Annotated in this window: 50 protein-coding genes (1 of these 50 running past the window's edge); 13 read left to right on the top strand and 37 right to left on the bottom strand. The window is 64.1% G+C overall.

The window, feature by feature from the left end; genetic code table 11:
* The 3 genes from LY622_RS04195 to LY622_RS04185 all read left to right on the top strand — a co-directional run.
* On the top strand, positions 1-230 hold the end of the coding sequence (locus tag LY622_RS04195; RefSeq protein WP_234289739.1) for a polysaccharide lyase. 649 nt of this gene lie to the left of the window's left edge; 230 of the gene's 879 nt are visible here — the last part of the coding sequence; its start codon lies beyond the left edge, outside the window; it ends in the stop codon at positions 228-230.
* Positions 231-400: 170 nt separating this feature from the next.
* Entirely contained in the window at positions 401-1,534 is a 1,134-nt protein-coding gene (locus tag LY622_RS04190) for an alginate lyase family protein (protein ID WP_234289738.1), read from the top strand.
* Positions 1,535-1,626: 92 nt separating this feature from the next.
* Positions 1,627-4,215, top strand: coding sequence for a tetratricopeptide repeat protein (locus tag LY622_RS04185; protein WP_234289737.1), 2,589 nt, complete (start codon positions 1,627-1,629; stop codon positions 4,213-4,215).
* A 157-nt stretch (positions 4,216-4,372) separates the two neighbouring features.
* Here LY622_RS04185 and LY622_RS04180 read toward each other — a convergent pair whose 3' ends face one another.
* The 11 genes from LY622_RS04180 to LY622_RS04130 form a co-directional block, all read right to left on the bottom strand.
* Positions 4,373-5,671 carry an adenylosuccinate synthase gene (locus LY622_RS04180; RefSeq protein WP_234289736.1) on the bottom strand — a complete coding sequence of 433 codons (1,299 nt, stop codon included), beginning with the start codon at positions 5,669-5,671 and terminating at the stop codon, positions 4,373-4,375.
* Between the two features lie 102 nt (positions 5,672-5,773).
* Positions 5,774-6,949 carry an ATP phosphoribosyltransferase regulatory subunit gene (locus LY622_RS04175; RefSeq protein WP_234279334.1) on the bottom strand — a complete coding sequence of 392 codons (1,176 nt, stop codon included), beginning with the start codon at positions 6,947-6,949 and terminating at the stop codon, positions 5,774-5,776.
* A gap of 177 nt (positions 6,950-7,126) precedes the next feature.
* Entirely contained in the window at positions 7,127-8,032 is a 906-nt protein-coding gene (gene hflC / locus LY622_RS04170) for a protease modulator HflC (RefSeq protein WP_234289735.1), read from the bottom strand.
* Positions 8,033-9,265 carry an FtsH protease activity modulator HflK gene (hflK, locus tag LY622_RS04165; protein WP_234289734.1) on the bottom strand — a complete coding sequence of 411 codons (1,233 nt, stop codon included), beginning with the start codon at positions 9,263-9,265 and terminating at the stop codon, positions 8,033-8,035.
* 140 nt (positions 9,266-9,405) lie between these two features.
* A complete protein-coding gene (hflX, locus tag LY622_RS04160; protein ID WP_234289733.1) occupies positions 9,406-10,728 on the bottom strand; it encodes a ribosome rescue GTPase HflX in 1,323 nt (440 codons plus the stop codon).
* 9 nt (positions 10,729-10,737) lie between these two features.
* On the bottom strand, positions 10,738-10,989 hold the full coding sequence (gene hfq / locus LY622_RS04155; protein WP_066445437.1) for an RNA chaperone Hfq: 252 nt from the start codon (positions 10,987-10,989) through the stop codon (positions 10,738-10,740).
* A gap of 89 nt (positions 10,990-11,078) precedes the next feature.
* The gene (gene miaA / locus LY622_RS04150) at positions 11,079-12,029 is read right to left on the bottom strand and encodes a tRNA (adenosine(37)-N6)-dimethylallyltransferase MiaA (protein WP_234289802.1); all 951 of its coding nucleotides are present in this window, start codon (positions 12,027-12,029) and stop codon (positions 11,079-11,081) included.
* A 10-nt stretch (positions 12,030-12,039) separates the two neighbouring features.
* Positions 12,040-14,037: a DNA mismatch repair endonuclease MutL gene (mutL, locus tag LY622_RS04145; RefSeq protein ID WP_234289732.1), complete on the bottom strand. Its 1,998-nt coding sequence runs from the start codon at positions 14,035-14,037 to the stop codon at positions 12,040-12,042.
* Complete coding sequence (locus tag LY622_RS04140; protein WP_234289731.1) at positions 14,034-15,536, bottom strand: N-acetylmuramoyl-L-alanine amidase; 1,503 nt, start codon at positions 15,534-15,536, stop codon at positions 14,034-14,036. Before LY622_RS04140 ends, mutL begins: the two co-directional genes overlap by 4 nt.
* Positions 15,536-16,036, bottom strand: a complete 501-nt coding sequence (gene tsaE / locus LY622_RS04135; protein WP_234289730.1) for a tRNA (adenosine(37)-N6)-threonylcarbamoyltransferase complex ATPase subunit type 1 TsaE — start codon at positions 16,034-16,036, stop codon at positions 15,536-15,538. Before tsaE ends, LY622_RS04140 begins: the two co-directional genes overlap by 1 nt.
* Positions 16,017-17,582 carry an NAD(P)H-hydrate dehydratase gene (locus LY622_RS04130; protein WP_234289729.1) on the bottom strand — a complete coding sequence of 522 codons (1,566 nt, stop codon included), beginning with the start codon at positions 17,580-17,582 and terminating at the stop codon, positions 16,017-16,019. Before LY622_RS04130 ends, tsaE begins: the two co-directional genes overlap by 20 nt.
* Positions 17,583-17,683: 101 nt before the next feature.
* On the opposite strand from LY622_RS04130, the gene queG reads away from it, so the two are divergent.
* Positions 17,684-18,787: a tRNA epoxyqueuosine(34) reductase QueG gene (gene queG, locus LY622_RS04125; protein WP_234289728.1), complete on the top strand. Its 1,104-nt coding sequence runs from the start codon at positions 17,684-17,686 to the stop codon at positions 18,785-18,787.
* 221 nt (positions 18,788-19,008) lie between these two features.
* Here the strand turns inward: queG and orn are convergent, their stop codons facing one another.
* Entirely contained in the window at positions 19,009-19,593 is a 585-nt protein-coding gene (orn, locus tag LY622_RS04120) for an oligoribonuclease (protein WP_234289727.1), read from the bottom strand.
* Between the two features lie 85 nt (positions 19,594-19,678).
* On the opposite strand from orn, the gene rsgA reads away from it, so the two are divergent.
* The 3 genes from rsgA (at position 19,679) to asd (ending at position 22,680) form a co-directional block, all read left to right on the top strand.
* Entirely contained in the window at positions 19,679-20,713 is a 1,035-nt protein-coding gene (gene rsgA / locus LY622_RS04115; protein ID WP_234289726.1) for a small ribosomal subunit biogenesis GTPase RsgA, read from the top strand.
* 51 nt (positions 20,714-20,764) lie between these two features.
* Positions 20,765-21,595 carry a sulfurtransferase gene (locus LY622_RS04110; protein ID WP_234289725.1) on the top strand — a complete coding sequence of 277 codons (831 nt, stop codon included), beginning with the start codon at positions 20,765-20,767 and terminating at the stop codon, positions 21,593-21,595.
* A gap of 236 nt (positions 21,596-21,831) precedes the next feature.
* Positions 21,832-22,680 carry an archaetidylserine decarboxylase gene (asd, locus tag LY622_RS04105; protein ID WP_234289801.1) on the top strand — a complete coding sequence of 283 codons (849 nt, stop codon included), beginning with the start codon at positions 21,832-21,834 and terminating at the stop codon, positions 22,678-22,680.
* A gap of 139 nt (positions 22,681-22,819) precedes the next feature.
* On the opposite strand, the gene epmA is transcribed toward asd, so the two are convergent.
* Entirely contained in the window at positions 22,820-23,806 is a 987-nt protein-coding gene (gene epmA, locus LY622_RS04100) for an EF-P lysine aminoacylase EpmA (protein ID WP_234289724.1), read from the bottom strand.
* A 199-nt stretch (positions 23,807-24,005) separates the two neighbouring features.
* The gene (gene efp, locus LY622_RS04095) at positions 24,006-24,572 is read right to left on the bottom strand and encodes an elongation factor P (protein WP_066445412.1); all 567 of its coding nucleotides are present in this window, start codon (positions 24,570-24,572) and stop codon (positions 24,006-24,008) included.
* 100 nt (positions 24,573-24,672) lie between these two features.
* Here efp and epmB point away from each other — a divergent pair, with 100 nt between their 5' ends.
* On the top strand, positions 24,673-25,719 hold the full coding sequence (epmB, locus tag LY622_RS04090) for an EF-P beta-lysylation protein EpmB (RefSeq protein ID WP_234289723.1): 1,047 nt from the start codon (positions 24,673-24,675) through the stop codon (positions 25,717-25,719).
* 169 nt (positions 25,720-25,888) lie between these two features.
* Here the strand turns inward: epmB and leuA are convergent, their stop codons facing one another.
* The 10 genes from leuA to pgi all read right to left on the bottom strand — a co-directional run bounded on the left by leuA (position 25,889) and on the right by pgi (position 38,945).
* Entirely contained in the window at positions 25,889-27,604 is a 1,716-nt protein-coding gene (gene leuA, locus LY622_RS04085) for a 2-isopropylmalate synthase (protein ID WP_234289722.1), read from the bottom strand.
* 384 nt (positions 27,605-27,988) lie between these two features.
* Positions 27,989-28,300, bottom strand: coding sequence for a protealysin inhibitor emfourin (locus LY622_RS04080; protein ID WP_234289721.1), 312 nt, complete (start codon positions 28,298-28,300; stop codon positions 27,989-27,991).
* Between the two features lie 44 nt (positions 28,301-28,344).
* Positions 28,345-29,388 (bottom strand): M4 family metallopeptidase, encoded by a 1,044-nt coding sequence (locus LY622_RS04075; protein ID WP_234289720.1) that lies wholly within the window; start codon positions 29,386-29,388, stop codon positions 28,345-28,347.
* Positions 29,389-29,463: 75 nt separating this feature from the next.
* Positions 29,464-30,306: an ion transporter gene (locus LY622_RS04070; RefSeq protein WP_234279318.1), complete on the bottom strand. Its 843-nt coding sequence runs from the start codon at positions 30,304-30,306 to the stop codon at positions 29,464-29,466.
* Between the two features lie 408 nt (positions 30,307-30,714).
* Positions 30,715-30,972 (bottom strand): TIGR02647 family protein, encoded by a 258-nt coding sequence (locus LY622_RS04065; RefSeq protein ID WP_234289719.1) that lies wholly within the window; start codon positions 30,970-30,972, stop codon positions 30,715-30,717.
* A gap of 63 nt (positions 30,973-31,035) precedes the next feature.
* Positions 31,036-32,262: a phosphoserine phosphatase SerB gene (gene serB, locus LY622_RS04060; protein WP_234289718.1), complete on the bottom strand. Its 1,227-nt coding sequence runs from the start codon at positions 32,260-32,262 to the stop codon at positions 31,036-31,038.
* 143 nt (positions 32,263-32,405) lie between these two features.
* On the bottom strand, positions 32,406-34,661 hold the full coding sequence (gene parC, locus LY622_RS04055; protein ID WP_234289717.1) for a DNA topoisomerase IV subunit A: 2,256 nt from the start codon (positions 34,659-34,661) through the stop codon (positions 32,406-32,408).
* A gap of 7 nt (positions 34,662-34,668) precedes the next feature.
* Positions 34,669-36,549: a DNA topoisomerase IV subunit B gene (parE, locus tag LY622_RS04050; RefSeq protein ID WP_234289716.1), complete on the bottom strand. Its 1,881-nt coding sequence runs from the start codon at positions 36,547-36,549 to the stop codon at positions 34,669-34,671.
* The gene (locus LY622_RS04045) at positions 36,546-37,190 is read right to left on the bottom strand and encodes a YqiA/YcfP family alpha/beta fold hydrolase (RefSeq protein ID WP_234289715.1); all 645 of its coding nucleotides are present in this window, start codon (positions 37,188-37,190) and stop codon (positions 36,546-36,548) included. The genes parE and LY622_RS04045 overlap by 4 nt, the downstream gene beginning before the upstream one ends.
* Before the next feature lie 63 nt (positions 37,191-37,253).
* Complete coding sequence (pgi, locus tag LY622_RS04040; protein WP_234289714.1) at positions 37,254-38,945, bottom strand: glucose-6-phosphate isomerase; 1,692 nt, start codon at positions 38,943-38,945, stop codon at positions 37,254-37,256.
* A 92-nt stretch (positions 38,946-39,037) separates the two neighbouring features.
* Between pgi and cmoA the strand changes: the two genes are divergently transcribed.
* Positions 39,038-39,781, top strand: a complete 744-nt coding sequence (gene cmoA, locus LY622_RS04035) for a carboxy-S-adenosyl-L-methionine synthase CmoA (protein WP_234289713.1) — start codon at positions 39,038-39,040, stop codon at positions 39,779-39,781.
* Position 39,782: 1 nt separating this feature from the next.
* Complete coding sequence (gene cmoB / locus LY622_RS04030; protein WP_234289712.1) at positions 39,783-40,775, top strand: tRNA 5-methoxyuridine(34)/uridine 5-oxyacetic acid(34) synthase CmoB; 993 nt, start codon at positions 39,783-39,785, stop codon at positions 40,773-40,775.
* Between the two features lie 15 nt (positions 40,776-40,790).
* On the opposite strand, the gene cueR is transcribed toward cmoB, so the two are convergent.
* Complete coding sequence (cueR, locus tag LY622_RS04025; RefSeq protein ID WP_234289711.1) at positions 40,791-41,219, bottom strand: Cu(I)-responsive transcriptional regulator; 429 nt, start codon at positions 41,217-41,219, stop codon at positions 40,791-40,793.
* Between the two features lie 324 nt (positions 41,220-41,543).
* Between cueR and LY622_RS04020 the strand changes: the two genes are divergently transcribed.
* The gene (locus tag LY622_RS04020) at positions 41,544-41,741 is read left to right on the top strand and encodes a heavy-metal-associated domain-containing protein (RefSeq protein WP_234289710.1); all 198 of its coding nucleotides are present in this window, start codon (positions 41,544-41,546) and stop codon (positions 41,739-41,741) included.
* A 258-nt stretch (positions 41,742-41,999) separates the two neighbouring features.
* Entirely contained in the window at positions 42,000-42,533 is a 534-nt protein-coding gene (locus LY622_RS04015; RefSeq protein WP_439649574.1) for an Lrp/AsnC family transcriptional regulator, read from the top strand.
* Positions 42,534-42,562: 29 nt separating this feature from the next.
* Here the strand turns inward: LY622_RS04015 and LY622_RS04010 are convergent, their stop codons facing one another.
* The 6 genes from LY622_RS04010 to LY622_RS03985 all read right to left on the bottom strand — a co-directional run bounded on the left by LY622_RS04010 (position 42,563) and on the right by LY622_RS03985 (position 49,102).
* On the bottom strand, positions 42,563-43,441 hold the full coding sequence (locus tag LY622_RS04010) for a GNAT family N-acetyltransferase (RefSeq protein WP_234289708.1): 879 nt from the start codon (positions 43,439-43,441) through the stop codon (positions 42,563-42,565).
* A 179-nt stretch (positions 43,442-43,620) separates the two neighbouring features.
* Complete coding sequence (locus LY622_RS04005; protein WP_234289707.1) at positions 43,621-44,340, bottom strand: cupin domain-containing protein; 720 nt, start codon at positions 44,338-44,340, stop codon at positions 43,621-43,623.
* A 75-nt stretch (positions 44,341-44,415) separates the two neighbouring features.
* Positions 44,416-45,876 carry an aldehyde dehydrogenase family protein gene (locus LY622_RS04000; RefSeq protein WP_234289706.1) on the bottom strand — a complete coding sequence of 487 codons (1,461 nt, stop codon included), beginning with the start codon at positions 45,874-45,876 and terminating at the stop codon, positions 44,416-44,418.
* A complete protein-coding gene (locus LY622_RS03995; RefSeq protein ID WP_234289705.1) occupies positions 45,873-47,150 on the bottom strand; it encodes an NAD(P)/FAD-dependent oxidoreductase in 1,278 nt (425 codons plus the stop codon). Before LY622_RS03995 ends, LY622_RS04000 begins: the two co-directional genes overlap by 4 nt.
* Before the next feature lie 97 nt (positions 47,151-47,247).
* Positions 47,248-48,114: a GNAT family N-acetyltransferase gene (locus tag LY622_RS03990; RefSeq protein WP_234289704.1), complete on the bottom strand. Its 867-nt coding sequence runs from the start codon at positions 48,112-48,114 to the stop codon at positions 47,248-47,250.
* A gap of 124 nt (positions 48,115-48,238) precedes the next feature.
* Positions 48,239-49,102, bottom strand: coding sequence for a GNAT family N-acetyltransferase (locus tag LY622_RS03985; protein ID WP_234289703.1), 864 nt, complete (start codon positions 49,100-49,102; stop codon positions 48,239-48,241).
* 308 nt (positions 49,103-49,410) lie between these two features.
* Here LY622_RS03985 and LY622_RS03980 point away from each other — a divergent pair, with 308 nt between their 5' ends.
* A complete protein-coding gene (locus tag LY622_RS03980; RefSeq protein ID WP_234289702.1) occupies positions 49,411-50,571 on the top strand; it encodes a M20 aminoacylase family protein in 1,161 nt (386 codons plus the stop codon).
* Between the two features lies 1 nt (position 50,572).
* On the opposite strand, the gene LY622_RS03975 is transcribed toward LY622_RS03980, so the two are convergent.
* From LY622_RS03975 to LY622_RS03950, 6 genes are all read right to left on the bottom strand, one after another.
* Positions 50,573-50,980 carry a RidA family protein gene (locus tag LY622_RS03975; protein ID WP_234289701.1) on the bottom strand — a complete coding sequence of 136 codons (408 nt, stop codon included), beginning with the start codon at positions 50,978-50,980 and terminating at the stop codon, positions 50,573-50,575.
* Positions 50,980-52,143, bottom strand: a complete 1,164-nt coding sequence (locus LY622_RS03970; protein WP_234289700.1) for a DSD1 family PLP-dependent enzyme — start codon at positions 52,141-52,143, stop codon at positions 50,980-50,982. The genes LY622_RS03975 and LY622_RS03970 overlap by 1 nt, the downstream gene beginning before the upstream one ends.
* A gap of 105 nt (positions 52,144-52,248) precedes the next feature.
* Positions 52,249-53,571, bottom strand: coding sequence for an NAD(P)/FAD-dependent oxidoreductase (locus tag LY622_RS03965; RefSeq protein WP_234289699.1), 1,323 nt, complete (start codon positions 53,569-53,571; stop codon positions 52,249-52,251).
* Between the two features lie 394 nt (positions 53,572-53,965).
* The gene (locus tag LY622_RS03960; protein WP_234289698.1) at positions 53,966-55,297 is read right to left on the bottom strand and encodes an MFS transporter; all 1,332 of its coding nucleotides are present in this window, start codon (positions 55,295-55,297) and stop codon (positions 53,966-53,968) included.
* Positions 55,298-55,308: 11 nt separating this feature from the next.
* Entirely contained in the window at positions 55,309-56,358 is a 1,050-nt protein-coding gene (locus LY622_RS03955; protein ID WP_234289693.1) for an oligopeptide/dipeptide ABC transporter ATP-binding protein, read from the bottom strand.
* Positions 56,345-57,433, bottom strand: coding sequence for an ABC transporter ATP-binding protein (locus LY622_RS03950; protein WP_234289692.1), 1,089 nt, complete (start codon positions 57,431-57,433; stop codon positions 56,345-56,347). The genes LY622_RS03955 and LY622_RS03950 overlap by 14 nt, the downstream gene beginning before the upstream one ends.
* Positions 57,434-57,671: the final 238 nt, after the last annotated feature.

Below are 57,671 nucleotides of genomic sequence, written 5' to 3'. Positions count from 1 at the left end.
AGGAAGTCATCCTCAACGACCCGGGCAGGGAGAACGGCGTTGCGCGAATCTGGATCGACGGCCGCCCGGTACTCGAGCAGCGCGATATCACCTACCGCACCACGTCGTCCCTGACCATCGACGGACTGATGTTCTCGACCTTCTTTGGAGGCACCGGCGAAGGCTGGCGAACGCCCCGTGATCAACATGTCGACTTCGCCGCCTTTCGCTTCTATGCCCCTGCGCCATGAGGGCAACACGAGTCATGACTATCGAGGGAGGCTCTCCAACCATGCACGACGCAAGGCAGTTCTGGCCGCAGTTTCATTCATTACTGCGTCTGATTCTGGTACTCCTCATAACCGGAGCATGGATCAGTGCCAGTCCCGCGAGCGCAGACACGCTCTCGCGAGAGGAGCGCATGGAACTCGACCTCTCGGAATACCGGGTCAACGATTCCGATGCCGGCTATTTCGATGTGTCGGCTCGCATGGAACTGCTCAGCGAGACCAATAACGCAATCTTGCTTCAGCAGATCGATGAGCTGAAATCTCAAGCGCCGAGTTGCCGGCAACTATTGAACTACAAGCCCATCACGACGCGAGGTAGTATCCCGGGCTATTATCCCAACCCCGAGGAGTGGGAGCTCACCACCGAGCCGCTGTTCCTGTTCGAGGACAGCGTCTCGATGCTGGCAGGTGCCTTTGTTGCCAGTGGAGATAGCTACTACGCGGAATGCTTGGTGAGTTTCCTCGCTCATTGGGCTGACGCCAAGGCATTGACCACGTTTCGCTACGACCCGAATGATCCTCAAGCCTGGTTCGCCTCCGAGTCGATGCTTTTTGCGGCTGCCATGGCCTATGCAACCGTGCGGCCATCTATCGAAGGGATGGACGAAGAGCGTGAGGAGGTCGAGTCCTGGCTCCAGGGACTCGCGATGCAGCACTCGGCAATTCCCGGCCAGCCCGGCGAGAGTTGTTGTAACAACCACTTCTATCGTAGGGCGCTCTACGCGAGCATGATCGGCGTGCTTACCGATAACGACGATCTCTTTCGTTTTGGTGTCAGTGCAATCTATTCGGCCTTGCACGACATGACCGAAGAGGGTGCGCTGCCTCACGAAATTTCCCGTGGCCGCCGTGCCACTCACTACCAGAACTATGCCCTGCTCTATCTGGTGACCAATATGGAGGTCATCGCTCGCCAAGGCTATGACATCTTCAACCTGGAGGTTGAAGGCAGCACCATTCACAAGGCCATCGATTATTTCTTCACCGTTCTGGATGACCCTGTAAAGCTGGGGGATGAGGTACCTCTTGAGCAGTATAGGGGGTTTACCCGGGACCCCCAGTACTTCACCTGGCTTGAAATCTATCTGACGCGTTTCGAACTTTCTCAAGCAGAGAGCTTCGCGCAAAGAGTGCGCCCCCTCTACAACCGCAGCGCGGGCGGGTACATGACACTCTATTTCATGCCCCCCGAAGGGCAGGACCAACCGTTCATGGACGATAGGCGGCGCCGGACCGAGGCCTTCCAAGGCCTGAACATACAGTAACTACCGGCGTCGCACGCAATCCAAGGTGGATGATTATGGCAATACACACGACTACTAAGCGCAGTACCTCAAAATTGGGATTCACCGCCTCGGTGACCTTCGTTGCCTTGCTGACCGGCTGCGCCATGACCCAGGAACCGCCCGGTATGGACCATGTCCGTGCCGTCCCGGCCGAGTATGCGGGCTGGTTCGATAGTGGCACCGAGGCTGGCGTCGACGGGAATGACTGGGCGGCGATCAATCACAGTCAGTCGCTAATCGAGCAGGGTCGTTATGACGAAGCGATCAATCACCTTGATGCACTCATGGCGCGCGACATCCTGCCCGCATACTATGAAATGGGCAAGCTTTATGAGCGCGGCGAAGGTGTCGAAGAAGATCCCGCCAAGGCCGCCAGTTATTATGGAAAGGCGCTGGAGCTTCCCTCTTCCGTCCGCGGCAACACCTCGTTGAATCTCGCTCGGCTTTATCAGGAAGGCCGCGGGGTCGAACGCAACGATGTGCTGGCCTACCACCTGCTCAGGCAGGCAGTCGACGCCAACCTCAACCGCGGTGCCGAAGTCCGCCTAGCCAGGCTGCTCTCCGAAGGGGGTGACGGGGTGCCGGCCGACCCCGAGCTCGCCCGCGAGCTCTATGCCGAGGCCGCAGAAGAGGGAGAGGAGAGAGCATTACACGCCCTGTCCGAGGCCTATGCCCCGGGTGGCTGGCTGAAAGAAGATCCCGCCCGTGCCATGGACTATGCCCAGCGCTATGCCGAGGTACTCGAGGCACGTGCCCGGGAGGGAGACACCGGCGCCATGCTCCAGCTCGCCTCCCTGCATGCCTCGGACGGCCAGCTGGGCGACCAACCCGACCAGCGCCTGCACTGGCTGCGCCAGGCCGCCGATGCAGGAGATCAGGATGCCCTGGCTCAGGCGGGCCGGGCCATGCTGGAGACCGGCGACTTCAACCAGGGCGTCGAACTGCTCGAAGAGTCCGCCCGTCGGGGCGATAGAGACGCCATGGTCCATCTCGGCAGTGCCCTGCTCGAACCCGAAACGGGCCGGCCGGAGCCGGTGCGCGCCGAACGCTGGCTGCGTGAGGCAATCGAGTCGGGTTCGGTTGACGCCCAGGTCATCCTCGGCCGGGCGCTGGTTGAAGGCCAGGGAGTTCTCAACGATCTTCCCCGTGGCATGGGACTGCTCGAACGGGCTGCCGAACAGAATCATCCCCTGGCCCTGGCCCAGCTAGGCTCCCTCTATCTGGACGACGAACGGCTCGCCAGCCAGCCCTACATCGCCATCGACTATCTCGAGCGTGGCCACGAGGCGGGCCACCCCTGGGCCACCCAGCAGCTGGGCGCCGCCTATCTGGAAGGACGCGGCGTACCGGCCGATGGCCACCGCGGCGAAGAACTGCTTCGCAACGCTGCCGACCAGGGCCAGGCCGGAGCCATGCGCCTCCTGGGGGTCGCCTACCTGGAAGGGGAGACACTGCCCTTCCATCCCAGCCGCGGCGAAGAACTCCTGCAGGCGGCGGCCCAGTCCGGGGACACCACCGCCCTGACCCAGCTTGGCGAGGCCTACCTGGAGGGGCCGCTGGACGGGCAGGATCCGAGGCGCGCCGTTGAGATGCTGATGGAAGCGGCCAATCAGGGCGACGGCTATGCGATGGTCGTCCTGGGCAGGGCCTATCGCCATGGCAACGGGGTGGAGCCGGACCTCGACCAGGCGACCCTCTGGCTGACCCGCGCCCAGGAGACAGGACATGAGTCCGCCGATGATGCCCTCACCTACGTGCAACGGGATCGTGGCGCTCAGGGTGATATCAATGCCCTGATCAGCGCGGCCGAGGACGGCCACCCCGGCGCCATGGCCGATCTGGGACGCGCCTACCTGAATGGCCAGGGAATCGGCCAGGACCGTGAGCAGGCCCGCTATTGGCTGGAGCGTGCTCACGGAGAAGGCCATGCCGGTGCCGCCGCCAGCCTGGGCCGGATGTATATGGACGACGGCAACATGTCGGCAGGCATCGACTACCTGGAGGCCGCGGTCGCCAGAGGACACGGCGGCGCCCAGGGCGACCTGGGTGAGGCCTACCTGTTGGGGGAGCACGTCGAGCAGGATGTCGAGCGAGGCCTGGAGTACCTGACCAATTCCGCCAACTCGGGCAACCCCCATTCCGCTCATCTGTTGGGCCAGGCCTACCTGCAAGGGGAAGGCGTCGAGCAGAACAGCGAAGAAGCAGAGCGCTGGCTGGAACAGGCGAGCGATGGCGGCAGCCTCGCGGCTAGTGCCAGCCTGGGGCGTGCCAAGCTACGCGGCGAGGGTGCCATCGCCCAGGATATCGAACGCGGCTACGAGCTGCTGGATGAGGCCGCCGGACAGGGCGATACCGGGGCCCAGGCCACGCTTGGCCGCGAATACCTTCGCGGTGAGATCCTGGAGGAGGACCGGCAGAAAGGGGCCGACTACCTGGTTGAAGCCGCCAGCGCAGGCCATTCCAGCGCACGCCTGGCTCTCGCCGAAGCCTACCTCTCATCACGCGGCCTGCAGCATGCCAATCAAGAGCAGGCACTGCTATGGCTGGATGACGTCCTCGAAAGCGAGGGCCAGCTTGCCGCCGAGACCCTGCGCCAGTTGCTGACCGATGACAGCGCCGCTGACGCGGCGGTTGAGGTAGATGTCAGTGCAGCTGATTGAGATCTCTGTGAAGAACGCCAGTCGAGGAGATTCGTAAGAAGCTTGAACTGGGCACAAAAAAGCAACAAGCCGGCCTGGGCCGACTTGTTGCTTCTATTTCGATACTCTATTTCGGCATTCTAATTCGGCATCATCCTTCGATGCCGACCAGGCCTGGCTACTCGCCGTCGAACGGGTTGCGCAGCACGATGGTCTCGTTGCGATCCGGACCGGTGGAGATGATGTCGATGGAGGTGCCCACCCTCTCCTCCAGGAAACTGATATAGGAACGGGCATTGGCCGGCAGATCCTCCACCCGCCGGACCCCGAGGGTCGATTCGCTCCAGCCCGGCAGGTCCTCGTAGACCGGTTCGAGGGCTTCGTAGCCTTCGGAATCCACCGGCGTGTCGAGCACCTCGCCATCCTTGCCGCGATAGCCGACGCAGACCCGGATATTTTCCAGGCCATCCAGCACATCCAGCTTGGTCAGGCAGATGCCGGAGACCGAGTTGATCTGCACGGCGTGCCGCAGGGCGACGGCATCGAACCAGCCACAGCGACGCGGGCGCCCGGTGGTGGCGCCGAACTCGTGACCGCGCTCGGCCAGGTGGCGGCCATGCTCGTCGAAGAGCTCCGTGGGAAAGGGTCCTGAGCCGACACGGGTGGTGTAGGCCTTGGTGATGCCCAGCACGTAATCGAGGTAGAGCGGCCCCACGCCGGAACCGGTGGCGGTGCCACCGGCGGTGGTATTGGAGCTGGTGACGAAGGGGTAGGTACCGTGGTCGATATCGAGCAGTGAACCCTGCGCGCCTTCGAAGAGGATATTCTCCCCGGCTCGGCGAAGCTCATGCACCAGGCCCACGGTGTCGCAGACCATGGGGCGCAGCTCCTCGACCATGATCATGGCTTCGTCGAGCACCTGCTGGAAGTCCACCGCCTGCTCGCCGTGATAGTTCACCAGCACGAAGTTGTGGTAGTCCAGGACCTCGCCCAGCTTGGAGGCAAAGCGCTCGCGATGGAGCATGTCACCCAGGCGCAGGCCGCGGCGCGCGACCTTGTCCTCATAGGCGGGGCCGATACCGCGACCGGTGGTGCCGATCTTGGCGACGCCACGCGCCTTCTCCCGTGCCAGGTCGAGACGGACATGGTAAGGCAGGATCAGCGGGCAGGCGGGAGACAGGCGCAGCCGTTCGCGTACCGGAACCCCCTTCGCCTCGAGCTCGCGGATCTCCTTGATCAAGGCTTCCGGCGACAGCACCACGCCGTTGCCGATGACACAGGTCTTGTCCTTGCGCAGGATACCGGAAGGGATCAGGTGGAGAACGGTCTTCTCACCGTCGATGACCAGGGTATGGCCAGCATTGTGCCCCCCCTGGAAACGCACCACTGCAGAAGCGGATTCGGTCAGCAGGTCGACGACCTTGCCCTTGCCCTCGTCTCCCCACTGCGTGCCCAGTACGACTACGTTCTTGCCCATTGTGATCTCGTCTCTCGTGTCGGCGCCCCCACTGGGGCGCGTCCATGATCCGGCCCGCGGGCCGCGTTCGGTGACCGGCCCGCATTGCCGGTGTGGTCAAGCCTAAAGTGCCACTATCTGCCAGTGACCATCGCTGTCATCCAGCCGACGGTTGCAGCGATGTGCCTCGGGAGCGGTGACCTGGCCCGGCAAGGCCTGTACCACGCGCTCGCCTTGCTCACGCAGTGCTGCGATGGCTTCGCCGACGCCCTCTCCCCGGGCCGGAGCCCAGATGCCATCACAGGCCGGCTCGCTCTGTACCAGGCTGGCCAGCAGCTTGAGATCCATGGAGAAGCCGGTCGCCGGTCGCGCACGACCGAAGGCCCTTCCGGTGTCATCATAGCGTCCGCCCTTGGCCAGCGCCTGGCCATAGCCGGGCACGAAGGCGGCAAACATCATGCCCGTGTGATAACGGTAGCCCCGTAGCTCGGCAAGATCGAAATAGAGGTCGACCTGAGGGTGGGCATCCCGCACACCCTGGTACAGCGCGCTCAACTGAGCCAGCGCCTCCGTTACCGCAACCGGAGCGCCGGCAAAGCGATCGCGGGCCTCATCCAGCACCTCCGGACCACCGTGCAGCTCACCCAGCGCCATGAGCATTGCCGCCAATGCCGGATCCGACACGCTGGCACCGACCTGCTCCGACAGAGCGCCGGGAGACTTCAGCTCGAGTGCTTCAAACAGCGCCCGCTCCTGATCGCGATCGAGCTCGGCCGCCTCGACCAGGCTGCGGTAGATCCCGATATGTCCCAGGGCCAGGTGCAGCTCCTCGGCGCCCGCCAACCTGAGACTGGTCAACGCCAGCAGCAGAATCTCAAGGTCGGCTTCCAGGCCAGCATGACCGAAAAGCTCGACGCCGACCTGTACCGGGCTGCGTCCACCCTGATGCTGGTCGGCCTTGGCGCGCAGCACATTGGTGCAGTAACAGAGCCTGGCAGGCCCCTGGTGTCGCATCGAGTGGGCATCCATTCGTGCCACCTGGGGTGTCACGTCGGCACTGACCCCCATCATCCGACCGGTCAACTGGTCGGTCAGCTTGAAGGTCTGCAGATCGAGGTCGGTGCCCGTACCGGTCAGCAGGGAGTCGAGAAACTCCACCGGTGGCGGCATTACCTGATCGTAGCCCCAGCAGTGGTAGAGATCGAGCAGCGCCCGGCGCAGCTCTTCCATGCGGCTCGCCTGAGGCGGCAGCACTTCGTCCATGCCGTCGGGCAAGAGCCAGCGGTCAGCAATGGTCATGTTGTCAATCCTGCAAGACGATTGGGAGCGGGGCGAAAAGCGTTGCATTGCCAAAGAATGCCCACAAAAAAACCGGGCCACGCCCGGTTCAAGGATTCTATCACGTTTGACGGCGGGTTGAACCCCGCGCGGTGGTAGCGGCAAGGCGACCCGCGCTCGGACCGCCTTGCCCTGGGCTTATTCCGGCAACAGGCTGTTGGCCGCCGGCCCGCGATTCTCCGAACTCTTCAGATAGCGGAAGAAGTCGCTGGAGGGATCCAGCACCAGCATGTTGCCGTCGCCCTGGAAGCTCTCCCGGTAGGCGCTGAGGCTACGCCAGAAGGTGAAGAACTCCTGATCCTGGCTATACGCCTCGGAGAAGATACCCGCCGCTTCGGCATCGCCTTCACCGCGCAGCGTTTCGGCACGCTCAGTAGCCTGCGCCAGAAGCACCTGGCGACGGCGATCGGCGTTGGCGCGAATACGCTCGGCCTCTTCCTGACCCTGGGCGCGCCACTCGCGGGCCTCCCGCTCACGCTCGGAGCGCATGCGATCATAGACCGCCGCCGATACGTCTTCCGGCAGGTCGATCCGCTTGACCCGAATATCGAGTATCGAGACCCCGAGCTCGTCACGCATCAGCGCATCGAGATCCTCGGTGGGCCGGATCATCAGGTCGTCGCGGCGCTCGGCGATGATCTGCTGAAGGTCCAGGCGACCGAACTCGTTACGCAGGCTCTCGTCGACCCGCGGCTGGATCAGGCGGATCGCCATCAGCTCGTCGCCGGCTGTCGCCTCATAGTAACGGGTCGGGTTGACCACCTGCCACTTGACGAAAGAGTCGACAATCACCGCCTTCTGCTCGAGGGTCAGATAGCGGCTGGTATCGGTATCCAGCGTCAGTACGCGGGTATCGAACTTGCGTATGGTCTGGGTGATCGGCACCTTGAAGTGCAGGCCCGGCTGGATGTTCTCCTCGATGACCTCACCGAAGCGCAGCTTGACGGCACGCTCGGTCTCGTCGACCACGTAGAGAGTGTTACTGGCAAGCCAGGCCGCGGCAGCCAGGGTTCCCACGATAATCAGTGAACGATTATTGATCATTTAGCGGCCCTCCCTGCGGATACCACTGTTGCTGCCACCGCCCTGCGAGGAGGAGGTGGTACGGAGCCGCTCGAGGACGCGCGGATCCAGCTCGCCGCTCTCGCCACGGGCGCCGTCGCCATCGCCTTCGCCGCTGCGGGTGCCGCCGGGACGCTGGTCGAGAGGCAGATACATCAACGGTGTCTCGTCGCTGACGTCCACCAGCACCTTCGCCGTGCTGCCGAACACCTCGCTCATCGTATCCAGGTAGAGGCGCTCACGCATGATGTCCGGCGCATTGCGGTACTGGACCAGCAGTGCATTGAAGCGGTTGGCCTGACCCTGGGCCTCGGCAACCACCGACTCACGATACCCCTGGCCCTGCTCGACCAGGCGCTGTGCCTGACCCTGAGCGGCAGGAATGATGGCGTTGGCGTAGGCCATGCCCTCGTTGATGGTCCGCTGACGATCCTCGCGGGCCCGGATCACGTCATCGAAGGCGTCGATGACCGGTCCCGGCGCCGAGGTCGACTCGATGTTGATGGTCTGCAGACGAATACCCGTGCCATAGCTGTCCAGGTAGGACTGCAGGCGGCTGGCAACGGAGCTACCAAGAATTTCACGCCCGGAGGTGAGGATCTCGATCATGTCGGTGCCGCCGACCACGTGACGCAGTGCGGAATCCAGCGCATTTTCGATCGACAGCTGGGGGTTGCGCACGTTGAGCACGAAGTCGCGCGGGTTGTTGACCTGGTACTGCGCCGAGATCTCGACCTCGACGATATTCTCGTCGCGGGTCAGCATCGCCTGGGACTGGGTCAGTGAGCGAACCCGGGTCACGTTGACCATGCGCACATCATCGATCAGGGGCGGATTCCAGTGCAGGCCGGGGGTGACCACGTCCTGGAACTTGCCGAAGCGCAGCACCACGCCACGCTCTGCCTGGTCGACCAGGTAGAAGCCCGAGGCCCCCCAGATCGCCAGGGCGATGACGAGCAGCAGGCCGGGCAGCGCCAGGGTGTTGCGCGGCTTGCCGCCCCCCCCCTTGCCGCCCCGGCCACCGCCACCCTTGCCGCCGCGGCCGCCCAGCATGCTGTTGAGCTTGTCCTGAAATTTCTTCAGGGCCTCATCCAGGTCGGGTGGCCCCTGGTTGCCGCCACGGTTACCGCCGCCGCCGTTACCACCGCCGCGTCGGCCCCCTCCGCTCCAGGGGTCATTCTGGTTGCCACCGCCACCAGGCTCATTCCAAGCCATACGTCGTCTCCACTCTGCGTTGCCTCCCCGCCACCCTCGTCCGGGTGGTGGGGGAGTCGGTTGCCATCCTGTCGTCGGCGCCTAGGCGCCTGGCTATTCTGTTATGGGGAAGCCGGTCCATCTGGCCAGACAGCCTGAGGCTATCTGCCCTCCCATACCGGACGTTCGCACAGTTCGGAAGGAAGGTAATCCTCGGCCCGCTCGCCCAGCCGTGACATCAGCTGCAGGAAGTCGCGCCGGGGGAGTCTCACTTTGAGTTCCACCCTGCCTTCCGGTTCCTCGAAATGCTCTTCCCTGACGGCGCCGAGTTCGTGCAAGCCCGCCCTCAGCCGGCCCTGTTCCGGCGAAAGGGTCAGGGAAAAATCGATCACGTCGTCGGCGAGGCACTCCGAAAGCGCCTCACCCAGCAACTCGAGCCCCCGGCCCTCCTGTGCCGACAACCAGACCACCTCGGGGCGGCCGTTGCCGTCACGCTCGATTCGCGGCGCACTGCCGAGCAGGTCGATCTTGTTCATCACCTTGAGCATCGGCACGTCCAGGGCGCCGATCTCATTCAGCACGCCCTCGACCTCGCTGATATTGCGCTCGCGATCGGGGTCTGCCGCATCGATGACATGTACCAGCAACGCCGCCTCGGCGGCCTCCTGAAGGGTGGCCTGAAACGCCTCCACCAGCTTGTGCGGCAGGTGTCGGATGAAGCCGACGGTATCGGCCAGTACCACCGGGCCCACATCGCCGATTTCCAGGCGCCTCAGCGTCGGATCGAGGGTAGCGAACAGCTGATCGGCCGTATAGACCTTGGATTCGGTCAACGCATTGAACAGCGTCGACTTGCCGGCGTTGGTGTAGCCGACCAGCGAAACGCTGGGTATCTCCGCCCGGGCACGGGCACGACGATTCTGGGCGCGCTGACTACGCACCTTGTCGAGTCGTTTGTGGATCGCCTTGATGCGCGCTCTCAACAGGCGCCGGTCGGTCTCCAGCTGGGTCTCACCGGGACCACGCAGGCCGATGCCGCCCTTCTGTCGTTCCAGGTGAGTCCAGCCGCGCACCAGCCGGGTGGACATGTACTCCAGTTGTGCCAGCTCGACCTGCAGCTTGCCTTCATGGGTACGCGCCCGCTGGGCGAAGATATCGAGGATGAGCCCCGTGCGATCCAGCACACGGCACTTGAGCACCTGCTCGAGATTACGCTCCTGCGAAGGACTCAGGGCATGGTTGAAGATCACCAGTTCTGCGCCGTGCACACTCAGCGTTTCACGCAGCTCTTCGACCTTGCCGCTACCGATGAAGGTACGCGAATCCGGCCGATGCCGACTGCCACTCAGTAGAGTGGCCGGCTCGGCACCAGCAGAACGCACCAGCTCCAGGAATTCACCCGGATCCTCGCGCTCGCGCTCATCCTGAAAGTCCACATGAACCAATACTGCCGTTTCGCCGGCATCGGGACGTTCAAAAAACAATCAATATCCTCACACGTTGCTTTCCGGCTGAGCCGCGGGATCCTGCGGCGGCAAACGCACATTGCGCGATGGCACCACGGTGGAAATGGCATGCTTGTATACCATCTGGCTGACGGTATTGCGCAGCAGTATGACGAACTGATCGAATGACTCGATCTGTCCCTGCAGCTTGATGCCGTTGACCAGGAAAATCGACACCGGAATGCGCTCCTTGCGCAGGATATTCAGGTACGGGTCTTGAAGGGATTGCCCTTTGGACATGCTACCTCTCCCTAAAACGTTCTCATGAGGGGTGGAAGTTGTGTTCTTGCTCGGCTGGTCACCCGGCCAATCGGAGCCAACATCTTACGCTAAGAGCCGAATTCGCGCACGAGTTTCAGGATCTCACTCAACGCATCGTTACCCTGGGTATCAATCCAGTGTAGCCCCGGCCAGCCGCGCAACCAGGTCAATTGACGCTTGGCCAGTTGCCGCGTTGCAACGATGGTGCGCTGGCGCAGCTGCTCGATATCACCCTCGCCATCGAGCTTACCATCGAGATAGTCCCATACCTGACGATAGCCCACACTCTTCATGGAGGGCAGCTCGGCGTGGAGGTCACCACGGGCACGCAGCGCCACCACTTCCTCGATCAAGCCGGCCTCCAGCATCGCATCGAAGCGTTCGGCAATGCGCTCATGCAGGATACGCCGCTCGAGTGGCGTGACTCCTATCGACAACACCTTCCACGGGAAGGTTTCAGGACGTTGCCGCCGCCAGAGCTCGGTGAGGGTCATGTTGCTGGCGCGATAGACCTCCATGGCTCGCATCAGGCGCTGCGGATCGTTGGGGTGAATGCGTCGTGCGGACTCCGGATCGATACGGCTCAGCGCCTCGTGCAGCGCGGTGAGTCCGTCCCGCTCGACCTCCCGCAGCAGCTCCGCACGTATTGCCGGGTCGGCCGGCGGCAGGTTGGCCACGCCCTCGAGCAGGCGCTTGGCGTACATCATGGTGCCGCCCACCAGCAGCGGCACCCGGCCCGCTGCGGTGATTTGTCGCATCTCGCGCAGTGCGTCATCGCGGAAATCCGCCGCCGAATAGGGCTCGGACGGGTCGCGAATGTCGATCAGGCGGTGCGGCGCCCGGGCAAGCTCCTGGGACGAGGGCTTGGCGCTGCCGATATCCATGCCGCGGTAGACCATGGCCGAATCCATGCTGACCAGGTCACACCCGAGGCGCTCATGCAGCGTCATGGCCAGGTCGGTCTTGCCGGCGGCGGTGGGACCCATCAGAAGGATGGCGGGGGGGCGGGTATCTGGCAGTGACAAGGAGCTACTGTCCTCTCATAAAGAGCCGGTCGAGGTCCTTCATGCTCATCTCGGTCCAGGTGGGACGGCCGTGATTGCACTGGCCACTGCGCTCGGTGCGCTCCATGTCACGCAGCAATGCGTTCATTTCCGCGATCGTCAGCCGCCGGTTGGCTCGCACGCTGCCATGGCAGGCCATGGTGGCCAACAGCTCGTTGACATGCGCCTCCAGCCGATCGGACCGGCCGTAGCGCTCCAGGTCGCTCAGCATGTCGCGAATCAACGGCTCGACATCGGCATCCATCAGCAGCGCCGGTACCTGGCGTACCAGCAGGGTCTCGGGGCCGGCCACATCGAGTTCCACGCCCAGGCGGGAGAAGGCGTCGCGCTCGGCCTCCGCGGTGGAGACTTCCGCGGCGCTGGCCGCCAGCGACACCGGCACCAGCAGCGGCTGGGCCTGCAATCCACCATCATCCCCGGCATCACCGTGCACCTGATGCTTCATGCGCTCGTAGACGATGCGCTCATGGGCGGCATGCATGTCCACGATCATCAGGCCGCGCTCCGTCTCGGAGAGGATATAGACACCATGCAGCTGGGCAATGGCGTAGCCCAGCGGCGGCGCCCGGGTGGCATCCTCCTCGGGCAGCGTTGGCCGCGCCGGCAGGGGCTCGTTTCCGGCAACCGCGGGCTGGCGCTCGGCCAGGGCCGCGCCACCACCGGCGTCTGGCGCCGCCGGCTGGGGGGTGAGCAGGCTCTCCTCATGTTCCGGATGCAGCGCCCGATAGCCATTCATGAAGGCCCGCACGCGATCCGGCGTCACCCGCTCGCCGTCGCCACCAGTCTGAGCGTGCAGCGCCATGGGCTGCTGTTGCCAGCGCCCGCCGCTTTCACGGACCTCGTGCCCGGCCGGGCTCGCCTCGTCGCTCGCCGACATGCCCTCGGCCACGTCGGCGGCACGATCGCCCTGCTCGCCGGGGCGCGCCTCGGCCAGGGCCCGATGCAGGCTCGAGAAGAGGAAATCATGCACCATGCGGCCGTCGCGGAAACGTACCTCATGCTTGGTGGGATGAACATTGACGTCCACCACCGCGGGGTCGACCTCGAGATAGAGCACGAACACGGGATGGCGGCCATGAAACAGTACGTCCCGATAGGCCTGGCGTATGGCGTGGGCCACCAGGCGGTCGCGCACCACCCGGCCGTTGACGAAGAAATACTGCTGATCGGCCTGGGCCCGGGAATGGGTAGGCAAGCCGACCCATCCCCATAGCCTGAGGCTGCCGGCCTCAAGATCCAGGTGCAGGGCGTTGTCGAGAAAACCCTTGCCGAGCAAGGCACTGATACGCCGCTCGCGAGCCGCCGCATCCGGGCTGGCAGGCAGCTGATGCACGGTCTTCTGGTTATGCCTGAGGACCCAGGCAATATCGAAACGCGACAGCGCCAGGCGACGAAACGCCTCCTCCACGTGGCCGTACTCGGTCTTCTCGGTACGCAGGAACTTGCGCCGCGCCGGCGTATTGAAGAACAGGTCGCGCACCGTCAGGGAGGTCCCGCGGGGATGCGGTGCCGGCGTGACCCGCGGCTCCATCTGGCGGCCCTCGGCGACCACGCGCCAGCCGTTGCGGGGGTCGTCGTCGACGTTGGCCATCAATTCCAGGCGCGATACCGAGCTGATCGAGGCCAGCGCCTCGCCGCGAAAGCCCAGGCTGGCCACACCCTCGAGATCTTCCAGTGACGCGATCTTGCTGGTGGCGTGACGCGACAGGGCCAGCGGCAGGTCCTCCTCGCCGATACCGCAGCCATCGTCACGCACTCGAATCAGCCGGGTACCGCCCGCCTCGAGCTCCACCTCGATCCGTCGACTGCCGGCGTCGATGGCATTCTCGACCAGCTCCTTGACCACCGACGCCGGACGCTCGACCACTTCCCCCGCGGCGATCTGGTTGGCCAGCCGCGGGTCGAGCACCCGTATGCGGCGCCCCTCGAGCGTTTCGTCAGCCATTTCGTCAGTCGTTGTCATGAGCGAGGAATCCTCAGCACCTGTCCGACGCGAATCACGTCTCCGTTGAGCTCGTTGGCCTGCTTGAGCTGCCCCACCGGGACGCCATGGCGTGCCGCAATCTGGGACAGGGTATCTCCCGGCTGGATGCGATACTCGTTGCCCGAGGGGCTGCGTTGATTGTCCCGCTGCCAGGCCAGCAGGCTGGCAGGCGGCGGGTTACGTCGAAAGTGTTCGGCCAGGCCCGCAAAGATCGACTCGGCCAGCTTCTGCTGGTGCCCCGAATCGCGCAGGCGTCGCTCCTCGTCGGGGTTGGAGATGAACCCCGTCTCGATCAGCAGCGACGGGATATCCGGTGACTTCAGCACCATGAAGCCCGCCTGCTCCACCCGCGAACGGTGCAACCGGTTGACCCGCCCCAGCTGATCCAGCACCTGGCCACCGATGGCCAGCGAATCGTTGAGCGTCGCGGTCATGGTGAGGTCGAGCAGCACGCCCCGCAACACCTCGTCCTTGTCGTTGAGCGAGAGGTTGCCATCCACGCCGCCGATCAGGTCGGCCTGGTTCTCGCTGGCCGCCAGCCACTGGGCGGTCTCGGAGGTGGCACCACGCTGGGAGAGGGCGTAGACCGAGCTGCCGCTCGGCCGGGGGCTGTTGAACGCATCGGCATGAATGGATACGAAGAAGTCGGCCTTCTGCTCCCGAGCGATACGGGTGCGCTGACGCAGGCCGATATAATAGTCCCCGTCGCGGATCATCACGGCTCGAAAGCCATCGGTGTCGTCCACCAGTCGCTGCAGCCGGCGACTGATCTCCATGACCACATCCTTCTCGCGGGTGCCGCCAGGCCCGATGGCACCCGGGTCCTCCCCTCCATGGCCGGGGTCGATGGCGATGATGATATCGCGGCGGGGGTGGGGGGCCGCAGGCTGGCTCGCGATGGCGCTTTCGGCATTCACCTCGGGCGAAGAACTCTCGGCCCTTTCGGCACGGCCGCGACTGGCGGCGATTTCCTGCTCCCGGATCATCGCCTCGATGGGATCGATCGGATTTTCCACGGCGCTTTCGCCCGGGTATTCCATGTCCACCACCAGGCGATGGCCATACTGGTCATTGGGCGGCAGCGTGAAATGGCGCGGCTCGACCGCACGGGAGAGCTCCAGCACCACCCGAAGGCCGTTGCCGTCCCGCACCCCACTGCGCACGGCAGTAATGGCACTGCCGTCCAGGTTCAACGAGGAAAGCTCGGTGTTGAGGCCGCTGTCATCGAGGTCGATAACCAGCCGCCGAGGGTCGTCGAGCAGGAAGATATCGGCCTCGGCATGGCCAGAGAGGTCGAAGACCAGGCGGGCATGGTCGGGAGCGGCCCAGAGACGCACATTGTCGACCTGTGCCGACTGCGCCAGCGGGGTGAGCAGCAACAGCGAACACAGCACTGCGAAGAGCGCGCAGCGCCGCAAGAGCACTGTGGCAAATGGCTCTCTCGAGCGAAATAGGGAAGGCAGGGATCGGGTCGTCATCACTGTTGTTCGCGTTCCTGCTCGATAATTACGTCGTCCTCGCCCATCTCCTGCGACAACGTCACCAGGACGGAGCGCCCCAGGTCGGAGAAGGCCTCCAGGCTGGCGGTACGTCCCGGATCACTCAGACTCAGGGTGATACACAAGTCCGGCTCCGGCAACCACCCCGCACCCCGGCTTGGCCACTCGACAATGCACAGGGCGTCGTCGGCGAACAAGTCGCGGCCGCCGATGAATTCCAGCTCCTCCGGGTCCCCCAGCCGATAGAGATCGAAATGGTAGAGACGCCTGCCACCGATTTCGTAAGGCTCCACCAGGGTGTAGGTCGGGCTCTTCACGGCCCCCTCGTGACCATGGGCGCGCAGGACACCGCGGGTGAGCGTGGTCTTGCCCGCCCCCAGCTCGCCCTCCAGATAGACGCGACCATGGCCGCCCAGAGCGCGCCCCAGGCGCCTGCCAAAGGCGACCTGGCGGTCTTCGTCATCGAGTCGCACGCGCATCATCGTCACCTGCCTGGGGATAGATACCAAAATTGGCCTCGGGGTTGATCAGACTCCGGGCATAGGATGCCAGATCGGCAGCCAGCAGACCACGCTCACCGCCGTCCCGGGCAGCCATGTCGGCCGCCATGGCATGCACGACCACGCCCAGCCTTGCGGCACTCTCCAGTGGTACCCCCTGGGCCAGCAACGCGCCCAGGATGCCCGAGAGGACATCGCCCATCCCCCCGGAGGCCATGCCAGGATTGCCATAGGGACAGACCGCCAGTCCCGTTGGCCCCGCCACCAGGGTGCCGGCACCCTTGAGTATGATCACCCCACCACGCTGGCGATGCAGTTCGGCCGCCGCCGCCGGCCGGTCCGCCTCCACCTCGTCGCCACTGATGCCGAGGAGGCGAGCGGCCTCGCCGGGATGCGGGGTCAGTATCCAGTCGTCTCGCCGCTCTTCGGGCCAGCGACCGGCCAGCAGGTTGAGGCCGTCGGCATCCACCACCAGAGGCAGTCCGGCCGACAGAGAGGCCTGGAGCATGCCCTGCCCCCAGGCGCCCTGCCCCAGCCCCGGCCCTACCACCACGATGTCGGCACGGGAAGGCAGGTCGCCGAGGTCGGCCGCTCCGCGCACGCCGTGAACCATGACCTCGGGGCGGTACATCAGGCAAGCCGACACATGCTCCGGCGCCGTGGCCAGGCTGATCTTGCCGGCGCCCAGCCGGGCGGCGGCCTCGCTGGCCAGCAGCGCCGCACCGCCGAAGCCGGGCGCCCCTCCCACCACCAGCACGTGCCCCATGCCCCCCTTGTGGGCATCTCGCGCCCGGGGCGGCAGCAGTGCCGGAATCAGATCACCGTTCAGCAGCCAGGCGGCGGGCGCCAGGTCCTGATGGGCGCCGGCATCGACGCCCAACGCCCGAAAATGCACTTCGCCGGCCAGATCGGGGGCGCGGCCGGTATGCAGGCCGATCTTGTCGCCAATAAAGGTGACCGTCCGAGTGGCCCGCACCGATACCCCAAGCACGGCCCCGGTATCCGCCGCCAGGCCCGAAGGGATATCGATGGCCAGCACCGGCAGGCCGCAGGCGTTGATGGCCGCTATGGCATCGAGGAAGTCACCGCGCACCTCACCGCCAAGGCCGGTACCCAGCAAGGCGTCGACCACCACCTCGCCGGTGAAGTCCAGGCCCGGCTGCCATGGCACTATGCCGACTCCTGCAGCCGTGGCCATTTCGGCGGCCCGTGCCGCGTCGCCCGCCAGGCTCTCGGGTGCCTTGAGCACGATGCGCTGGACGTCGAGCCCCGCCACCCCGGCAAGGGCAGCGAGCACGTGGCCGTCGCCGCCGTTGTTGCCGCCGCCGCACAGCACCGTGAGGCGCCGCACTCCCGGCCAGCGGGACTTGAGGCTCTGCCAGGCTGCGGTCGCCGCCCGCTGCATCAGGGCGAAGCCCTCGATACCCGCCTCAATGGTGCGGCGGTCGAGTTCCTGGACCTGGGCGGCCCGATACAGCGGCCTCAGCGTGGCCGAGGGTGTCTTGTCGCTATGGCTCGCGGACATCCGGTGTCTCCCCTGCAAAGGATGCTTTATCATGGGAGTGTAAGCTCAATGGCGCTTTCGCCAATCCCCCCAGCACGCATTTACCCGGTTTTTTCTCGATCATGACGCTTCCGGCAACCCTGGACGACAGCGACCTCGCCGCCCTGGCCGACACCATCAAGACCTGGGGCCGGGAGCTGGGCTTCCAGCAGGTGGGTATCACGGATGTCGACCTGGCTGACGACGAGCGCTACCTGCAGCGCTGGCTGGACGCCGGCCATCATGGCGAAATGGGCTTCATGGCCAAGCATGGCACCAAGCGCACTCGCCCGGAGGAGCTCATCCCCGGCACCATTCGGGTCGTCAGCGTCCGGCTCGACTACCTGCCCGCCGACGTGGAGAGCGCCAAGGTGCTGGGCCAGCCGGATACCGCCTACGTCTCGCGCTATGCCGTGGGCCGCGACTATCACAAGCTGATGCGCAAGCGCCTGACCACCCTGGCCAAATGGATCGAGGAGAAGGCAGGGCCGTATGGCTACCGCGCCTTCGTCGATTCCGCCCCGGTGATGGAACGGGCCCTGGCGCGCAAGGCGGGCCTCGGCTGGGTGGGCAAGAATGCCATGCTGCTCAACCCCAGGGCGGGCTCGCTGTTCTTTCTCGGCGAGCTTTACGTCGACCTGCCGCTGCCGGTGGATCCCCCCTTCGAGAGCGAACACTGCGGCAGCTGCAGTGCCTGCCGTACCGCCTGCCCCACCGGAGCCATCGTCGAGGACAAGGTGGTGGATGCCAGGGCCTGCATCTCCTATCTCACCATCGAGCTGTTCGGCGCCATCCCCGAGCACTACCGCGAGGCCATGGGCAACCGGGTGTTCGGCTGCGATGACTGCCAGCTGGTCTGCCCCTTCACCCGTTTCACCCGCGCGACCCACGAGGCGGACTTCGCCCCACGCCACGACCTGGACCGGGCCAGCCTGGTATCGCTATTCGCCTGGGGCGAGGGGGAGTTCCTGGAGAAGACCGCCGGCAGCCCGATCCGGCGCATCGGCTACGAGCGCTGGCTGCGCAACCTGGCGGTGGGCCTGGGCAACGCGCCCTGGAGCGAAACGGTGGAGGCCGCCCTGCGCGCCCGCCTCGCCTACCCTTCCGACCTGGTGCGCGAGCATGTGCGCTGGGCGCTCGGGCGGCAGCAGGAGAAGCGTGGCAGGCTGATTGCCAGCCAGGGCTAGAGTAAGTCAGAGCAAGACCTACGGTTTCGGCACAACCTAGCGACTCACCAGACCATCAGCCTTAGCTGAGAGAATCAGGACACCAACGCGAGCGGCGCTGGGGGCAGGACGAAGCGGAGGTCTTTTGCCATGGATGGCAAAAGTAGCGCCCAGGGATGGGTTCACAGCGCCTCCGCGAAGTCCTGTCGCCAGGAAAGCCGCGACGGAGAGCTACGAACTTCTCACCCCTGCTCATCCCTTTCACTTCCCGCCAGCCGTAGAAACGTATTGCGATAGTGTGCCAGCTCGGCCAGCGACTCACGAATATCGTCCAGCGCCTGATGCGTATTGCGCTTCTGAAAGCCGGCCAGGGCACCGGGGTTCCAGCGCTTGGCCAGTTCCTTCAGCGTCGAGACATCCAGGTTGCGGTAGTGGAAGAAGTCCAGCAGCTCCGGCATCTCCCGCTCCAGGAAGCGCCGGTCCTGGTGCACGCTGTTACCGCACATCGGCGACGAACCCGGGGCAACATGGGCCTTGAGAAAATCCAGGGTCTGTCGCTGGGCCTCGGCGGTATCGATCGTGCTTTCCTTCACCCTTGCCACCAGCCCCGACTCACCGTGGGTCTTCTGGTTCCAGTCGTCCATCGCCGCCAGCAAGGCCTCGGGCTGATGGACGGCAAGCACAGGGCCTTCGGCGATCAGGTTCAAGTCACCATCGGTGATCAGGGTGGCCACCTCGATAATGCGCTCGCGCTCCGGATCAAGCCCGGTCATTTCGAGATCGATCCACACCAGCAGATCCTGGCGCGGTTCAGTGGATTCATTCATGGGCAGCTCCAGAAAAGCGGGCACAGCAGGACACGCCGGGCCACGCTGGTTACAATGCCATCATTGTAACTATCTTCGGGTGCCCATGAGCAAACGCAAGTTGAGCCGCCAGCAACGCTGGCGTATCGAGAAGGTCCAGGCCGAACGCGCTCGCCGCTCCGAGCAGCGCGACGCTCAGGATTCCCGAAAGCTGGCCGCCGGCGAATACGGCCCCGAGCAGCCCGGCCGCGTCATCGCCCACTTCGGGCGCACCCTGGACGTTCGCGGCGATGGCGGCGGTGACCCGGTGCGCTGTCACCTGCGTGCCAACCTCGAAGGCCTGGTCACCGGCGACAGGGTCGTCTGGCGCGCCGCCCAGGACAGCAGCGGCAATGTCGTGGACGGTGTCGTGGTAGCCCGCTCCGAGCGACAGAACGTGCTGGAGCGGCCCGATGCCCGAGGCCAGCTCAAGCCCGTCGCCGCCAATATCGATCAGATCCTTATCGTCTTCGCCGTGGAGCCCGCGCCCCACCCCAACCTGATCGACCGCTACCTGGTGGCCGCCGAGGCAACCGGCATCGCGCCGGTACTGGTGCTCAACAAGATCGACCTGCTGCCGGAGGGTGGCGGCGAGCTGACGGCACTGCTCCACCGCTACGAGACCCTGGGCTATTCCGTGGTGACATCCACAACGGCCCGGGAAGACGGCCTGGAGGCGCTGCATGCCTGCCTGGCGGAACGCACCTCGGTCTTCGTCGGGCAGAGCGGCGTGGGCAAGTCGTCGCTCATCGACCGCCTGCTCCCGGATGAGGAACTCCGCATCGGGGCGCTGTCGAAGGATTCACGCAAGGGCACCCACACCACCACCACGGCACGCCTCTATGACCTGCCCACTGCCGAGAAGGCCGAGTTGATCGACTCACCCGGCATTCGTGAATTCGGGCTGGTCCACCTGGACGAACAGCAGGTCGCCGAAGGCTTCATCGAGTTCCGCGACCTGCTGGGGCACTGTCGCTTCCGCGATTGCCGCCACCGACAGGAGCCGGGGTGCGCCCTGCTCGAAGCCGTGGAGCGCGGCGAAGTACACCCGGAACGCTTTGCCAGTTATCGCCGCATCGTCGAGAGTCTCAACGAGACCTGAGCTTTCGGCATGGCTAAGGTAGAGTGATGACACGACCAGGAGGAGAGCACCATGAGTTCCGAAGAGAATCTGCTGCCGCTGATCGTCGAACCCGAACAGCTTGCCGAGCACCTGGACGATCCTCAGCTGCTGATCATCGACGTACCACTGAAGGCCGAGAGCCACGACCAGGGGCACGTTCCCGGCGCCGTGTTTCTCGACTTCCGCAAGCTCATGCGTGGCGAAGGCGAGGTGCCCTGCGAGGTGCCCAGCGTCGATACGCTCTCCCGTCTCTTCTCGGAGCTGGGCCTGACCCGCGACACCCATGTGGTGGCCTATGACGATGAAGGCGGCGGCTGGGCCGGCCGCCTGCTGTGGACCCTGGAGCTGATCGGCCATACCCGCTACTCCTACCTCAACGGCGGCATACACGCCTGGCGCCAGGCTGGCCAATCCGTCTCCACCGAGCGCCGCACGCCCACTCCCAGCGAGTACGAGGCCGAGATCCTGAATCCCGAGGTGGCCATCGATCGCATCGAGCTGCAGGAGCGTCTCGGCGAGAAGGGCTTCGCCATCTGGGATGCCCGCTCGCCGGCTGAGTACCGCGGCGAGAAGGGAGAAAACCGCCAGCTTGGCCACATTCCCGGCGCGGTCAACATGGAGTGGACCGAGGCCATGGACAAGGAACGTGCACTGCGCATTCGCGACTACGCCGAGCTGATTACCGAACTGGAAGCACTGGGCCTGACCCCGGACATGGAAGTGGTCACCCACTGCCAGAGCCACCACCGCAGCGGCTTCACCTGGCTGGTGGGCAAGGCACTGGGCTTCGAGAAGATCCGCGGCTACGCCGGCTCCTGGAAGGAGTGGGGCAACCGCGACGATACGCCGATAGAAAAGTAAGCTACCAACCAATCCTTATTCGCAAGCCACTCGGGCAGGCAGTGAAGCGACCCTAGCGGAGCCGCTGGTGCAAGCGAGCCGAGTAGCGCAAATCGACAGGGATGTCGATTTAGGGCCGGCAAGAGGGACCTTGTTCCTGCTCGGCGCGTAACTCGGCTCGCGTGTACCAGGGTTTCGGAACCGATTGTCGCGAATCGCCTTGCCCGGGAGGCTTCAACCAAGCCCGACACGGAACCATTACCTTGTCTCTCGCCAAGTTCTTTGCCCTGATCCAGTACCCGATTCCCCACCACCTGCTCTCGCGACTGGTGGGTTGTCTTGCCGAATGCCGTGTCGCCTGGCTCAAGAATGCGCTGATCCGCGCCTTCATCAAGGTCTTCAAGGTGGACATGGGTGAGGCCGCCGAGCCCGACCCCACGGCCTACGCCACCTTCAACGACTTCTTCACCCGGGAACTGAAGCCGGAAGCCCGCCCCCTGGGCGAAGGGCTGCTCTCCCCCGCCGACGGCAACCTCTCCCAGTTCGGCCCCATCGAGGCGGACCGCCTGCTGCAGGCCAAGGGGCACCGCTTCTCGATGGTCGACCTGCTCGGCGGTGACGCCGAGGCCGCGCGACGTTACACCGGCGGCAGCTACGCCAATATCTACCTCTCGCCCAAGGACTATCATCGCGTACACATGCCGCTGGCCGGCACCCTGACCGAGATGGTCTATGTGCCGGGGCGGCTCTTCTCGGTCAACGCGGCCACGACGGAGCACGTGCCCAACCTGTTCGCCCGCAACGAGCGCCTGGTGTGCCACTTCGACACCGAACATGGGCCCATGGTGGTGGTGCTGGTGGGCGCCATGATCGTCGCCGCCATCGAGACGGTATGGGCCGGGCAGGTCACACCGCTCTCGGGCCAGGTGCAGCGCATCCGCTTCGACGAGCCGATTCACCTCGAGCGCGGCGCGGAGATGGGACGCTTCAAGCTCGGCTCCACGGTGGTGATGGCCTTCGCCGGCCAGGTCGATTTCGACGATGCGCTGGCGCCCAAGTCCAAGGTCGCCATGGGCCAGTCGCTGGGAGTGTTTAAAAACTCATAGCGAGGAGCTCCGAGGACAGGCCAAAGTGGAGGTCCGATGCCATGGATGGCATCGGTAGCGCCCAGGGAGGGGTTCACAGCGCCTCCTCGTCGGCCTGTCGTCGGATCAGCCCGAGCGGTCAAGCTTCTGTGATAGTTCTTCAGCAGCTCGGCGTAGCGAAGGCCATCACCTCCGCTACGCTCGCCCTGTCCAGGGCGAGCTGGATCAGCCGATCCATGCCCAGCGCCACGCCGCTGCCTGACGGCATGCCGTGCTCAAGCGCCGCCAGCAGCCGCCGGTCGATATCGACTTCCGTCAGTCCCAGGCGCTTCCGGGCGGCGTTGTCCTCGGCGAAGCGCGCGCGCTGCTCCTCGACATCCGTCAGCTCGTCGTAGCCGTTGGCGAGTTCCAGCCCTGCCAGGTAGACCTCGAAGCGCGATGCCACCCAGGCGCCGTCCTCGGGGTCACGATGGTGCCGGGCCAGGGCGGCCTGGGTCGCCGGGTAGTCCACTACCACGTCGAGCCCCTCCCGCCCCAGGCCTGGCTCGATCACCAGGCTCATCAGCAGGTCGAGGCAGTCGTCACGGGGCGCGTCCTCCATGTCGAGACCGCCGCGCTCGCCGGCGATTCGACGCAGAGCATCGAGCTCCACGGTGAAGGGATCGAATCCCAGCGCCTCCCGGAACAGCTCGCGGTAGCGCCGCCGGCGCAGTGGGCCCGTCTCATTCCCCAGTTCTGGGCCAAGCACGGCGCGGATCAGCGCTGTCGTCTCCCCGATCATCCCGTCGAGGGAGAAGCCCGGGCGGTACCACTCCAGCATGGTGAATTCGATGTTGTGGCGGCTGCCCACCTCGCCGTCACGAAAGCTGCGCGCCAGCTGGAAGATCGGCCCTGAGCCTGCGGCCAGCAGCCGCTTCATATGGAACTCGGGAGACGTCTGCAGCCATAGCCTTTCCTGCCCCGCCGGCGTGGTTGCCGTAAGCGACAGCGACGCCAGGTGCACATCGGTGCTGCCGCCGTGGCCCAGTACCGGTGTCTCCACCTCCAGCACATCCCGCTCGGCAAAGAACGCCCGCACCTCCCCCAGCAGCCGCGCCCGCTCGCGCAGCGTCTCGAGACTCGCCGTGGGTCGCCAGTCGGTTGTCATCACACCTTCTCCATAACGACGAAAGCCACGCGGGGAAAGCGTGGCCTACGTGGAAGCCGTAGCAGAGTGCGGCTGATCCGGCGACAGGCACTTCGCGGAGGCGCTGTGAACCCATCCCTGGGCGCTACATTTGTCATCCCTGACAAATGACCTCCGCTTCGAGCTGTCCCCGGCGCCGCTAGCCATGGAGTCTCTTTTCTTAGGCTCGTGAAACGTACTCGCCGCTGCGCGTATCAATTTTCAGCACTTCACCCTGGTTGATGAACAGCGGCACTCGGACCACGGCGCCGGAGGAGAGCGTGGCCGGCTTGGAGCCGCCCTGGGCGGTGTCGCCCTTGAGGCCCGGGTCGGTCTCGACCACTTCCAGCTCGATGAAGTTGGGCGGCGTCACGCTGATGGCGTTGTCGTTCCACAGGGTCACGGTATAGGCCACCTGCTCCTTGAGCCACTTGGCCGTGTCGCCCAGGGCCTTCTTCTCGACCGCATACTGCTCGAAGGAACCATCGGTCTTCATGAAGTGCCACATGTCGCCGTCGGAGTAGAGATACTCCATTTCCAGATCCATCACGTCGGCACCCTCGAGGGATTCGCCTGACTTGAAGGTACGTTCCCAGACGCGGCCGGTGATCAGGTTGCGCAGCTTGACCCGGCTGAAGGCCTGCCCCTTGCCCGGCTTGACCAATTCGTTCTCGACGATCGAGCAGGGGTCGCCGTCCAGCATCACCTTCAGCCCGCCCTTGAATTCGTTGGTAGAATAGTTCGCCATATTGCCTCTCGAATGATCGAGCGCGTCGCAGCACGGTCTGGACGCGCGGATATGAAATCGACGAGGAACCAAGCCCTCGCCTATGTGACTGGTGTGCCGCATGATAACCCGAAGCCCCGCCCTTTTGCAGAGACAGGCGTCATCGCAACCCGATGTGACGCCCTTGATTCTGCCCTCAGCCTGGCAAGCCCAGCTCTCGGGCGTCATTCGCGACCCGCGGGAACTGTGCCGCCGCCTGGGCCTCGACGACAGCTGGCTGCCGGGGGCAGAGCGCGGCCACGAGCTATTCGAGGTGCGCGTCCCGGAGGCGTTCCTGGCACGCATGCGCCACGGCGACCCGAACGACCCATTGCTGCGCCAGGTGCTGCCGCTTGCCGCCGAAGGCGAGGCGGTACCCGGTTACATCACCGACCCCCTGGCGGAAGCCGGCCACACCCCGGCACGGGGACTGATCCACAAGTACGCCGGCCGCGTCCTGCTGATCGCCAGCCCCACCTGTGCGGTGAACTGCCGCTACTGCTTCCGGCGCCACTTTCCCTACGAACAAAACGCGCCCTCCCGCAGCCAGTGGGATGCCTCCCTCGAGTATCTACGTGGCGACACCTCGATCAGCGAAGCGATCCTCTCCGGCGGCGACCCCCTGGCCGCCAGCGATCGCCAGCTCGCCTGGCTGGTGGAGCGGCTCGATGCCATCCCCCACCTGAAGCGACTGCGCATTCACACCCGGTTGCCGGTGGTGATTCCCGACCGGGTCGACGATGTCCTGCTCGGCTGGCTCTCGGCGACGCGCCTGCAGAAGGTGGTGGTGCTGCATATCAACCACGCCCAGGAGATCGACGACGCCGTGGTCGCCGCCTGCGGTCGACTCAGGGAAGCGGGCGTGACTCTGCTTAACCAGAGCGTGCTGCTGCGCGGCGTCAACGACAGCACCGATGCCCTGGCCACGCTCTCCGAGCGGCTCTTCGAGGCCGGTGTGCTGCCCTACTACCTGCATGTGCTCGACCCGGTGGCCGGCGCCGCCCACTTCGATGTGGCAGACGAAGAGGCCCGCGAGCTGGTCGCGGGCCTGAGGGAGATACTGCCTGGCTTCCTGATGCCACGGTTAGTGCGGGAGATTCCCGGCGAGGCTAGCAAGACACCGCTTTAGGCTCCAAAACCAGAGACGGCGACACTAGCGGCGCCGGGGACGGGTCGAAGCGGAGGTCATCCTTCAAGGATGAAGGATGTAGCGCCCAGGGATGGGTTTACAGCGCCTCCGCCTAGACCCGTCGCCGGAAAGCCGCGACGCATCGACCACCTAGAGCGACCGGTTGATCTCATTTCACTTCCTCCAGCGTCGCTGCGGTCACGTTGGCGGCCGGCGGCTGGGTGGAACGGTAGCGATTGATGGCGCTGACCACGGCCTTCATGGATGCGGTCGTGATGCTCTCGTCGATACCGACACCAAACACCGCCTCGCCCTCGATACGCACTTCCACGTAGGCGATCGCCTCCGCATCGGAGCCCTGGCCGCGAGAGTGCTCGTGATAGTCGATGATTTCCACGTCGTGGCCGGCCGCCGCCAGCGCCTTGATAAAGGCCGCCAGCGGGCCGTTACCCTCGCCGCTGATGGTCCGCCGCTCACCGTGCTCCTCGATACTGGCTTCGAGCTTCACCTTCGGACTGTCAGGGTCCGAGGAGAGTCGATGATTGAGCATCGCATAGGGCGAGGTACGAGCCAGGTACTCGTCGGCGAAGGCCTGGTAGATCATCTGGGACGTGATCTCCTTGGCCGTACGGTCAGCGACCTCCTGCACGACGTGGCTGAATTCGATGGAGAGCCGGCGCGGCAATTCGATGCCGTGCTCCTCCTCCAGCAGATAGGAGATGCCACCCTTCCCCGACTGGCTGTTGACGCGGATCACCGCCTCGTAGCTACGACCCACGTCGAGGGGATCGATGGGCAGGTAGGGCACTTCCCAGACCGCCTCGGGGTCGGCACGACGCACCGCCATGCCTTTCTTGATCGCGTCCTGGTGGGAGCCGGAGAAGGCGGTGAAGACCAGATCGCCCACATAGGGGTGGCGCGGGTGTACCGGCAGCTGGTTGCAGTACTCCACCTCGCGCATGATCGGCGTGATGTTGGAGAAATCGAGGCCGGGATGCACGCCTTGGGTGTAGAGGTTCATGGCGAGGGTGACGATGTCGACGTTGCCGGTACGCTCGCCGTTGCCGAACAGGGTACCCTCGACGCGATCGGCACCGGCCATCACGGTCAGCTCGGCCGCCGCCACGCCGGTGCCGCGGTCGTTGTGCGGGTGGACGCTGACGATCAGGCTGTCGCGGCCCTTTACGTTGCGGCAGAACCACTCCACCTGATCGGCGTAGTTATTGGGCGTGGCGGCCTCCACGGTGGCCGGCAGGTTGACGATCATCGGCTTCTCGGGGGTTGCGCCGTAGGCCTCCATCACCGCCTCGACCACCTCCTTGGCAAAGTCCATCTCGGTGGTGGTGAACAGCTCCGGCGAGTACTGGAAGCTCCAGTTGGTCTCGGGGGCTTCGCTCATGCGCTGCCGGATCTGCGTGGTGGCGTCCACGGCGATGCCGATGCACTCCTCCTTGCTGACACCGAACACGACGCGGCGAAATACCGGATCGGTCGCGTTGTAGACATGGACGATGGCGTTCTTGGCGCCCTTCAGGGACTCGAAGGTACGATCGATCAGGTGCGGGCGCGCCTGGGTCAGCACCTGGATGGTCACGTCGTCGGGCACCTTGTCCTGCTCGATCAGGGCACGGACGAAGTCGAAGTCGGTCTGGGATGCCGAAGGAAAGCCGACCTCGATCTCCTTGAAACCGATCTTCACCAGCAGGTCGAAGAAGCGCTGCTTGCGCTCGTGATCCATGGGATCGATCAGCGCCTGGTTACCATCGCGCAGGTCGACACTGCACCACAGCGGCGGTGTCTCGATACGTTTGCTCGGCCACTGGCGGTCGGGCAGATCGACGGCGACGAAGGGGCGGTACTTGGCGGCGGGGTTATCGAGCATCATGGCGGCATTCTCGCTGAGTAGGCGTTCTGGTGTTCAGTATACGGTTCGGCGTCATGGTTGTGTCAGGAGCACGGGGAATCCGGCTGCACGGAGTCGCGCAGTAACGGAAGCGCCCCGGCTGCACGAGGCATGCCGGGGCGCTGGAATCACTAGCACGTCGGTGTATGCGAACGATCGCGTCGGAAACGATCGCATCGGAACCATGGCGGCTACGGGTAGAGACGGGGAAGAATGACATTTCGGTACCTCAACTGACCTGGACAAGATATCGCGATGCACGGCATCGCCCGGCGCGTTTAAAGGCCGGTTAGTAGTCGTAGGTCCAGGCTGAGGTGGCGAAATGAGAGTTTCATGTCTCTAGAAAATCAGTCTGGCGTCGGCTTGTCAAGCCTGGCCGTCCGTCTTCTTCTTCAATGGCGCGATTTCGGCCCTGCGCCACCACGCCAGAAGCGCCTGTGGCGCCGACTCCTCGGCGACTACCTGGGACCAGAGGACCTCACCACCTTCATCCACCAGCGCCACGCAGAACCGACGGCGATCGTTGCCGGCCTCCCTGTCGGGTATCCCGGATAACGCCAGCAACAGGGACTGCAGTTCGCTGAGCTGCGCCTCGCTGCAGCGAGCGCAATGGACGCAGCGGGGACGAGCCAGCCCGGGGAAGTGGGCAAGGCCACCCTGGCGGCTCAGACGCAACACGCGACCTGGTCCCAGCGCGGGCGGCTCCCCTACGGGATCCTGCGTCACGGCAGCACACCGACCGTGCGCCAGGCTTCACGCACCGCCTCGACGACCTCGCTCGACGCACCGAATCGCCTGGCGGCGTTATCCCGCGTCAGCCCGGCAAAGGTGGCGAAGTCGCTGTTGCGTGCCAACCGTTGGTCGACCAGGGTGTCGTACCAGACCCATCCCGCACGCTCCCAGGCATGACCACCCAGGGCCATGGCAGCCAGATGGAAGGCCCGATTGGGAATGCCCGAGTTGATATGCACCCCGCCGTTGTCCTCACGGGTTTCGACCAGGTCGTCCATATGGCCGGGCTGAGGGTCACTGCCAAGCAGGGGATCGTCGTAGGCCGTTCCGGGCTCGGCCATGGAGCGCAGGGCCCGGCCGGCAACCCGCTCCGTGAACAGGCCCTCGCCGATCAACCAGTCGGCCTCCTCGACACGCTGTTCCCGTTGGCGCTGCTTGACCAGGCTGCCGAAGACGTCCGACAGCGACTCGTTGAGGGCCCCGGCCTGATAGGCATACTCCAGCGCCGCCTCGTGCTGGATGACGCCGTGGGTCAGCTCATGGGCGATGATATCGGCGGCAATGGTGAAGCGGTTGAAGAGTTCTCCGTCTCCGTCGCCGAAGACCATCTGCTTCCCGTCCCAGAAAGCGTTTTCGTACTCCTTGCCATAATGCACGGTAGCCAGCAACGCCATGCCCTGGTCATCGAGGGAGTGACGACGATAGACCTCCCAGAACAGGCGATAGGTGGCCCCCAGCCCGTGATAGGCCTCATCGATGGCCGGATCACCGCTGTCGCCCTGCCCTTCACGGCGCACCAGCTTGCCCGGCAGCACCTGCTGCTGCTCGGCCGAATGAACATAGCGGGCCGGCTCGCCCCGACGCTGGCTGCCCGGAGGCAGCGTCACCGCCCCGGCGCGGGCGCGAAACCGGCTATCGACGAGTAGCGTATGGCGCGCGCACTCGCGCAATCTCGGGCTACCGCCATTGGCGACACGCTCGAGCAGATAGGGGGGCAAGAATGGCCTTGCTGCCGGTGAGTTCGAAACGCTCACTGCTCCTCCTGAGTCCTTTCTGGGGTCGACCTCGTCCTTCGAGGCCTGGCCTGATTGCAGTCGATCCAACGCCTTTTATATTAGGCGCTTATCCTCCCTTCGCTCCAGCATCGTCTCCATTCGCGACAGCTGGTCGCGAAGCTCGCGCACGTCGTTGCGCAGGCCGTGCAATTCAGCGGCCTCCCCCTTGCCGCTTTCGAGTTCGATCTGGATGCTCTCCTTCTGCATCACGTCCAGCACGATGCCGATCATCATGTTGAGAAAAATGAAGGCGTTGAGAAAGATGAAGGTGAGGAAGAATATCCAGGCGTAGGGGTAATACTCCATGGTCGGATAGAGCACCGCCGTGGCCCAGCTCTCGAAGGTCGCCACCTGAAACAGGGTCAGCATGGCCAGCGAGATATTGCCCCAGAGCCGCTCGTCCACGTCATGGAACAGGAAACTGCCAAGCGCCGCATAGATGTAGAAGATGATGAACATCAGCAGCGCCACGTAACCCATGCGTGGGATCGACTTGAACAGTGCCGCCATCAGCATGCGCAGTTCGGGAATCATCGATACCAGGCGCAGTACACGGAAGATGCGCAGCAGGCGGGCCAGCAGCACCATTTCCGAATCGTCCATGGGGATCAGGCTGGCGGTGACGATCAGGAAATCGAAGACGTTCCAGCCATTCCTGAAGAAATCGCGCAGACGCTTCTCCGCCGCCATCCGGATCAGTATCTCCACCAGGAAGAACACCGTGACAGCCACATCCAGCACCAGCAGCACCTGCTGGAAACGGGTGACTTCCTCGTAGGTCCGGGCGCCGATCAGCAGGGCCGAGAACACGATGATGGCGATCACCGTGAGTTCAAAAAACTTGTTGGCGCGCAGACGCTCGAAGCGCAGGCGCCAGGTGTCGAAGGAAGCGCTCATGTATTCAACTCTCTCATAAGCGTTTGAGGAAAAAGGGAAACAAGCGCCGAGCAAGGAACCGGCAGCCGGCATATCAGCCGAGCGGGGCGGGTGCTACGTACATTTCGACGTAAAAATGCCACCGCCGGGAGCGGCGAATGGTACCACGGCGGGCGACGGTTCTACGCGAAATCTGGCGTTGATCGAGGGGTGTGGTGGGTGCCTCGGAACCAGGGCGCGAGGCAGGAGGGACGAGTCAGCGGCGTTGATGTCGCCGCCGCCAGACGCTGCACAAAAACTGCCTACACTCGACGAATTTCGTACAGAGCCGGGCTGGTAGCTCTCGTTGGAAATTCCCCATACAGCCCCCCGGCCGGGGCTGTACCGGCCGGGGGGCTGTATGGGTAAACTACTGACAGGCTGTGACCGTCAGGTAGTGAGGTCGACGGGGGCGAGCAGGCCCAGCAGGTCCTGGGCGTGCTGGGCCGCTTCCCGGCCCAGCGGGGTCATGTAGCCGCCGTCGGCCTGTGTGACCAGGCCCTTGGCATAGAGGCGCCCTGCAGCGGCAATGGCCTCGGGCGCGGCGCTGGAGTGAACCTTGATCCCCTCCTGGGTCGTATCCAGGTTGTAGAGGCAGAGAATATTGAGCTCTTCGAGTTGCTCGGTAGTGAAACGCGGTTGGGGCATGGCGACCTCCGGTCTGATGGGGTTCTTCGAAGGTAAGCCAGAAAGCCTCCTGGAACCAGCGCTTCAGCGTCTCTCGTCTTCCAGGTCCACCTGTCGATAGCCCATCAGGTAGAGCACGGCATCGATGCCCAGGGTCGAGATCGACTGTCGTGCCTGGCTGCGCACCAGCGGCTTGGCGCGAAAGGCGATGCCCAGCCCCGCGGTGGCAAGCATCTTCAGGTCGTTGGCGCCATCGCCCACGGCGATGGTCTGCTCCAGGGTCAGGCCTTCGCGCTCGGCGATCTCCCGCAGCAGGGCGGCCTTGCGATTGGCATCGAGGATCGGTTCGCGGACCTCGCCGGTCACCTTGCCGTTCTCGATCAGCAGCTCATTGGCATGCACCTCGTCGAAGCCGAGCTTCTCCTGCAGGTGCCTGGCGAAGTAGGTGAAGCCACCGGACAGGATCACCGTACGATAGCCCAGCCGCTTGAGGTGGTACATCAGCCGCTCGACGCCATCCATCATCGGCAGGGTATCGGCGATCTCGGCGAGCACGGCCTCGTCGAGGCCCTTGAGCTTGGCCATGCGCTCGCGGAAGCTCTGCTGAAAGTCCAGTTCCCCGCGCATGGCGCGCTCGGTGATCTCGGCCACTTCGTCGTAGACGCCATGGCGGCGCGCCAGCTCGTCGATCACCTCGGCCTTGATCAGGGTCGAATCCATGTCGAAGCAGACCAGGCGACGATGGCGGCGCCAGATGGAGTCCTCCTGGATGGCGATGTCGACGCCATGCATGGCACCCAGTGCCAGCGCCTTCTCGCGCAGCGCGTCGAGATCCACTTCCTCGCCGCGCAGCCAGCACTCGACGCAGGCGCCCTGGGTGTGGTGATCCCGGGGTACGCCACCGTCCAAGGGCTCACGGCCGGAGAGACGATGAATCAGTTCCACGGTCAGGCCATGCTCGGCGGTGAGTGCGCCGACTTCGGCGAGGATGCCGGCAGGCAGGTGCGGTGCCAGCAGGGTCAGGATCAGCCGCGGTTCGCTGGCCTGAACGCTCCAGCGCTGGTAATCCTCGGCGCTGACCTGGATCGCCTGGATCTCGAGACCCAGGGTGTCACCGGCGGCACTCAGGGCGCTCTCCAGGTCGCTCTCCCGGTCGAGCCCGACCAGCGCCTCCAGCGAGACCATGCCGAAGGTCACGCTCTGGTTGATGTCGAGCAGCCGCGCGCCGCTGCGCGCCATGGCCTGGCCCAGGCCGGCCAGTTGGCCGGGTCGTGCCGCGCCGGTGGCGCGAATCAGCAGTCGTCGTGTCATGCATGCCTCAGGATACGCTGATAGGACGGCTTTCGGCGCCAGGTCTTCGAGGAGGCGCTGTGAACCCATCCCTGGGCGCTACATTTGCCATCCATGGCAAATGACCTCCTCTTCGACCTGCCCCTGGCCGTCAGGTTATGGCTTTAGTCTGCCGAGCTTTCCAGCCTATCGACCTTCTGCAGGCCGCGGGGCAGCTTGCTGCCACGCCGGCCACGCTCACCACGATAGTAATCCAGTTCGGCGGCCTTGAGCGTCAACTTGCGCTTGCCGGAATGGATCACCAGCGCGGCCCCTTCTGGCAGTACGGTGATATCGCGCACCAGTTCCTCGCGGCGAGCGGCGCGGGCGCCGGGGATATCGATCATCTTGTTGCCCTTGCCCTTGGCCATCTCGGGCAGCTGGTCGAGCGGGAAGAGCAGCAGGCGCCCCTCATTGGATACCGCCGCCACGTAGCTGCCCTGCCCCTCCGGCACCTGAATCGGCGCCATCACACGGCAGCCCTTGGGCACCGAGAGCACCGACTTGCCCGACTTGTTCTTCCCGGTCAGATCCTCGAGTCGCGCCACGAAGCCGTAGCCGCCATCGGAGGCAAGCAGGAAGCGAGTGGACGGCGGGGCCAGCATGACACCGGCCATGTGGGCCCCCGCCACCACGTTCGCCCGCCCGGTCACCGGCTCGCCCTGGCTCCTGGCGCTGGGCAGATTGTGGGCCGCCAGGGTATAGGCACGCCCGGTATCGTCGAGCAGTACCAGCGGCTGATTCGTCTTGCCTCGGGCCACCAGCGCGAAGCGGTCGCCAGACTTGTAGGAGAGCCCTTCGGGATCGATGTCGTGGCCCTTGGCGGCACGAATCCAGCCCTTCTCGGAGAGCACCACGGTGATGGGGTCGGCCCCCATCAGCTCGACCTCGGACAGCGCCCGGGATTCCTCGCGCTCGACGATCGGCGCACGCCGCGCATCGCCGTGCTCACGCCCCGCCTCGTGGATCTCCTCCTCGATCAGGTCGGTCAGGGCGGCTTCGTTGCCGAGCAGTTCCTGCAGGCGCTTGCGCTCCTCCTCCAGGGCATCCTGCTCGCCACGGATCTTCATCTCCTCGAGCTTGGCCAGGTGGCGCAGGCGCAGCTCGAGTATCGCTTCGGCCTGGCGATCGGTGAGTGCGAAGGCGCGCATCAGCTCGGCCTTGGGTTCATCCTCCTCGCGGATGATGCGGATCACCTCGTCGAGATTGAGGTAGGCCGCCAGCAGGCCCTCGAGGATGTGCAGCCGGTCCTCCACCTTGCCCAGTCGATGCTCCAGGCGCCGGCGGACGGTTTTGCGGCGGAAGGTGAGCCATTCGCCGAGCATGTCGGGCAGCGGCATCACCCGCGGCCGGCCGTCCAGACCGATGACGTTGAGATTGACGCGGATGTTCTTCTCGAGATCGGTGGTGGCGAACAGATGCGCCATCAGTGCCTCGATATCGACCCGATTGGAGCGCGGCTCGATCACCAGCCGTGTCGGGTCCTCGTGGGTCGACTCGTCGCGCAGGTCGGCCACCATGGGCAGCTTCTTGGCGTTCATCTGGGCGGCGATCTGCTCCAGGATCTTGGAGCCGCTGACCTGGTAGGGCAGCGCGGTGACCACGACCTTTCCCTCTTCCAGGACGTAGCGTGCCCGCAGCTTCACCGAGCCACGGCCGCACTCGTAGAGTTTGCGCAGGTCGGCACGGGGCGTGATGATCTCGGCCTTGGAGGGGAAGTCGGGGGCCGGCAGGAACTCGACCAGGTCCGCCGTGGTGGCATCCGGGTTACGCAGCAGGTGACAGGTGGCCTCGACCACTTCGCTGACGTTGTGCGGCGGTATATCGGTGGCCATGCCCACGGCAATGCCGGTGCCGCCGTTGAGCAGCACGTGGGGCAGCCGCGCCGGCAGCACCACCGGCTCGTTCATGGTGCCGTCGAAATTGGGCGTCCAGTCGACGGTGCCCTGGCCCAGTTCGGCGAGCAGCACCTCGGCGAACTTCGACAGCCGCGCCTCGGTGTAGCGCATGGCGGCGAAAGACTTGGGATCGTCGGGGCTACCCCAGTTGCCCTGGCCGTCCACCAGTGGGTAGCGGTAGCTGAACGGCTGCGCCATCAGCACCATCGCCTCGTAGCAGGCGCTGTCGCCGTGGGGATGGAACTTGCCCAGCACATCGCCGACGGTACGCGCCGACTTCTTGTACTTGGCGTTGGCACCCAGCGCCAGCTCGCGCATGGCGTAGATGATGCGCCGCTGCACCGGCTTCATGCCGTCGCCGATATGCGGCAGCGCCCGGTCGAGGATCACGTACATCGAGTAGTCGAGGTACGCCTTCTCGGTGTATTCGCGCAGCGAGAGGCGTTCGACGTCGCCTTCCGCCACCTGGATATCCATGGTCATAAGGGGATCAGACCTCTATGTCTGCGAGGTTGCCGTAATCTTCGAGCCAACTCTTGCGATCGCCGGCACGTTTCTTCGCCAGCAGCATGTCCATCATCTCCATGGTGCCGTCGCCGACTGCGCGGGTGAGCTGCACCAGGCGCCGGGTCTCCACCGCCATGGTGGTCTCGCGCAGCTGCAGCGGGCTCATCTCGCCCAGCCCCTTGAAGCGTTGCACGTTCACCGTGCCGCGCTTGCCCTCCAGGCGTCGCAGGATCGCCGCCTTCTCGCTCTCGTCCAGGGCATAGTGAACCTCCTTGCCCAGGTCGATGCGGTAGAGCGGCGGCATGGCGACATAGACATGGCCGGCGTCCACCAGCGTGGGGAAGTGGCGCACGAAGAGCGCGCACAGCAGGGTGGCGATATGCAGGCCGTCGGAGTCGGCATCGGCGAGAATGCAGATCTTGTGGTAGCGCAGCTTGGAGAGGTCGTCGCTGCCCGGGTCCATCCCCACCGCCACGGCGATGTCGTGAACCTCCTGGGAGCCGTAGATATCGTGAGACTCGACCTCCCAGGTATTGAGGATCTTGCCGCGCAGCGGCAGGATCGCCTGGGTCTCGCGGTTGCGTGCCTGCTTGGCACTGCCCCCGGCGGAGTCCCCCTCCACCAGGAAGAGCTCGCCCTGGGCCGGGTCCTGCCCGGAGCATTCGGCCAGCTTGCCCGGCAGGGCCGGGCCCGAGGTGACCTTCTTGCGCGCCACCTTCTTGGCGCTCTTCTGGCGCCGCTGGGCGGCGTTGATCACCAGCTCGGCCAGCGCCTCGGCCTGGTCGACGTGGTGGTTGAGCCACAGCGAGAAGGCATCCTTGACCACTCCGGCAACGAAGGCCGCCACGGTGCGCGACGACAGGCGCTCCTTGGTCTGGCCGGCGAACTGGGGGTCGAGCATCTTCACCGACAGCACGTAGGAGACGCGCTCCCAGAGATCGTCGGCGGTGAGCTTGACGCCCCGCGGCAGCAGGCTGCGGTATTCGCAGAACTCGCGCAGGGCATCGAGCAGCCCCGAACGCAGGCCATTGACGTGAGTCCCGCCCTGGGGCGTGGGGATCAGGTTGACGTAGCTCTCCATCAACGGCTCGCCGCCCTCGGGCAGCCACTGGATCGCCCAGTCCACCGCCTGCTCGTCGTCGGCGAAATGGCCGATCAGGGGCGAGGCCGGCAGCACCTCGAAGCCATCGGTGGCCTGGGCCAGGTAGTCGCGCAGGCCATCCTCGTACTGCCAGACGCTCTCGGCACCGTCGGCCTCGACCAGGGTGACCTTCAGCCCCGGGCAGAGCACCGCCTTGGCCCGCAGCAGGTGCTGGAGCCGGCCCATGGCCAGTCGGGGGCTATCGAAATAGCTGAGATCGGGCCAGAAGCGCACGATGGTACCCGTGACCCGCTTGGCCACGCTGCCTGTCACCGCCAGCTCCGACACCTTCTCGCCATGCTCGAAGGCCATGGCGTGCCGGCTGCCGTCGCGCAGCACCTCGACCTCCAGGCGCCGCGACAGCGCGTTCACCACCGAGACCCCGACGCCGTGCAGGCCGCCGGAGAAACGGTAGCTGGACTGGGAGAACTTGCCGCCGGCGTGGAGCCGGGTCAGGATCAGCTCGATCCCCGTGACGCCGTGTTCGGGATGCATGTCGATGGGCATGCCGCGGCCGTCGTCGCTGACCTCGATGCCACCATCCTCCAGCAGCCGAACGGTCACTTCCCGGGCATGCCCCTCCAGCGCCTCGTCGACGCTGTTGTCGATCACTTCCTGGATCAGGTGGTTGGGGCGGGTGGTGTCGGTATACATGCCGGGGCGCTTGCGCACCGGGTCGAGGCCGGAGAGTACTTCGATTGAGCTGGCGCTGTACTGTGTCATGCGTCGTCCATATCCAGATCCTGATCGGAAATGCGCCCGGGCTCCAGGCGGTGGCCACCGTGGGCGAGAATCGCTGGAAGATACTCTGCCAGCATGCCGAAGGCATGATCGCCACCGGGGTGCAGTATGGTCCGGGCACCGCGATAGAGATCGAAGGCGTCCGCCGGGTCGAGGCTCTCGTCGGCCGTCCCCAGCAGCAGCAGATAGCGCTCGGGCGAGACCGACAGCGGTGTCAGGCTCGCCAGTTCCTCGATGTGGCTCGACTCGATGGCAAAGCGCTCGCCGGTATGCGCATTGACGAAGACCTCGTCGACCCAGCCCGTCACCAGGCGCACCGGCCGCACCGCCGGGTTGATCACCACCGCGGGCAGGTCATGCCGCTCGGCCAGACAGGTGGCCAGGAACCCACCCATGGAGCTGCCGGCCACCAGCGGATTCGGCCCCAGCTCGCCGAGTCGTGCCTCGGCGAGCCGATAGGCGGCCGCCGGCCGGTGCGGCAACTGGGGCGTCTCGCAGCGCAGTCCCAGCGCCTTGCAGGCCAAGCGCACCAGCGCCGCCTTAGGTGAGCCAACGCCGCTGTTGAAACCATGGAGGTAGAGTACACCGCTGGCACTCGGCCTGCGCTTCGGTGCACTCAGCATACCCAAATACCTGTATGCATTACCAGTTTCACTTTCGTCTCATCGCTTGTTTCACCTTCCGCCTCAGCGTTCGTCACGACTCGCGTCTTCCGCTTCCGCCTGCCAGACGGCCTCGACCAGGGCCCGGGTGGAGGCGTCCATATGTTCGCCGCCGGCGTGATTGGACAGGATCTCCTCGGTCTCGCCAGCGATCTGCTTGCCAAGCTCGACGCCCCACTGGTCGAAGGGATTGATCCCCCAGATCGTCGCCTGCACGAAGACCTTGTGTTCATAGAGCGCAATCAGCGCCCCCAGGGTGGCGGGGGACAGGCGATCGAGCAGCAGCGTGGTGGAGGGCTGATTGCCTCGGTAGCGCTTGTGGCCGGGTCGTTCTCCCGGCTCGTCGATGGCGTCGTCACCCAGCATCAGGAGCCGCGACTGGGCGAAGCAGTTGGCGAGCGTCAGGCGGTGCTGCGACTTGAGATGCTCGCGGGTCTCCGGTTCGGCGACGTCGTCGTAACGCCGCAGCGGGGCGATGAAGTCGCAGACCACTGGCTGGGTGCCCTGGTGCAGCAGCTGGTAGAAGGCGTGCTGCGCGTTGGGGCCAAGCTGCCCCCAGAGCACCGGGCAGGTCGAATAAGCCACCTCGCGGCCATCATGGCTCGCCGACTTGCCGTTGGACTCCATCTCCAGTTGCTCGAGATAGGCGGCGAAATACTCCAGCCGACCATCGTAGGGCAGGATCGAGTGGGCACGGATATCGAGGAAGTTGACGTTCCAGATGCCCGCCAGGGCCAGAAGCACCGGCAGGTTGTCGGCGAGAGGCGCTTCGGCGAAATGACGGTCCATGGCATGGGCGCCAGCGAGGAAGTCGCGGAAGTGAGCCATGCCGACCACCAGGGCGATGGGCAGGCCGATGGCGCCCCACAGCGAATAGCGCCCCCCCACCCACTCCCAGAACTCGAGCTGATTGGCCTCGGCAATACCCCATTCGCTCATCTTATCGGGCTTTGCCGAGACGCCGATGAAATGCTGGCGCATCACCATCGACTCGTCCACGCCGCCATCGCCGTTACGCACCAGCCGCGACAGCAGCCAGTCCCGGGCGGTACGAGCGTTGGAGAGGGTATCGATGGTGGTGAAGGATTTCGACGAGATCACGAACAGGGTGGTCTCGGGGTTGAAGCGGCTCAGGTAATCGACCAGCTGCGAGCCATCCATGGTCGAGGCGAAGTGCACGTCGATATGGGCGGCATCTGCCGGCCGATAGTCCGCCAGGGCGTGCGTCACCATCAGCGGGCCGAGATCCGACCCCCCCACCCCCAGATTGACCACATCATGAATGGGGTGGCCGGTGGCACCGCGCCACTGACTGGTATGGAAACGCTCGACCATGGCTTCCAGCTTTGCCAGGGTGGCATGCACGCCGGGCACCAGGTCCTCCCCTGCCACCACCAGCGAGGCATCCCGTGGCAGGCGCAGCGCCGTGTGGAGGGCCGGACGATCCTCGCTGATATTGACTCGCTCCCCGGAAAGCAGCGCCTCGATGGCTTCGGGAACGTGCGCCTCCCGGGCCAGATCGAGCAGCAGCGCCATGGTCTCGTCGGACCAGCGCTGCTTGGAGAGATCCAGCGTCAGGCCCGCCGCCTTCCGCGTAAAGGCCCGGCCACGCTGCGGATCGTCGAACAGCTCACTCAAGTGGCGCTTGCGCATCTCACCGGCATGGTCCGCCAGCGCTTCCCAAGCGGCCGTCCGATCGATGGGGGAATGGCTCATTGCGAATCCTCCTTGTTCGTTGTCGTCCATTGATGCAGCCAGCCTACGACACGCGTAACATAGTGGCCAACCTGCACTTTCCGGCATGCCCCATGAGTGATGCATCTTACCGTGACGCGATCTTTTCCACACCCCTGGACCGGGTCGCGCGCTTCTCCTTCGATGAACAGGTCGTCGCCTGCTTCCCCGACATGATCCGCCGCTCGGTGCCCGGCTACGGCCAGATCCTGGGGATGCTGGGCCTGATCGCCCAGCGCCACCTGCGCCACGGCGCCCATGTCTATGATCTCGGCTGCTCGCTGGGCGCGGCGAGCCTGGCCCTGGCCGGCCAACTGCCTGCGGACGCCTTCCGGCTCACCGCGGTGGATCTCTCACCGGCCATGGTGGCGCGGGCCCGCGAGACCCTGGCGGACGAATGCCCCGGCCATGCCATCGAGGTCGTCGAGGGAGACATCCGCACCCTCGACTATCGCCCCTCGGGCATGATCGTACTCAACTTCACCCTGCAGTTCCTTCCCCGAGAGGACCGGGACGCCGTGATCGCCCGGCTCCATGAGGCACTGGAGCCCGGCGGGGTGCTGGTGCTTTCCGAGAAGGTGGTCGACCTGGACGAGCAGGACAACGCCTGGCGCGTGGAGCGCTACCACGACTTCAAGCGCGCCAACGGCTATAGCGACCTGGAGATCAGCCAGAAGCGCAACGCGCTGGAGAACGTGCTGGTACCGGACAGCCTCGATGCCCACCATGACCGTCTCGCCCGGGCCGGCTTCTCGCGTTCGCTGACCTGGTTCCAGTATCTCAACTTCGCCTCCCTGATCGCGTTCAAGGAGGCCTGAGGTGGCGATTCCCGTCGAACAGCGGCCGCTCTATCACGCCTTCGTCGAGCAGGGCCTGGACACCTGGCTGGCCCGCCTGCCCGAGCAGTTGGCCCGGGGCCTGGACCGCCGCCGCTACGGCGACCTGCCGGCCTGGGAGAAGGCTGTCTCCAAGCTGCCCGCCCTGCCCGAGGCACGTGACGTGCGCCTGGATGCCGATACCGTGACGGTCGACTGCGCCCTCCCCGATTCACAGCGCCGCCAGTGCGAGAACCTGCTGAGAAAGCTGATGCCGTGGCGCAAGGGCCCCTATTCGTTGGTCGGCATTCCTATCGACACCGAGTGGCGCTCCGACTGGAAGTGGCAGCGAGTGGCACCGCACCTGGCCTCGCTGGCCGGCCGGCGGGTGCTCGACGTAGGCGGCGGCAGCGGCTACCACGCCTGGCGCATGGCCGGCGCGGGGGCCGCCTTCGTGCTGGTGATCGACCCCTCTCCGCGCTTCTACTACCAGTTCCAGGCGCTGCGGCACTTCGTCGGAGATGCCGACGGCGGCCGCACCCACTTCCTGCCGGTAGGTATCGAGGAGGTACCGGAAGGGCTCGGCTTCTTCGACACGGTATTCTCCATGGGCGTGCTCTACCATCGCCCCTCGCCCCTGCAGCACCTGTTGCAGTTGAAGGACACCCTGCGCCCCGGCGGCGAGCTGGTGCTGGAGACCCTGGTGGTGGAGGGCGACGAGACCACTGTACTGCTACCCGGTGAGCGCTACGCCGCCATGCCCAACGTCTACTTCCTGCCGTCATCGAAGGCGCTGTGCCAGTGGCTCGAACGCTGCGGGCTCATTAACGTGCGGGTGGTGGACGAGGCGGTGACCACCACCGACGAACAGCGCGCCACCGAGTGGATGACCTTCCAGTCGCTGGCCGACTTCCTCGACCCGCACGACCCGAGCAAGACCCGCGAGGGCTACCCGGCGCCAAGGCGCGCCGTGGTGATGGCGAAGAAGCCGACGTAACGAGAAGACGGCGCGCTAGGAAGTTTCGACGTCGAGTTCGACGCTTTCTGCAACGCTCTCCGCTGCCAGGCCACTCAGGATGGGGCAATCCGGCCGCTTGTCTCCTTGGCAATGATCCACCAGGTGCTCCAGGGTCTGGCGCATGTCCTGCAGCTTCTTTATCTTGAGGTCCAGTTCCTCGATGTGCGCCTGGGCGACGGCCTTGACGTCGGCACTGGCCCGATGGCGGTCCTGCCACAGGGCGAGCAGGTTGCCCATCTGCTCCACCGAGAAACCCAGGCCCCGGGCCCGGGAGATGAAACGAAGCGCGTGAACGTCCTTCTCGCTGAAGATTCGATACCCCGACTCCGTCCGTTTGGCCGAAGCAATGAGGCCGATACTCTCGTAGTAGCGAATCATCTTCCCCGAGATGCCGGATGCCTTCGCCGCTTGCCCGATATTCATTTTGGATACCTCACATTATCAAGCCACCGATCCGCGAGGGCGTTCAGTTGCAGTGGCATAGTCTCTGACCATCGCTCGCCGGCTTAGCAGACAATGCCTAGGAGCCTGTCGATGGTGGCCTGCTGGCTCCTTGGGCGGGGAGCTGTCCCGCTGCTTCCGCCAGCTCAACGGAACCGGATCATTCCTTCCCATGATAGGAAACTTCGGGACAGGCGTCAGGTGGTATTGATTTTCATGCATGCATCGATCATTTCGTTTAGCGCTTGACCTTACAATAGTGGGAAGCTTTACGCTAGGAATTCCCAACCCAGAAGGAGCAGGACCATGTTGACGCTCAAAGTACCCAAGATGACCTGTGGCCACTGTGCCTCGACCGTCACGACCGCTATCAAGTCCGTGGATGCCGATGCCAACATCGAGATCGACCTCACCAAACAGCACGTGACGATCGAGAGTAGCGCCGATACAACGGCCCTTGCCGCTGTCCTCGAGGAAGCCGGCTATCCCAACGAGCTGGCGTAGCACTGAGGGGCCGAAGGTACCATTCGTATCTGCGGCCCTGTCTCCTCTCCCACTCTCCCTGGTCGTACCAGAAACTGAGGTCACCTCGCACCTCTCTCAGTGTCAGCTTTTTCTTTATTCCTCAGCCGCGTTCCATGACGCTTAACATGTATATTGTCTACATAGCACCTACTACATACAATGGCATGATGAGCGGAGATTGCCTCCCATCCAAACTTGTATTGCACCACAGCTCATCACCAGACGGCTGAGCTTCCGTTGAATTCGCGCGCATGCAGAAGGGATCAGGAATTGGCCTCGACACGCCTTGACCGTATAGACATGAACATACTTGTCGAGCTGCAACGAAACGGGCGGGTGACGAATGCGCAGCTAGCCGACTCGGTAGCTCTTTCTCCTTCGCCGTGCCTCCTGCGCGTGAAGCGCCTGCAGCGTGAGGGGTTCATCACTGGCTATTCAGCATTGATCGAGCTGCGCAAGTTAGGCAATACCGTTACGTTATTTCTCGAAATCACGCTGAGCCAGCACAAGAGGGAGGATTTCGCTCTCTTCGAAGCCTCTCTTGGTCGGGTCGAGGAGGTCGTCGAATGCCACCTGATCAGCGGCGGTTTCGACTATCTCGTGAAAATGATCGTACGCGATCTGAGTCATTTCCAGACAATCATCGAAGGGCTGCTGGAGGACAACATCGGTATTGCCAAATATTTCAGTTATATCGTCGTAAAATCACCGATTCGAAAGCACGAATATCCGCTTCGTCTGCTGTACGAGCATGATCACACCTCCGAATAGCCTGTTTTCGGTGTTGGCCAAGCCCACGCCTAGCCGAGTGTGTGGCCGGAGAGAGCGAACGTCCTCATTTGGCCACCCTCACCCCGGCGCATACCCAAGCACATCGTCGTCACCGTGTCATACTGTGGCATGCCGCAACGGCTCAGGAAAGCCGTGAAAGCGCTGTTGCTGCAATCCGTATCGACCCGCACGAACGCACCGGCGTGATGCGCCAAGTGGGGCGCCGTCAGCGCAATGGCCTCGTCTACGTCCCGGGTGACGATCGGTCCCACCACCCGGCCACGGCCGAACGGGCGGCACAGAGCGAATCCTGCCACTCGCCCGTCCCGCATCAGCACCGTCCCTTCGGAAAGGCGGATGAGGTGCTCGAGAATCGCCGTCCGGTCTGCACCATAGGCCTCCCTGTCGAGCCGAACCATCTCGGCGAGGTCTGCCGCCTCAGCCTCGCGGATTTGCGCACCACCCGGAACCTGAACGTGCCCCGGGTCTACGGCCTCTCCCTGATGCTGGCAGACGACCGCAATGGGCTCGAATGACTGCGAGATGTAGAGACGGTACGCCTCACGTGTTGCGTTCAACCGCAGGTCGCGGTCGCCGCACTGCTGCAGGACGTGGTTCATCAGCCAGCGACCGGCGCCCAAGGCCTGGAGCCGGGGCGAGGTGATTACCATGCCGATGGTGGCGAAATCGTCGCCCATCGGAAACCACATCGCGGAGCCAAGGACTCGTCCGATTTCATCGCAGCCGACATAGCCACGCCCGACCTGCATCAATAGCTGCCAGTCTTCGGGCCGGTGCGACCAGCCGACTCCAATCGACAGCTCATGCAGCTTCTCGATGTCGGTTTCATGAATGTCATTTACAGTCAGCTCGTACGTCTGCAGCCGTTTCGACAACTTATTAGACATGCTGGACACACTCTCGATTTTCGCTGGCCACTTGCCACCTTGGCCATGGAAATACCGGCCACACCTTGGCGATGGGTGGTGATCACGCTTTGAGCCTACACTGAAGCGCCAAAAATATTATGTCTGGTTTACAGGCCGCGGCAGCAGGATATGTCAAATATTCTTCGGCGCATCTCGCCTCAGTCAAGGACGGCTTGGACGACGTAGAATTTCGCCACGTGGTCACGGCTTTCCCAACCGACGGGCGCTCCCTTGGGGACGAAGAGCGCATCGCCAGCGCTCGCTGCCAGCACGCCGCCATCCGGCGATGCAAAATTCACGCTGCCAGCCACCAGATACATGAACTCATTCTTGCCCTGGGGCCGAATGATCCGGTGATAAGCCGTGGAATCCCACGTGCCGGCGAGAGTCTGCGTGTGGTCGTCGGTAAAGACGTTATCGCTGCGGCATTCCGGGGCCGGGCCAAGCAGCACTTCCGCCGGTAGGGTCGCGGACGGCTTGAAGTCGGCGTCCGGACGGAGGGGGGTGAGGCCGGGCATGGGCGCAGCGTCCCCGGCCGCCGAGCAAAACACGAAGCGTGTGCCAGACTGGGCTTGGACGAGAAGCTCGGTTCCACGTCCCACGACGATTCCCCATCCGGGACCGACCACCAACGGCATCCCGCCGGCTTCGGTCAGCGTCAACTCGCCCTCGACGACCACCATCGTTTCGGTGTGCGGGAAGCTCGATACATTGAGTTCACCCGCGAAGCTGACCCGGCCCACGGCCATGGCTTCCGGCCCGTCCCAGGCTATTTCACGCTGCTGCGCGAAGGGGTCCGCCTTCCCTAAGGGCGTCTTGCGGAATACTGTGGTGAAGGGTGCGCCGTCGGCGCGATGTAGCATTACGGCCGTGGTCATGATGACTCCCGTGCTTGATCTCAAGTGAAATGATGTCGCTGGTGAATGGCATTGCGCCAGTGCTGTCGTGGTCCGTCAGGCCGGCTGGAAACCGATGACGGCTTTGGTTTCCAGATACTCTTCCATTCCCTCGATGCCATATTCACGACCATTTCCCGAACGCTTGTACCCGCCGAAGGGGGCGTTGGGATTCCAGGCCGGGTAGTTGAGGTGGACCTGTCCGGAGCGGATCCGGGCCGCCACTGCCCGTGCGGCCTCGAGATCCCCGCCCTGGACGTGAGCGCCGAGGCCGTAAATGGTGTCGTTGGCAATCACCACGGCCTCATCGACGCTGTCGTAGGGAATGACACAGAGAACCGGCCCGAATATTTCCTCCTGAGCGATCCTCATGTGGGACTGCACGTCGGAGAAGACGGTGGGGCGAACATAGAAGCCCCTGTTCAGCCCCTCGGGTCGATCAGGGCCTCCACACACCAGCCGTGCGCCCTCGGCGATCCCCACAGCGATCATTGCCTGCACCCGCTCGAACTGGGCGCGGTTGGCCACGGGCCCATGGGTCGACTGCTCTGAGCGCGGGTCGCCGACGGCCATCTCGGATACCGCAGCACAGGCGAGCCGCTCGATCTCCTGAAGGTGCTGGCGGGGCACGATCATGCGCGTTGGCGCGCTGCAGGACTGCCCGAGGTTGCGGAACGCGGCCGCCACGCCGGGGGCGATGGCACGGCTCAGGTCCGCATCCGGCAGGATGACGTTGGGCGACTTGCCTCCGAGTTCGAGCGCCACGCGTTTCACCGTCGGGGCGGCCGCCTGGCTTACCAGGACACCGGCCCTGGTCGAGCCGGTCAGCGAGATCATGTCCACGTCGGGATGGGCCGACAGGGCCGCGCCGACCTCGGGACCATCACCGTTCAAGAAGTTGAAGACACCCGCAGGAAGTCCGGCGTCCTGCACCACTTCCGCAAAGAGTAGGGCACTAAGGGGTGACAGCTCACTTGGCTTGAGCACCACCGTACACCCCGCCGCCAAGGCGGGGCCCACCTTGGCGGTGATCTGGTAGAGCGGCCAGTTCCAAGGGGTGATCAGGCCGCATACCCCGATCGGCTCGCGCAGGATGGCGGTGGTGCCACGATGGGTGACGAAGGGATAAGTCGCCAGATTGTCTCGCGCCACGCGGATGTGCTCCGCCGCAAGCCGTACTTGGGTGCTGCGCGCATAGCCGATGGGAGCCCCCATTTCCTGAGAGATCGCATGGGCGAACAGCTCCGTGCGTTCGAGGATCAGGGCGTGGATGCGATCCAGAAACTGGGCCCGATTCTCGGGCGAGGTGGCGGCCCAGCCCGCGAACGCGAGCCTTGCCGCGACCACCGCCGTATCGACGTCCGTGCTGCTGCCGAGGGCGATCTCGGCGACGGACTCCTCCGTCGAAGGGTCGACAACGCCGGTTCGGGTCAAGGGTTCGGGTAGGGTCCACTCGCCGTCGATGAACATGCGATCGAGACGGCCTGCGTTTCTGAGATGTGCGATGGGTGCGGTCATTGGAATCGATCCTTTAGACGATAGTAGGCTCCCACGATGGGCAGGAACCACGGGGTGCCGAAGTGACCGGGTATGGCTGGCCAGTCGAAATCTTTCCACGGGTTGAGTTCGGCGCGCCCATCCATGACCTCGGCCATCACCGTGCCCATGTAGGTCGACATCTGGGTGCCGTGGCCGCTGTAACCCATCGAATAGAAAATCCCGTTGCGCTCACCGGCCCGAGGCAGGCGATCGCGGGTCATGTCCACCATGCCGCCCCAGCAATAATCGATACGCACGTCGGCGAGTTCCGGGAACATCTCGCACATCGATTTCCGCAGGATAGTGCCGCTCTCGGCATCCGACTTCGGATTGGAAACGGCAAAGCGGGCGCGACCGCCAAACAACAAGCGATTGTCGGGTGTCACCCGGCAATAGTTCACCAGGTTCTTGGTATCCACCGTCATGCGCCGAGTCGGCAAGAGCCGATCGAGCACCTCGACCGGAAGCGGCTCGGTTACGATGATGAAAGCCCCCACCGGAACGATGCGGCGTCGGATCCAGCCCAGCGGACCCACATGGGAGGTGCCGCTGGCGAGCAGCACCTGTGACGCGGTGATGCGTCCTTGTGGAGTGGTGACTTCGTGCCCGCCGCCGGGCAGTGGGCGTAGTCCCGTGACGGGGGTGTGCTGATGGACTTGTGCGCCGCGACGAGCAGCGGCCTCCGCAAGCCCCGTCACGTAGCGTCCGACATGCATGCCGGCACTCTTCTCGAAGATCATGCCGCCGAAATACCGCTGCGAGCCCACCTCGGCCGGCAAGTCCGCTCGAGACACCATACGCGTGTCGGGATCCACTTGCGCGGCAAGCAATTCCTGGGCGCGGGCAAGCTTGTCGTAGTGCTCGGGTTTTGCGGCCAGCTTGAGTTTGCCCGTGCGGGCGAAGCTGCAGTCGATGTCCTCCTCCCGCACCAGCCGCTCCACGGTATCCACCCCTGCATCGAAGGCGCGATAGAGGCGGTTGGCCGTTTCGACGCCCAGTTTCGCCGACATGGCGGCGTAATCCTGGGCGAAACCGTTGTTGCACATGCCGCCGTTGCGGCCTGACGCTGCGCTGCCCACGGTTTCCGCCTCGCACAGCACGACGCGCGCGCCTTTCTTCGCCAGGGCCAGCGCAGCCGAAGAGCCGGTGAGCCCGCCCCCCACGATGACCACATCGGCCTTGCCCGCCAGCGGTTCCTTAGAGACGCCGGTGAATGCGGGGGCGGTATCCAGCCAGTACGACTTGAGTTTCATAGGGTCCTCGCTTTATCGCCGGTATCAGAGGACACCGCCTCGATCGCGATCAAATAGCCGTGGTGAAGTGACATAACGATGCTCACGTGGAGTGTTTCTAACCCAATGACTGGCTGCAAAGCGCATACAAGCGTGCTTTTCCGGAAGGCTGCGGTGGCGTCCCCCTCACCATGGCCGTCACCGTATCAACGCGCTTCAAGGCTCTTGTTTCCAGCCATGGGCCAAGGCCGGAGCTGGCCGGAATATCCACCCTGATGAAGGTGTCCGGCAGTCTGGCGATAGCGTCCTCGATGAGGACTTGAGCGTGAGTAACGTCTGCCGCAACCACAGGGCCGATCACATGGCCACGCCCGAAGCGTCGGCAGGCGGCGTAGCCCGTCACGACACCATTGCTGACAATGACGCTCAACCGCCCAGCCTGCGCCAGACATTGCAAGAGACGGCCCCTCGGCATTCCGACTGTCTCACTGTCCAGCTTATCGATCACTGGGAGTTCGCTGTCCTCGGCGGCCCGGACCCAGCCCAACGCTGGAGAGGGCAATCCCCGCGTGGGCACACCTTGGTGCTGATGCACTTCGCCAATGGGCAGGAACCCGCGACGACCGTAGAGCGCCAGACCCTCGCGCGTGGAATTGAGAAGAAGATTTTGCGTTCCTGCGTCGTTCAGAAGCGCGTCGAAAAGGCGCGCGCCGTACCCGTACCCCTGGGCCGCGTTCGCGACGATGATCATGCCGAGCGTGGAGAAGGCATGGCCATACTGCCAGCGCATGGCGGTACCAATCAGCTTGCCATCCTGCTCGAGCGCCCAGCCCTTTCCCAACCCCTGAGCGAAAGCCCAATCCTCGAGCCGGTAGGGCCAACCCAGCTCGGAGGACAGACCCAACGCCTGTTGCAGTTGCGCGGAAGTGAACCTTGCCAGCTCCGGCGCGCTCGCTTCCATCGCTTCATTAGTTCGCTCTGACATGGTTTCACATCCCCGACGTTCATTTTTCTATCAGTGTGAATTGCCCTGAGGCGTCAGCTGTGGCGTTATCGTTCGAAGAGGAGCACGGGGCACATGAGGAAGGCCCATGCCCTTCTCACCGGGCTCAGAAAAACGCCTGGCTGGCGATGGCAAACTGGCGGATGTCGCGATCCGCCTGTGGAGCCTCACCCCGCACCATGGCGATCGGGGTATCGACGTGGGCCAGCCCCAGCTCGCTCAGCAGGGAATCCAACCCGTGCTCATCGGACATGTCGATACGCACGAAGGCACCGGTGCGCGTCGCAGCCAAATGGCTGAGCAGGGCGCGGGCGTGCTCCGCATCGGGAGCGACTACCGGACCGATGACGTCGCCTTGCCCGAAGCTGCGTAGGATACCGAAGCCGACCGGATGGCCGTTACTGTCCTCGATGACGACGCCTGCGGCTATGCGCAACAGCTCGTTCACGACCTGCGTACGCGGCATGCCGGCGGCGCGAGAGGCGAGCTCGGCCAGCCCGGCGACGTCGCCCACCTCGGCCACCCGCAGGCGCGTGCCGGGTGGCGGGGCGACGGGTGCGCGGGAAGCCACCATGCCTTGATACTGGTGGACCTTGCCGATCACTTCGAAGCCGAGCCGTTCGTAGAGCGGCTGTCCTGCCGGTGTGGCGTGAAGCAGGATGTTGCGCTCACCTATGGAGTCGAGCAGTCGATTCATCAGCTCACGTCCAATGCCCCGTCCCTGGGCCTGCGGCGAGACGATAACCATGCCGAGCGACGCATGGTCGTCGCCATGGGGCCACCACAGGGCAGTGCCGATCACGCCGCGCTCGCCTTCTGCAACGAAACCGCCGCCCAGGCGGTGCAGGAGCTGCCAGTCTTCCGGCCGGTGTCGCCAGCTCACCGCCTGTGAGAGTGCATGCGCTGCCGGAAAATCGCTTTCCAGCATGGGCCGATAGTGGGTGTGAACTGCCGCAGTCGTGGATGACATTCTAGGTCTCCTTTTCTTGCCCTCATCGGCATAGGGAGCCGCGTTAAGCGCGAATTAAGCAAGTGCTTTTCGATACCGACAACTTTACTCCAGCCTTGCGGCATGGGCTGCTTATTTCAGGAAGCGAACAGTAGAAAATGCCATAAATTCACCCGACATTGGCAAGATATCGACGCGGCTCTCGTGCATGATAAGAAGTAGCGACTACGCACTGTGAACATCGACGATTCCCTATTCGATTCCTTACCGGCAACGGGCAAAGATCGGGTAGCGGAACTTGACTGAAGCCGCCCGAAAGAGGCCGAACAATGTCTTACAAAGCATCGGAAATCGATGACCTGTTGGCGCCGCTGGTGTCGTTTCGCCATGACCTGCATGCCAACCCCGAACTCGCCTATGAGGAACACCGTACGGCGGGCAAGATAGCCGAGGCTCTGCGCCAGCTCGGGCTGGAGGTTCACACGGGCATCGGCGGCACCGGTGTCGTCGCGTCCCTGAAGGTGGGCGATTCCGATCGTACCATCGGCTTGCGCGCCGACATGGACGCACTACCTATGCACGAGGAGACCGGCCTGCCCTACGCCAGCCAGAACATGGGTGTCTTCCATGGTTGCGGTCATGACGGACATATGGCGATGCTGCTGGGCGCCGCCCAACAGCTGACGCGTACCCGTCGCTTCGACGGTACCGTGCATTTCATTTTTCAGCCGGCCGAAGAAGGGCACGCTGGTGCCCGGGCCATGGTCGAGGATGGCTTGTTCGAGCGGTTCCCCTGCGACCGGATTTTCGCCTTCCACAACTGGCCGGATCTTCCGGCCGGGACGGTTTCGACACGGCCGGGGCCGATCATGGCGGCAGCCGACAAGTTCGAGATCCTGATTAAGGGGCGCGGCGCCCATGCCGCAATGCCGCACAAGACACCGGACGCGATCCTGGCGACAAGCGACCTCGTCACCCAGCTCAACGGGCTGGTATCACGCCGGATTCCACCGATGTCCACGGCGGTGCTCTCGGTCACCCAGATTGCAGGAGGAAATTCGCACAACGTCCTTCCCGCTACGGTCCGGGTTGTCGGCACGGTCCGCACCTTCGATAGCGCGGTGCAGGACAGGATCGAGGAAGCCCTGCGGCAAGTCGCCGCGGGCGTGGCCCTGGCCAGCGGCACACGCATGGCCGTGACCTACAATCGCTACTACCCGGCAACGGTCAACGACGCGGATGCCGCCGACGAGGCACTGACCGCTGCGGCCTCTGTCGCCCGAGCCGAACTCGCACCGGAACCGGCCTTCACCTCGGAGGATTTCGCATTCATGCTAAACGCATGCAAGGGCGCTTATATCTGGTTGGGCCAAGGCCGTAGCAGTGCGGAGGTACCGCTGCACCATCCCCGTTACGATTTCAACGACGATGTCCTGGCAACCGGAATTCGCCTGCATGTGGCGCTCGCCGAACGCCACCTGGCGACCTGATTTATTTTGAATCGACTGCCGCGACAGCGTCGATTTCCACCAAATAGCCGTAATGAAGCTCGGGAACGGGCACCACGGCCCGGGCCGGCTTGATGTCGCCGAGAACGTCGGCATAGACCGAATTAAAATGCGGCCAATTCTCCACGCCGGCAATATACGCGGTTACCTTCAAAAGGCGTTCCGGTGAGCTGCCGGCAGCCCTGACCACCGCCAGCAGATTGTCCAGCGCCTGCCGTGCCTGATCCTGGAAAGAGGCTTCGGGAGCGTGGGTGCCGCCGGGGCGAACCGGCAACTGGCCCGACACATAGACCATCCCGCCATAGACCGTGGCCTGGACATAGTGGCCGGCCGGCACAGGCGCCTGATCAGTCAGGACTGTTGCAATCTCGGACGGGTTATTATCGCTCATCACCAGCCTCCAAATCGCGGCCATTCGGCCTCAATGACATCGGAACCGTCGCGAACCACATGATAGCCGTCATGCTGGGCGCCGGTGGCACAGGCGTGATTGGGCAGGATGCGAACCCGGGCACCGATCGGCAGATCGGGAAGGGTGCTCTTTGAACCGGGGCGCAGGGCGATGACACCGTGTTCCTGATTGGCATCCGCCACGATCAGGTCGTCATAAGGCTTGCCGTGCACGTCGCAGACCAGACCGTACCCCTGGTCGAGCTCCTGTTTAGCGGTGCCGCGATCCCGCGACATGGCCATCCAGCCCGCATCGACGAGAATCCATCCCTTCTCCGGCTGGTGCCCGACGACCGTGGCCAGCACCGAGAGAGCAATGTCCTCGACCTGGCAGACGCCGATTCCTGACATGACCAGGTCGAAGAAAACGAAAACGCCGGCCCTGACTTCGGTGACACCGGTGAGGTCCTGGCTGAAATGGGCCGTGGGCGTGGACCCGACACTGACAACGGGGCATGGCACCCCTGCTTCACGCAGGGCTTTTGCAGCTTTGACCGCACCCGCCCGTTCCTCTTCGGCGCACTGCTCGAGCGCATCTCGGCCCCGAGCGGAATAGCTACCGCCGGCATGGGTGAGCACTCCGCGCAACTCGGCCCCCTCCTCGTGGAGGGCGCGGCCGATCTCCACCAGTCTTTCGGTTTCGTCCGGCAATACGCCCGAACGATGGCCATCGCAATCGATTTCGATCAGCGCGGGAATACGGGTGTTCGACTTGCGAGAAGCGTCGGCAACCAGGCGCGCTTGCTCGACACTGTCGAGAATGACGGCAATATCCACACCCGCAGCACGCAAGGCCAGCACCCGGCCCAATTTGCCGGGTGCAATGCCGACGGCATAGATGATGTCACGCACACCAGCGGCGGCGAATTGCTCCGCCTCCTTCAACGTCGAAACCGTTGCCGGCCCTGCATCGCTCATCATGACCCGCCGGGCCACCTCTACCGACTTCCCCGTTTTTAGATGCGGCCTCAACCGGGGCCCGAGGGTAGTCAGGTGGGACTTCAAACGCCGGACATTGCGCTCCATACGGTCCGCATCAAGGATCAGACACGGGGTTTCGAGCGTTTGAAGCGTAGCTTTCTCCACGAAAGTCTGACTCGCCATTATTGCATCTCCTGCTGCTGCATTTCGCTGCGTGGCAGCTGTTCAAGAAACGGTGCAAGTGAAGCGACAGCGACGCAAAGCAGCGCTGGTCACGCTTAGCCTGGGTTAAATCGCACCAACCTCCACCTTGGAACCATCAGTCAAGCGCGAGAGGCTGTAGGGCTTAGGATCGACGCAGGGTCTATCGTTGGCGACCAGGTCAGCCGCCAGATGACCGATCCCCGGGCCCAGGCCGAAGCCATGCCCCGAACACCCCGCCGCCAGGAAGAAGCCTGGCACCTCACCCACGGCGGAGATCACCGGCACTGCGTCGGGCGTGCAATCCACATAGGCTCCCCAGGTCTCGGCTACTTCGATGTTTGCCAGCGCCGGGAAGCGCGCTCTGACCCGCTTGAGGATCTCGGCAATGGCTTCGGATCTGGGCGCGGGATCGAGCACACGGTTGCGCTCGAACGTGGAGGGCGTACTCGAACCCCAGCCTGCCAGTCCCTCCGGGCCGTGAATGAAGGATTTACCGATGCCGAACTCCATGGCGCCCAACCGCTTGATGAACATGGGCAGGAAGGCCTTCCCGAAGCGCAGGCCCTGGGGCGTGATTTCAAGCCGTGCCTTGCCACTGATGGCCATCGTATAGCTGCCGTCCAGGCGGCGGGTAAGCGCAAAATCCGGCGTGTAGATGACATCCCCAATGTCCGCCGCCGGGCGCGTACGCAGTGCGCTCTGAAGCACACTCGCCTGGGGGAAGCGAATCCCGTGACGCCGACAGAACGCCGATGCCCAGGCGCCCGCGGCACACAGAACCGCATTGGTACGGATCATTCCCTTTTCGGTGATCACGCCCGTCACCGCGCCATTGGTGATATCGAGACCGTAGGCGGCGCAGTTTTGGTGGATGCTGGCGCCATGTGCGCGTGCACCCTCGGCAATTCCCGGTGCCGCGATGGCGGGCTCCGCCTTGCCGTCATCGACGGAGTGGACACCGCCCAGCCATTGCCGCCCTGCGGCCGGGATCGCAGAGGTTGCCTCCGCGGGACTCAGTATCCGCGTATTGACGTCGAACTGGCGCGCCGTATCCATCCACGCCTCCCATTCGGCAAGCTGCTTGGCATCGTCGGTCGCGTACTTGAGGCCGCAGCGGCGAAATCCGAGATCGGTACCGATCTCCGCCGTCATTTCTTCCCAAAGTCGCATGGCCAGACCGGAGATCGGCATTTCACGGGCATCACGGTTCTGCTGCCGGCACCAGCCCCAGTTGCGGCTCGATTGTTCGCAGCCGACATAGCCCTTCTCGATCAAGGCGACGGAAAGGCCCCGCCTGGACAGAAAATAGGCTGCAGTTGCGCCGACGATGCCGCCACCAATGATAACGACGTCAGCAGAGGAAGGCAGATGCTCATCGCTTGGGATGTACTTTATCGATGGGGACACAGCAGGTAACCTTATGTGATTTCAGGATGATCGAACGTCGGCCGAAACCGAGCAGAACGTAGGCCTCCAGGTGCTCTTCAAGCCCTTAAAGCGTTTCTCGGCCACTGCCCGATTTCCTGTAGCCCGAACGGAGCACTAGGTCCAGCGCCCCAGGCTGATAAAAGCAGCGGTCCGCCTGATATTTGCTATAGAGACATCAGTATACGGCTCACGCTGCGGCATTAGTTGCCGCTTTGCTGGGGCTGACAACGAGAAAATGTCAAAAATGCTAGCGAGAATGGCAGTAATTCCAGTATTTTCCTTAGCCCAGGAAAAATGACAGTTGCCGGCAACGATTCAGTGCTCAGCGCGCCGTGACCACAGCGACATGAGGCCAGTGAGGAACGCGCCCCCCTTAGAGACGCTCCACTCTGCCCCCTGCCGTCGGCCAGGTGCCATGCAGGTCATCGATCACGATTGGATGTACGTGGCGCCCGCCATGAGCATCCGCCAGGTGCGGATCGTCGGGGGACAAGTCGACATGCTCATGCTCCACCGTCCGCACGAGTTCGGCCGGCCAGGCATACATGGCCAGCAGGGTGCCCAGCGCAGCCAGCACAGCCAGTATCAGGAAGGCCGCATCCAGGCCGAATCGCGCGCCCACTATGCCGGCAACGGGATAGGTCACCAGCCACGCCGCATGGGCGATGGAAAAGTGTGCCGCGAAGATGGCTGGGCGATCGCCCTCCCTGGCCGAGTGAATCAGCACGCGTCCAGCGATGGTCACCCCCGCACCCAGGCCGATACCCAGCAGAGGCCACAGCAACAGCAGGCTAGACAGGGAGGTCGGGGCTACAACGCCGATGCTCAATGCAACCACCGTAACGATGCAGCCTGCCAGCATGATGGTTCGGTCCTTCACGTGATTGAGCAGATGCGGCACCAGTAATGCCATTGCCATTGAGCCGGCGCCGAAGCATGCCATGACGAGTGCCACGTCCCGCTGCCCCAATCCCAGCGAGCCTTGCACGAAAACCACCGTATTTACCGCCACCATTGAGCCGCCTGCAGCGATGGCGAAATGAATGGCGGTGAGCCCTTTAAGGCTGGGAGTATTGAGAAATATCCTTGCCCCCCGCAGCACGCGGGTCGCGAAGGCTCGCTCCGGCGCACGCTCGAAGCGCGGCAAAGTGATCGTCGCGATGATCACGGCTGACGCAAACAGTGCCAGGGCCGTGCCCAAGAACAGCAGGTTAAAGGAGACCAGGGTCAGCAGATAGGCCGCCAGCAACGGACTCATGAGGTTTTCCAGATCGTGTGCCAGCCGGGTCAGTGAGAGCCCCTTGACATAGAGCTTCTCGTCACGCAACACGCCAGGAATCGTGGCCTGAAGCGCCGGAGTGAACGCCGCCGACGCCGACTGCAGCGCAAAAATCAGTACGTAGATCTGCCAGATCTCGGTGACGAAGGGCAGCGAAAGCACCACGAAACCGCGCAGCAACTCCAGCAGGATCAACACCATGCGCCTGGGCAGGCGTTCAGCAAAGGCCTGAGCCAGCGGAGCGACAACGACATAGGCCCCCATCTTGATGGCCAGCGCCGTGCCCATGACCACCCCTGCCCGCTCCTCCGCCAGCTCGAAGGCCAGCAGTGCCAAGGCGATGGTGGTCAGGCCGGTGCCCAGCAGCGCGATGCACTGGGCCGAGAACAGGCGGCGATATCGCCAGTCACGCAGTGGCTCGAACATGATCGGTACCTCTATCCGGATCCCACTGACGCGATGTCTGCACGAGTGGCAGGGGTACTCTCCTGCGAATCGGCGGCGTGGTAGGGGCAGCGGACCTGGTGCCCATCACTGGTTGTGATCAGCTCCGGGAGGCCACGGCTGCACTCTGGCCTCGCAATCGGACAGCGAGGATGGAAACTGCAGCCCGGCGGCGGGGCGAGCGGGCTCGGCGGCTCGCCAAGTGCCATGGTGCACCCATCGAGCCCCTTCTCCTCGAGCATGGACGAATTGATCAACGAGCGGGTATAGGGATGCAACGGATTCTCGAAGAGCTCCTCGCTCTTGGCGACTTCCACGATGCGCCCCAGATACATCACGGCCACTCGCTCGCAGAGATAATGCACCACGCGCAGGTCATGGGAGATGACCAACAGGGTGAGGTTGTAGCGCTTCTTGAGCGATGCCAGGAGATTCAAGATCTGGGATCGCATGGAGGAGTCCAGCGCCGACGTCGGCTCGTCGCACACCAGCACCTGCGGCTCGAGCAGCAGGGCCCGCGCGATCACCACCCGCTGCAACTGACCGCCGGAGCACTGGCTGGGGAAGCGGTCGATGAAGCTCGGATCCAGGCCGACATCGTTCAAGGCCCGGATGATCCGCTGCAGCCTCTCGGGCCGGGTGCCGATCCGGTTCTGGGACAACGGCGCATACAGGCTGCGCCCTACCGTCATGCGAGGATCCAGCGCACTGAACGGATCCTGGAACACCAGTTGAACGGTACGCCGCAGACGCTTGCGCTCGCTCCCCCCGGCCGACGAGACGTCGATACCATCGATATCGATATGGCCCGATGTCAGTGACGACATACCGAGAATCAGCCGAGCCAGCGTGCTCTTGCCGCAGCCCGACTCGCCCACCAGCCCCAGGGATTCGCCCGGCGCCACCGAGAGGCTGATGCCATCAACGGACCGCACCTGCCGACGCTGGCGTAGTAGGCCTCCACGCAACGGATAGTATTTGACGGCATCCGCTATCCGGAGAATCGGCGCCGTGGGGTCGGTTTGTTTCTCAACAGCCTTCATGGTTACCCTCCACGTCGGACTGACAGACCCTGATGGCCTGGGCCTGGATGTCACCTGATGCCCCGACCCAGCACCGCGCGCAGCAGCCGGGGCCATCATGCTCGACCATCGGAGGGGCGACCCGTGAGCAGACTTCAGGGTGCCCCCACTTTTCGGCGACCTGACAGCGCGAACGGAACCGGCACCCCGGAATCTTCGACAGCAGTTCCGGGGGGTTTCCCGGAATGGCATACAGTTCCCCCGACTCATCGGCTTGCAGGAGTGAACAGTGAATCAGCGACTGGGTGTAGGGGTGCTTGGGACTGTGCAGGATCTCGTCAGTCGTGCCCTGCTCCACGATCTCTCCCGAGTACATCACGGCGACCCGGTCAGCAATGGCCGACACAACCGACAGATCATGTGTAATCAGTAGAATGGAAAGATTGTTCTCCCGGCGCTTGCGATCCAGGAGCTGGAGGATCTGCGCCTGAACGGTGACGTCCAGCGCGGTCGTGGGTTCATCGGCGATAAGCAGGTCGGGCTCGGCGCTCAGTGCCGCGGCGATCATCACGCGCTGCGCCATCCCCCCGGACATCTGGTGCGGATAGCACTTCATCCGCTCTTCGGGCTCCGGGATCCCCACGTCGCGGAATAACTGGACGACCCGTTCGTGCTCTTCTTCGGCGGAAAGATGCTGGTGGACATGCAACGCCTCACCGGCCTGGGCACCGACCGTACAGGTCGGATCCAGCATCACGTGTGGCTGCTGAAACAGCATCGCGATCCTGGATCCGCGGAGTTTATTGAAACTGTCCTCGGACAGGGAGAGCACCTCTTCCCCACCAACCCGTACCGATCCCTCGAGAATCGAGATGCCGGAGGGCATCAGGCGCATCAGGCTACGCGCGGTCATGCTCTTGCCAGAACCGGATTCGCCTACCAGGGCCAGGACCTCACCGCGCTGAATCGTCAAGTTTAAATCATTGATGATGGCGCCGACGCCAGGAACACCGACGGTAAGATGTTCGACTTCAAGAACCGGGGCACACACCTCCGGTCGTAACTGATGCTGCATAGTTGTTTGATTGGCAAGCATCCTGAAATCCCTCTGAGTTGTGATTATGCGAGTGATTGTGGCTAGCCACGCCTATTCGACATCTACTATACCGACTCAGCTTTCCCCTATCTGTTTGTGGCGGCCGTTTGCGCCGACATTTGTCTTCCCTTTTCCCAGGCATTGCAGATGGTTTCGACCGGCTCCTGAAGATGCTCGGCCATGGCTTTTTCGAGTTGCTCAGCGTCACCGCTCGCTATCAGGTTCGCCAAGAGCTCAT

It is taken from the genome of Halomonas alkalisoli, from assembly GCF_021412585.1.
Taxonomy (GTDB): Bacteria; Pseudomonadota; Gammaproteobacteria; order Pseudomonadales; family Halomonadaceae; genus Halomonas; species Halomonas alkalisoli.
Note: the sequence above shows the minus strand (reverse complement) of the source record. Positions and strands in the feature narration are given on the sequence as shown.

Bases quoted from the DNA above. Each gene is read 5' to 3' on its own strand.
- LY622_RS04190 (WP_234289738.1), top strand. From the start codon at position 401: ATGGAACTCGACCTCTCGGAATACCGGGTCAACGATTCCGATGCCGGC.
- LY622_RS04180 (WP_234289736.1), bottom strand. From the start codon at position 5,671: ATGGGCAAGAACGTAGTCGTACTGGGCACGCAGTGGGGAGACGAGGGC.
- LY622_RS04175 (WP_234279334.1), bottom strand. From the start codon at position 6,949: ATGACCATTGCTGACCGCTGGCTCTTGCCCGACGGCATGGACGAAGTG.
- hflC (WP_234289735.1), bottom strand. From the start codon at position 8,032: ATGATCAATAATCGTTCACTGATTATCGTGGGAACCCTGGCTGCCGCG.
- hflK (WP_234289734.1), bottom strand. From the start codon at position 9,265: ATGGCTTGGAATGAGCCTGGTGGCGGTGGCAACCAGAATGACCCCTGG.
- hfq (WP_066445437.1), bottom strand. From the start codon at position 10,989: ATGTCCAAAGGGCAATCCCTTCAAGACCCGTACCTGAATATCCTGCGC.
- mutL (WP_234289732.1), bottom strand. From the start codon at position 14,037: ATGACAACGACTGACGAAATGGCTGACGAAACGCTCGAGGGGCGCCGC.
- LY622_RS04140 (WP_234289731.1), bottom strand. From the start codon at position 15,536: ATGACGACCCGATCCCTGCCTTCCCTATTTCGCTCGAGAGAGCCATTT.
- tsaE (WP_234289730.1), bottom strand. From the start codon at position 16,036: ATGCGCGTGCGACTCGATGACGAAGACCGCCAGGTCGCCTTTGGCAGG.
- LY622_RS04130 (WP_234289729.1), bottom strand. From the start codon at position 17,582: ATGTCCGCGAGCCATAGCGACAAGACACCCTCGGCCACGCTGAGGCCG.
- queG (WP_234289728.1), top strand. From the start codon at position 17,684: ATGACGCTTCCGGCAACCCTGGACGACAGCGACCTCGCCGCCCTGGCC.
- orn (WP_234289727.1), bottom strand. From the start codon at position 19,593: ATGAATGAATCCACTGAACCGCGCCAGGATCTGCTGGTGTGGATCGAT.
- rsgA (WP_234289726.1), top strand. From the start codon at position 19,679: ATGAGCAAACGCAAGTTGAGCCGCCAGCAACGCTGGCGTATCGAGAAG.
- LY622_RS04110 (WP_234289725.1), top strand. From the start codon at position 20,765: ATGAGTTCCGAAGAGAATCTGCTGCCGCTGATCGTCGAACCCGAACAG.
- epmA (WP_234289724.1), bottom strand. From the start codon at position 23,806: ATGACAACCGACTGGCGACCCACGGCGAGTCTCGAGACGCTGCGCGAG.
- efp (WP_066445412.1), bottom strand. From the start codon at position 24,572: ATGGCGAACTATTCTACCAACGAATTCAAGGGCGGGCTGAAGGTGATG.
- epmB (WP_234289723.1), top strand. From the start codon at position 24,673: ATGATAACCCGAAGCCCCGCCCTTTTGCAGAGACAGGCGTCATCGCAA.
- leuA (WP_234289722.1), bottom strand. From the start codon at position 27,604: ATGATGCTCGATAACCCCGCCGCCAAGTACCGCCCCTTCGTCGCCGTC.
- LY622_RS04070 (WP_234279318.1), bottom strand. From the start codon at position 30,306: ATGAGCGCTTCCTTCGACACCTGGCGCCTGCGCTTCGAGCGTCTGCGC.
- LY622_RS04065 (WP_234289719.1), bottom strand. From the start codon at position 30,972: ATGCCCCAACCGCGTTTCACTACCGAGCAACTCGAAGAGCTCAATATT.
- serB (WP_234289718.1), bottom strand. From the start codon at position 32,262: ATGACACGACGACTGCTGATTCGCGCCACCGGCGCGGCACGACCCGGC.
- parC (WP_234289717.1), bottom strand. From the start codon at position 34,661: ATGACCATGGATATCCAGGTGGCGGAAGGCGACGTCGAACGCCTCTCG.
- parE (WP_234289716.1), bottom strand. From the start codon at position 36,549: ATGACACAGTACAGCGCCAGCTCAATCGAAGTACTCTCCGGCCTCGAC.
- LY622_RS04045 (WP_234289715.1), bottom strand. From the start codon at position 37,190: ATGCTGAGTGCACCGAAGCGCAGGCCGAGTGCCAGCGGTGTACTCTAC.
- pgi (WP_234289714.1), bottom strand. From the start codon at position 38,945: ATGAGCCATTCCCCCATCGATCGGACGGCCGCTTGGGAAGCGCTGGCG.
- cmoA (WP_234289713.1), top strand. From the start codon at position 39,038: ATGAGTGATGCATCTTACCGTGACGCGATCTTTTCCACACCCCTGGAC.
- cueR (WP_234289711.1), bottom strand. From the start codon at position 41,219: ATGAATATCGGGCAAGCGGCGAAGGCATCCGGCATCTCGGGGAAGATG.
- LY622_RS04020 (WP_234289710.1), top strand. From the start codon at position 41,544: ATGTTGACGCTCAAAGTACCCAAGATGACCTGTGGCCACTGTGCCTCG.
- LY622_RS04010 (WP_234289708.1), bottom strand. From the start codon at position 43,441: ATGTCTAATAAGTTGTCGAAACGGCTGCAGACGTACGAGCTGACTGTA.
- LY622_RS04005 (WP_234289707.1), bottom strand. From the start codon at position 44,340: ATGACCACGGCCGTAATGCTACATCGCGCCGACGGCGCACCCTTCACC.
- LY622_RS04000 (WP_234289706.1), bottom strand. From the start codon at position 45,876: ATGACCGCACCCATCGCACATCTCAGAAACGCAGGCCGTCTCGATCGC.
- LY622_RS03995 (WP_234289705.1), bottom strand. From the start codon at position 47,150: ATGAAACTCAAGTCGTACTGGCTGGATACCGCCCCCGCATTCACCGGC.
- LY622_RS03990 (WP_234289704.1), bottom strand. From the start codon at position 48,114: ATGTCAGAGCGAACTAATGAAGCGATGGAAGCGAGCGCGCCGGAGCTG.
- LY622_RS03985 (WP_234289703.1), bottom strand. From the start codon at position 49,102: ATGTCATCCACGACTGCGGCAGTTCACACCCACTATCGGCCCATGCTG.
- LY622_RS03980 (WP_234289702.1), top strand. From the start codon at position 49,411: ATGTCTTACAAAGCATCGGAAATCGATGACCTGTTGGCGCCGCTGGTG.
- LY622_RS03975 (WP_234289701.1), bottom strand. From the start codon at position 50,980: ATGAGCGATAATAACCCGTCCGAGATTGCAACAGTCCTGACTGATCAG.
- LY622_RS03970 (WP_234289700.1), bottom strand. From the start codon at position 52,143: ATGGCGAGTCAGACTTTCGTGGAGAAAGCTACGCTTCAAACGCTCGAA.
- LY622_RS03960 (WP_234289698.1), bottom strand. From the start codon at position 55,297: ATGTTCGAGCCACTGCGTGACTGGCGATATCGCCGCCTGTTCTCGGCC.
- LY622_RS03955 (WP_234289693.1), bottom strand. From the start codon at position 56,358: ATGAAGGCTGTTGAGAAACAAACCGACCCCACGGCGCCGATTCTCCGG.
- LY622_RS03950 (WP_234289692.1), bottom strand. From the start codon at position 57,433: ATGCTTGCCAATCAAACAACTATGCAGCATCAGTTACGACCGGAGGTG.